Annotated in this window: 59 protein-coding genes (2 of these 59 running past the window's edge); 15 read left to right on the top strand and 44 right to left on the bottom strand. The window is 73.0% G+C overall.

The window, feature by feature from the left end; translation table 11 throughout:
* From J2S44_RS33445 to J2S44_RS33410, 8 genes are all read right to left on the bottom strand, one after another.
* Positions 1 to 2,869, bottom strand: the 5' portion of a protein-coding gene (locus tag J2S44_RS33445) for an RHS repeat-associated core domain-containing protein (RefSeq protein WP_310422155.1). Its footprint begins 386 nt before the window's first position; the window shows 2,869 of its 3,255 coding nt (coding positions 1–2,869); it begins with the start codon at positions 2,867 to 2,869; the stop codon falls past the left edge of the window.
* Positions 2,870 to 3,141: 272 nt separating this feature from the next.
* Complete coding sequence (locus tag J2S44_RS33440; protein WP_310422149.1) at positions 3,142 to 3,789, bottom strand: TetR/AcrR family transcriptional regulator; 648 nt, start codon at positions 3,787 to 3,789, stop codon at positions 3,142 to 3,144.
* Positions 3,790 to 4,017: 228 nt separating this feature from the next.
* Positions 4,018 to 5,478 (bottom strand): class I adenylate-forming enzyme family protein, encoded by a 1,461-nt coding sequence (locus J2S44_RS33435; protein ID WP_310422147.1) that lies wholly within the window; start codon positions 5,476 to 5,478, stop codon positions 4,018 to 4,020.
* The gene (locus tag J2S44_RS33430; protein WP_310422144.1) at positions 5,475 to 6,677 is read right to left on the bottom strand and encodes an acyl-CoA dehydrogenase family protein; all 1,203 of its coding nucleotides are present in this window, start codon (positions 6,675 to 6,677) and stop codon (positions 5,475 to 5,477) included. The genes J2S44_RS33435 and J2S44_RS33430 overlap by 4 nt, the downstream gene beginning before the upstream one ends.
* 2 nt (positions 6,678 to 6,679) lie before the next feature.
* On the bottom strand, positions 6,680 to 7,723 hold the full coding sequence (locus J2S44_RS33425; protein WP_310422141.1) for a phosphotransferase family protein: 1,044 nt from the start codon (positions 7,721 to 7,723) through the stop codon (positions 6,680 to 6,682).
* Entirely contained in the window at positions 7,711 to 8,523 is an 813-nt protein-coding gene (locus tag J2S44_RS33420) for an SDR family oxidoreductase (protein ID WP_310422138.1), read from the bottom strand. Before J2S44_RS33420 ends, J2S44_RS33425 begins: the two co-directional genes overlap by 13 nt.
* Positions 8,520 to 9,488: an NADPH:quinone oxidoreductase family protein gene (locus tag J2S44_RS33415; protein ID WP_310422135.1), complete on the bottom strand. Its 969-nt coding sequence runs from the start codon at positions 9,486 to 9,488 to the stop codon at positions 8,520 to 8,522. The genes J2S44_RS33420 and J2S44_RS33415 overlap by 4 nt, the downstream gene beginning before the upstream one ends.
* Positions 9,485 to 10,246: an SDR family oxidoreductase gene (locus J2S44_RS33410; protein ID WP_310422132.1), complete on the bottom strand. Its 762-nt coding sequence runs from the start codon at positions 10,244 to 10,246 to the stop codon at positions 9,485 to 9,487. The genes J2S44_RS33415 and J2S44_RS33410 overlap by 4 nt, the downstream gene beginning before the upstream one ends.
* Positions 10,247 to 10,409: 163 nt before the next feature.
* Here J2S44_RS33410 and J2S44_RS33405 point away from each other — a divergent pair, with 163 nt between their 5' ends.
* Positions 10,410 to 10,865, top strand: coding sequence for a MaoC family dehydratase (locus J2S44_RS33405; RefSeq protein ID WP_310422129.1), 456 nt, complete (start codon positions 10,410 to 10,412; stop codon positions 10,863 to 10,865).
* A 429-nt stretch (positions 10,866 to 11,294) separates the two neighbouring features.
* Here the strand turns inward: J2S44_RS33405 and J2S44_RS33400 are convergent, their stop codons facing one another.
* The 9 genes from J2S44_RS33400 to J2S44_RS33360 all read right to left on the bottom strand — a co-directional run bounded on the left by J2S44_RS33400 (position 11,295) and on the right by J2S44_RS33360 (position 19,951).
* The gene (locus J2S44_RS33400) at positions 11,295 to 12,557 is read right to left on the bottom strand and encodes an ABC transporter substrate-binding protein (RefSeq protein WP_310422125.1); all 1,263 of its coding nucleotides are present in this window, start codon (positions 12,555 to 12,557) and stop codon (positions 11,295 to 11,297) included.
* Positions 12,557 to 13,540, bottom strand: a complete 984-nt coding sequence (locus tag J2S44_RS33395) for a branched-chain amino acid ABC transporter permease (RefSeq protein ID WP_310422124.1) — start codon at positions 13,538 to 13,540, stop codon at positions 12,557 to 12,559. Before J2S44_RS33395 ends, J2S44_RS33400 begins: the two co-directional genes overlap by 1 nt.
* Positions 13,537 to 14,403, bottom strand: a complete 867-nt coding sequence (locus J2S44_RS33390; RefSeq protein ID WP_310422121.1) for a branched-chain amino acid ABC transporter permease — start codon at positions 14,401 to 14,403, stop codon at positions 13,537 to 13,539. The genes J2S44_RS33395 and J2S44_RS33390 overlap by 4 nt, the downstream gene beginning before the upstream one ends.
* A 1-nt stretch (position 14,404) precedes the next feature.
* Positions 14,405 to 15,169 (bottom strand): ABC transporter ATP-binding protein, encoded by a 765-nt coding sequence (locus tag J2S44_RS33385; RefSeq protein ID WP_310422118.1) that lies wholly within the window; start codon positions 15,167 to 15,169, stop codon positions 14,405 to 14,407.
* Complete coding sequence (locus tag J2S44_RS33380) at positions 15,166 to 16,224, bottom strand: ABC transporter ATP-binding protein (protein ID WP_310422113.1); 1,059 nt, start codon at positions 16,222 to 16,224, stop codon at positions 15,166 to 15,168. Before J2S44_RS33380 ends, J2S44_RS33385 begins: the two co-directional genes overlap by 4 nt.
* 378 nt (positions 16,225 to 16,602) lie before the next feature.
* On the bottom strand, positions 16,603 to 17,640 hold the full coding sequence (locus J2S44_RS33375; protein WP_310422110.1) for an XdhC family protein: 1,038 nt from the start codon (positions 17,638 to 17,640) through the stop codon (positions 16,603 to 16,605).
* Complete coding sequence (locus J2S44_RS33370) at positions 17,633 to 18,616, bottom strand: FAD binding domain-containing protein (RefSeq protein ID WP_310422107.1); 984 nt, start codon at positions 18,614 to 18,616, stop codon at positions 17,633 to 17,635. Before J2S44_RS33370 ends, J2S44_RS33375 begins: the two co-directional genes overlap by 8 nt.
* Complete coding sequence (locus J2S44_RS33365) at positions 18,616 to 19,077, bottom strand: (2Fe-2S)-binding protein (RefSeq protein WP_310430056.1); 462 nt, start codon at positions 19,075 to 19,077, stop codon at positions 18,616 to 18,618. Before J2S44_RS33365 ends, J2S44_RS33370 begins: the two co-directional genes overlap by 1 nt.
* A gap of 286 nt (positions 19,078 to 19,363) precedes the next feature.
* A complete protein-coding gene (locus J2S44_RS33360; protein WP_310422104.1) occupies positions 19,364 to 19,951 on the bottom strand; it encodes a TetR/AcrR family transcriptional regulator in 588 nt (195 codons plus the stop codon).
* A gap of 52 nt (positions 19,952 to 20,003) precedes the next feature.
* On the opposite strand from J2S44_RS33360, the gene J2S44_RS33355 reads away from it, so the two are divergent.
* The gene (locus J2S44_RS33355; RefSeq protein ID WP_310422101.1) at positions 20,004 to 20,786 is read left to right on the top strand and encodes a class I SAM-dependent methyltransferase; all 783 of its coding nucleotides are present in this window, start codon (positions 20,004 to 20,006) and stop codon (positions 20,784 to 20,786) included.
* On the opposite strand, the gene J2S44_RS33350 is transcribed toward J2S44_RS33355, so the two are convergent.
* From J2S44_RS33350 to J2S44_RS33330, 5 genes are all read right to left on the bottom strand, one after another.
* Positions 20,764 to 21,822 (bottom strand): acyl-CoA dehydrogenase family protein, encoded by a 1,059-nt coding sequence (locus J2S44_RS33350; RefSeq protein ID WP_310422099.1) that lies wholly within the window; start codon positions 21,820 to 21,822, stop codon positions 20,764 to 20,766. The genes J2S44_RS33355 and J2S44_RS33350 overlap by 23 nt on opposite strands.
* Complete coding sequence (locus J2S44_RS33345) at positions 21,819 to 22,979, bottom strand: acyl-CoA dehydrogenase family protein (protein ID WP_310422096.1); 1,161 nt, start codon at positions 22,977 to 22,979, stop codon at positions 21,819 to 21,821. Before J2S44_RS33345 ends, J2S44_RS33350 begins: the two co-directional genes overlap by 4 nt.
* Positions 22,972 to 23,730, bottom strand: a complete 759-nt coding sequence (gene fabG / locus J2S44_RS33340; RefSeq protein WP_310422093.1) for a 3-oxoacyl-ACP reductase FabG — start codon at positions 23,728 to 23,730, stop codon at positions 22,972 to 22,974. Before fabG ends, J2S44_RS33345 begins: the two co-directional genes overlap by 8 nt.
* Before the next feature lie 168 nt (positions 23,731 to 23,898).
* Entirely contained in the window at positions 23,899 to 24,618 is a 720-nt protein-coding gene (locus J2S44_RS33335; RefSeq protein ID WP_310422090.1) for a phosphatase PAP2 family protein, read from the bottom strand.
* Positions 24,619 to 24,739: 121 nt separating this feature from the next.
* On the bottom strand, positions 24,740 to 25,489 hold the full coding sequence (locus J2S44_RS33330) for a phosphatase PAP2 family protein (RefSeq protein WP_310422087.1): 750 nt from the start codon (positions 25,487 to 25,489) through the stop codon (positions 24,740 to 24,742).
* Positions 25,490 to 25,729: 240 nt separating this feature from the next.
* Here J2S44_RS33330 and J2S44_RS33325 point away from each other — a divergent pair, with 240 nt between their 5' ends.
* Positions 25,730 to 26,746 carry a discoidin domain-containing protein gene (locus J2S44_RS33325; RefSeq protein ID WP_310422084.1) on the top strand — a complete coding sequence of 339 codons (1,017 nt, stop codon included), beginning with the start codon at positions 25,730 to 25,732 and terminating at the stop codon, positions 26,744 to 26,746.
* Positions 26,747 to 26,794: 48 nt separating this feature from the next.
* Here the strand turns inward: J2S44_RS33325 and J2S44_RS33320 are convergent, their stop codons facing one another.
* The 4 genes from J2S44_RS33320 to J2S44_RS33305 are packed head-to-tail and all read right to left on the bottom strand — an operon-like array spanning position 26,795 to position 29,724.
* On the bottom strand, positions 26,795 to 27,634 hold the full coding sequence (locus tag J2S44_RS33320) for an ATP-grasp domain-containing protein (RefSeq protein ID WP_310422081.1): 840 nt from the start codon (positions 27,632 to 27,634) through the stop codon (positions 26,795 to 26,797).
* Positions 27,631 to 28,047, bottom strand: a complete 417-nt coding sequence (locus J2S44_RS33315) for a DUF1810 domain-containing protein (protein ID WP_310422078.1) — start codon at positions 28,045 to 28,047, stop codon at positions 27,631 to 27,633. Before J2S44_RS33315 ends, J2S44_RS33320 begins: the two co-directional genes overlap by 4 nt.
* 2 nt (positions 28,048 to 28,049) lie before the next feature.
* The gene (locus tag J2S44_RS33310; RefSeq protein ID WP_310422075.1) at positions 28,050 to 28,841 is read right to left on the bottom strand and encodes a maleylpyruvate isomerase N-terminal domain-containing protein; all 792 of its coding nucleotides are present in this window, start codon (positions 28,839 to 28,841) and stop codon (positions 28,050 to 28,052) included.
* Positions 28,842 to 28,896: 55 nt separating this feature from the next.
* Complete coding sequence (locus J2S44_RS33305; protein WP_310422072.1) at positions 28,897 to 29,724, bottom strand: hypothetical protein; 828 nt, start codon at positions 29,722 to 29,724, stop codon at positions 28,897 to 28,899.
* Between the two features lie 47 nt (positions 29,725 to 29,771).
* On the opposite strand from J2S44_RS33305, the gene J2S44_RS33300 reads away from it, so the two are divergent.
* Complete coding sequence (locus J2S44_RS33300) at positions 29,772 to 30,521, top strand: nucleotidyltransferase domain-containing protein (protein ID WP_310422068.1); 750 nt, start codon at positions 29,772 to 29,774, stop codon at positions 30,519 to 30,521.
* Here the strand turns inward: J2S44_RS33300 and J2S44_RS33295 are convergent.
* The 5 genes from J2S44_RS33295 to J2S44_RS33275 all read right to left on the bottom strand — a co-directional run bounded on the left by J2S44_RS33295 (position 30,508) and on the right by J2S44_RS33275 (position 34,972).
* Positions 30,508 to 31,578 (bottom strand): ABC transporter ATP-binding protein, encoded by a 1,071-nt coding sequence (locus tag J2S44_RS33295; protein ID WP_310422065.1) that lies wholly within the window; start codon positions 31,576 to 31,578, stop codon positions 30,508 to 30,510. The genes J2S44_RS33300 and J2S44_RS33295 overlap by 14 nt on opposite strands.
* Positions 31,575 to 32,378, bottom strand: coding sequence for a carbohydrate ABC transporter permease (locus J2S44_RS33290; RefSeq protein ID WP_310422062.1), 804 nt, complete (start codon positions 32,376 to 32,378; stop codon positions 31,575 to 31,577). The genes J2S44_RS33295 and J2S44_RS33290 overlap by 4 nt, the downstream gene beginning before the upstream one ends.
* A complete protein-coding gene (locus J2S44_RS33285) occupies positions 32,375 to 33,208 on the bottom strand; it encodes a carbohydrate ABC transporter permease (protein ID WP_310422059.1) in 834 nt (277 codons plus the stop codon). The genes J2S44_RS33290 and J2S44_RS33285 overlap by 4 nt, the downstream gene beginning before the upstream one ends.
* Entirely contained in the window at positions 33,198 to 34,505 is a 1,308-nt protein-coding gene (locus J2S44_RS33280; protein WP_310422056.1) for an ABC transporter substrate-binding protein, read from the bottom strand. The genes J2S44_RS33285 and J2S44_RS33280 overlap by 11 nt, the downstream gene beginning before the upstream one ends.
* Before the next feature lie 71 nt (positions 34,506 to 34,576).
* Positions 34,577 to 34,972, bottom strand: coding sequence for a VOC family protein (locus J2S44_RS33275; RefSeq protein ID WP_310422053.1), 396 nt, complete (start codon positions 34,970 to 34,972; stop codon positions 34,577 to 34,579).
* A gap of 60 nt (positions 34,973 to 35,032) precedes the next feature.
* Between J2S44_RS33275 and J2S44_RS33270 the strand changes: the two genes are divergently transcribed.
* The 6 genes from J2S44_RS33270 to J2S44_RS33245 all read left to right on the top strand — a co-directional run bounded on the left by J2S44_RS33270 (position 35,033) and on the right by J2S44_RS33245 (position 40,013).
* Positions 35,033 to 35,914: an ABC transporter ATP-binding protein gene (locus tag J2S44_RS33270; RefSeq protein WP_310422051.1), complete on the top strand. Its 882-nt coding sequence runs from the start codon at positions 35,033 to 35,035 to the stop codon at positions 35,912 to 35,914.
* Complete coding sequence (locus J2S44_RS33265; RefSeq protein WP_310422048.1) at positions 35,911 to 36,504, top strand: hypothetical protein; 594 nt, start codon at positions 35,911 to 35,913, stop codon at positions 36,502 to 36,504. The genes J2S44_RS33270 and J2S44_RS33265 overlap by 4 nt, the downstream gene beginning before the upstream one ends.
* A gap of 91 nt (positions 36,505 to 36,595) precedes the next feature.
* On the top strand, positions 36,596 to 37,501 hold the full coding sequence (locus J2S44_RS33260; RefSeq protein WP_310422045.1) for an ABC transporter ATP-binding protein: 906 nt from the start codon (positions 36,596 to 36,598) through the stop codon (positions 37,499 to 37,501).
* A complete protein-coding gene (locus J2S44_RS33255) occupies positions 37,498 to 38,241 on the top strand; it encodes an ABC transporter permease (protein WP_310422042.1) in 744 nt (247 codons plus the stop codon). Before J2S44_RS33260 ends, J2S44_RS33255 begins: the two co-directional genes overlap by 4 nt.
* 12 nt (positions 38,242 to 38,253) lie before the next feature.
* A complete protein-coding gene (locus J2S44_RS33250; protein ID WP_310422039.1) occupies positions 38,254 to 39,420 on the top strand; it encodes a sensor histidine kinase in 1,167 nt (388 codons plus the stop codon).
* Positions 39,417 to 40,013 (top strand): response regulator transcription factor, encoded by a 597-nt coding sequence (locus tag J2S44_RS33245; protein WP_310422036.1) that lies wholly within the window; start codon positions 39,417 to 39,419, stop codon positions 40,011 to 40,013. Before J2S44_RS33250 ends, J2S44_RS33245 begins: the two co-directional genes overlap by 4 nt.
* A 157-nt stretch (positions 40,014 to 40,170) precedes the next feature.
* Here the strand turns inward: J2S44_RS33245 and J2S44_RS33240 are convergent, their stop codons facing one another.
* Together J2S44_RS33240 and J2S44_RS33235 are read right to left on the bottom strand one after the other, a co-directional pair.
* A complete protein-coding gene (locus J2S44_RS33240; protein WP_310422033.1) occupies positions 40,171 to 40,467 on the bottom strand; it encodes a hypothetical protein in 297 nt (98 codons plus the stop codon).
* A 13-nt stretch (positions 40,468 to 40,480) separates the two neighbouring features.
* A complete protein-coding gene (locus J2S44_RS33235; protein WP_310422030.1) occupies positions 40,481 to 41,371 on the bottom strand; it encodes an LLM class flavin-dependent oxidoreductase in 891 nt (296 codons plus the stop codon).
* Positions 41,372 to 41,438: 67 nt separating this feature from the next.
* On the opposite strand from J2S44_RS33235, the gene J2S44_RS33230 reads away from it, so the two are divergent.
* Positions 41,439 to 41,939 carry an NUDIX hydrolase gene (locus J2S44_RS33230; protein ID WP_310422027.1) on the top strand — a complete coding sequence of 167 codons (501 nt, stop codon included), beginning with the start codon at positions 41,439 to 41,441 and terminating at the stop codon, positions 41,937 to 41,939.
* 157 nt (positions 41,940 to 42,096) lie between these two features.
* Here the strand turns inward: J2S44_RS33230 and J2S44_RS33225 are convergent, their stop codons facing one another.
* The 3 genes from J2S44_RS33225 to J2S44_RS33215 are packed head-to-tail and all read right to left on the bottom strand — an operon-like array spanning position 42,097 to position 44,236.
* Positions 42,097 to 42,774 carry an SRPBCC family protein gene (locus tag J2S44_RS33225; protein ID WP_310422023.1) on the bottom strand — a complete coding sequence of 226 codons (678 nt, stop codon included), beginning with the start codon at positions 42,772 to 42,774 and terminating at the stop codon, positions 42,097 to 42,099.
* A gap of 58 nt (positions 42,775 to 42,832) precedes the next feature.
* Positions 42,833 to 43,660 (bottom strand): NAD-dependent protein deacetylase, encoded by an 828-nt coding sequence (locus J2S44_RS33220; RefSeq protein WP_310422020.1) that lies wholly within the window; start codon positions 43,658 to 43,660, stop codon positions 42,833 to 42,835.
* 9 nt (positions 43,661 to 43,669) lie between these two features.
* Positions 43,670 to 44,236 (bottom strand): hypothetical protein, encoded by a 567-nt coding sequence (locus J2S44_RS33215; RefSeq protein WP_310422017.1) that lies wholly within the window; start codon positions 44,234 to 44,236, stop codon positions 43,670 to 43,672.
* 59 nt (positions 44,237 to 44,295) lie between these two features.
* Between J2S44_RS33215 and yaaA the strand changes: the two genes are divergently transcribed.
* Entirely contained in the window at positions 44,296 to 45,069 is a 774-nt protein-coding gene (gene yaaA, locus J2S44_RS33210; protein ID WP_310422014.1) for a peroxide stress protein YaaA, read from the top strand.
* A gap of 97 nt (positions 45,070 to 45,166) precedes the next feature.
* Positions 45,167 to 45,982 (top strand): SAM-dependent methyltransferase, encoded by an 816-nt coding sequence (locus tag J2S44_RS33205; RefSeq protein ID WP_310422011.1) that lies wholly within the window; start codon positions 45,167 to 45,169, stop codon positions 45,980 to 45,982.
* Positions 45,983 to 46,056: 74 nt separating this feature from the next.
* Here J2S44_RS33205 and J2S44_RS33200 read toward each other — a convergent pair whose 3' ends face one another.
* Both J2S44_RS33200 and J2S44_RS33195 read right to left on the bottom strand, forming a co-directional pair.
* Positions 46,057 to 46,344 (bottom strand): hypothetical protein, encoded by a 288-nt coding sequence (locus J2S44_RS33200; RefSeq protein WP_310422008.1) that lies wholly within the window; start codon positions 46,342 to 46,344, stop codon positions 46,057 to 46,059.
* The gene (locus J2S44_RS33195; protein ID WP_310422005.1) at positions 46,341 to 47,048 is read right to left on the bottom strand and encodes a GGDEF domain-containing protein; all 708 of its coding nucleotides are present in this window, start codon (positions 47,046 to 47,048) and stop codon (positions 46,341 to 46,343) included. Before J2S44_RS33195 ends, J2S44_RS33200 begins: the two co-directional genes overlap by 4 nt.
* 396 nt (positions 47,049 to 47,444) lie before the next feature.
* Between J2S44_RS33195 and J2S44_RS33190 the strand changes: the two genes are divergently transcribed.
* Both J2S44_RS33190 and J2S44_RS33185 read left to right on the top strand, forming a co-directional pair.
* Positions 47,445 to 47,672: a DUF397 domain-containing protein gene (locus J2S44_RS33190; RefSeq protein ID WP_310430054.1), complete on the top strand. Its 228-nt coding sequence runs from the start codon at positions 47,445 to 47,447 to the stop codon at positions 47,670 to 47,672.
* Between the two features lie 182 nt (positions 47,673 to 47,854).
* On the top strand, positions 47,855 to 48,751 hold the full coding sequence (locus tag J2S44_RS33185; protein ID WP_310422002.1) for a Sco1979 family transcriptional regulator: 897 nt from the start codon (positions 47,855 to 47,857) through the stop codon (positions 48,749 to 48,751).
* Here the strand turns inward: J2S44_RS33185 and J2S44_RS33180 are convergent.
* The 6 genes in view from J2S44_RS33180 to pilM are tightly spaced (at most 46 nt apart) and all read right to left on the bottom strand, a layout consistent with a single transcriptional unit that may run on beyond the window.
* On the bottom strand, positions 48,738 to 50,315 hold the full coding sequence (locus tag J2S44_RS33180; protein WP_310422000.1) for a ricin-type beta-trefoil lectin domain protein: 1,578 nt from the start codon (positions 50,313 to 50,315) through the stop codon (positions 48,738 to 48,740). The two genes, J2S44_RS33185 and J2S44_RS33180, sit on opposite strands and share 14 nt — an antisense overlap.
* A complete protein-coding gene (locus J2S44_RS33175) occupies positions 50,312 to 50,947 on the bottom strand; it encodes a hypothetical protein (protein WP_310421997.1) in 636 nt (211 codons plus the stop codon). The genes J2S44_RS33180 and J2S44_RS33175 overlap by 4 nt, the downstream gene beginning before the upstream one ends.
* Positions 50,944 to 52,341: a putative Ig domain-containing protein gene (locus J2S44_RS33170; protein ID WP_310421994.1), complete on the bottom strand. Its 1,398-nt coding sequence runs from the start codon at positions 52,339 to 52,341 to the stop codon at positions 50,944 to 50,946. The genes J2S44_RS33175 and J2S44_RS33170 overlap by 4 nt, the downstream gene beginning before the upstream one ends.
* 46 nt (positions 52,342 to 52,387) lie before the next feature.
* Positions 52,388 to 53,002 (bottom strand): type II secretion system protein GspM, encoded by a 615-nt coding sequence (locus J2S44_RS33165; RefSeq protein ID WP_310421991.1) that lies wholly within the window; start codon positions 53,000 to 53,002, stop codon positions 52,388 to 52,390.
* The gene (locus J2S44_RS33160) at positions 53,002 to 53,727 is read right to left on the bottom strand and encodes a PilN domain-containing protein (protein WP_310421988.1); all 726 of its coding nucleotides are present in this window, start codon (positions 53,725 to 53,727) and stop codon (positions 53,002 to 53,004) included. Before J2S44_RS33160 ends, J2S44_RS33165 begins: the two co-directional genes overlap by 1 nt.
* On the bottom strand, positions 53,727 to 54,367 hold the 3' portion of the coding sequence (gene pilM, locus J2S44_RS33155; RefSeq protein WP_310421985.1) for a type IV pilus assembly protein PilM. 379 nt of this gene lie beyond the right edge of the window; 641 of the gene's 1,020 nt are visible here — the last part of the coding sequence; its start codon lies off the right edge, out of view — the gene reads right to left on this strand; the stop codon is at positions 53,727 to 53,729. Before pilM ends, J2S44_RS33160 begins: the two co-directional genes overlap by 1 nt.

Below are 54,367 nucleotides of genomic sequence, written 5' to 3'. Positions count from 1 at the left end.
CGGTCTCGCCGCCGGCCGTCGCGATGACCTTGCCGTACGGGTCGTAGGTGCGGCTGCCGGCCAACGCGCCGGTGTCGTCGATCAGCCCGACCACCGAGCCGAGCCCGTCGAGGACGTAGAAGTAGTGGTGGTCGGCGGTTCGGTGGCCGAGCGCGTTGCCGTCCCCGTCCCGCTCGATGTGCCGCCACTGCCCGTCGTGGGACTGGTAGAACTGCAGCACCGACTGGCCGTTGCGGTCCTTCAGGCCCCACCAGAGGTCCTTCGCGGACGGGCCCTGCGTGTAGGAGAGTTCGACCTGGTCGGGCCCGGCGTAGTGCAGGGTGCTACCGGCCACCGCGCGGGTCTGGCCGCCGGCGTTGTAGGTGGCGGACTGCGCGGCGCCGCCGTCGGTCTGGTTGCCGGCCCCGTCGTAGCCGAAGCCGCCGGTGGTGACCTGGTTGGCCGAGTTGAAGCTCAGCGACTGGACGGTCACGCCGTCGACCTTCTCGGTCTGCCGGTTGCCGTTGGCGTCGTACCCGTAGTCGTACGTCCGGCCGTTGATGTTCGTGGACCTGGTCAGCCGGTTGGAGCCGTCGAACGAGTGGACCGTGACCGCGCCGCCACGGTGGTGGTCGGTCTGCCACTGCCGCAGCCCGGTGTCGTCGCCGGCCGCGGTGGAGCAGGCGGACGTGCCGGACCGCTTGGCGTAGCAGTAGGAGACGTCGTGGACGACCGACGCGGTGTCGGTGCCGTTCACGCGCTGCCAGCGGGTGGTGGTGGTCCGGGCCAGCCGGCCGGACCGGTCGTAGGCGTTGCGGGTCTCGGCGACGTACTGCGGCCCGGCCTGCGCGACGCTCAGCCGGGTGTACGTACGCCGGCCCTCGTCGTCGTAGCCGAACGTGTAGCGGCCGTCACCGGCCTGCATCGCGGTGAGCAGGTTGCGCACGTCGTACGTGTAGAAGGTGTCGCCGCGCCGGTCGGAGAGCTGGATCAGGTTGCCGACCGCGTCGTAGGCGTACCAGAGCGTGGCACCGCGCTCGACGAGCCGGTTGAGCCGGTCGTACCAGAAGTTCTGGTAGCCGTCGGCGTCCTGCCGGGCGTAGACGTTGCCCGCGCCGTCGTAGGTGTAGGAGACCGCGGTGCTGCCGTCCGAGTACGACACCTTCGTCACCCGGTCGTCCAGGTCGTACTCGTAGGTGGTGGTCCGCCCGGCCCCGTCGGTCGCGGTGCGCAGCCGCCCGAACCGGTCGTAGGTGTAGTCCCGCACGCCGAGCGAGTTCCCGGTCGGCGGCGTGGCGCGGATCAGCTGCTTGTCGGCGTTGTAGGTGTAGACCGTGCCGTTCGTGCCGTTGCCCGGGTCGATCGTCTTCGCCACCGTGCCGTCCGCGTTGTACTCGACCTTCGCCTCGGCGGCGAGCGCGTCCGCGGTGGACAGCCGGTTCCCGGCACCGTTGTAGACGTGGGTGCTCGTGTTGCCCTGCGCGTCCTGTGACGACGACGGCTGGTAGGCGCCGGTCGGGTTGGTCGGCGTGGCCGCGTTCGCGTAGGAGAACTGCACGGACGCGCCGGTCGCGGTGGCCGACTCGGTCAGCGACTGCCCGCCGTTGGCGCCGAACGTGTTGACCGACTCGTTGCCGAGCGCGTCGGTGGACCGCTGCACGTCCTGGTGGACGTTGTAGGTGCGCTCGCGGACCTTCCCGGCCGCGTCGACGGCCCGGGTGACGCGCTTCTCGCCGTTGAGCGTGTACGTGGTGTGCGGTACCGCGGCGACCGCCTGACTCAGGTCGGTGTTCGCGTCCGCCACCAGCGTCTGGCTCGCCGACGGGTAGGCGAACCGGGTGACCGCCGCCTCGGTGGCCGTCGTGCCGTAGAGCCGGCTGACCGAGGTGACCCGGTGCGCGGAGTCGTACGTGAGCGTGGTGATCGCGCCGGGCTCGTTCCACCAGACGCCGCTGATGATCTTCGTGATCCGGTGCTGGGTGTCGTACTCGAAGCGCACGTCCCGCTCGGTGCCGGAGCAGATCTCGGCCAGGTCACCGGCCGCGGTGTAGTTGTACTCCACCCGCCGGGCCTGCACACCGTCGACCGTCTGCGCGATCTTCGCGATGCGGCCGTTCGCGTAACTGACCTGCACCTCACGCGCGGCCGCCGAGCCCCGGGCGGACCGGACCGCGGTGAGCCGGCCGGAGCCGTCGTAGGTGTAGTCGGTGACGTTGTCGTTGCGGTCCAGCACCCGGTCCAGCAGCCCGGCCGCGGTGAAGTACAGCTCGCGGCCGGTCTCGTGCTCGGTCAGCCGCCAGCCGGTGCCGTCCGCGGCCAGTGTCGCCTTGAACTCGCCGGGCGCGGTGTAGCCCGACCCGGTGCTGGTGAACCGGCCCACCACGCCGTCCGAGGCGACGTAGGTGACCGAGTCGTCGTCCGCCTCGATCAGCCGCACGTCCACGCCGGTCCGGGTGCGCCAGCCCGGCCCGAGCGAGCCGGTGTGCAGGTCCGAGCCGAGGAACAGGCTGTTGTGCACGGAGCCGAGCAGCTCGTTCTCCGCGATGCCGGGCAGTGTCAGGTCGGTGGTGCGCACCAGCAGGTTGCCGGAGCCGACGTTGACGTCGAGCGTCACCCGGTCGGTCAGCGCGAACGAGGTCAACGTGGCGTTGCGGCCGGGCCCGGTGCCCTTGGGCACGGATATCGGCCCGGCCGCCATCGCGACCTCGGTGGCCGAGGTGCTGAGCGCGACCGGACCGCCGGCGCCGGGCGACGCCTGCTGGGCCGGCCGGGTCCGCTCGGCGCCGGTGTCGGGTCGCGCCGCGGCCGTCGCGGGGCCCTGCGGCGCCACCACGACCGACGTCATCAGCATGACGCCGGCCACCGCCGGCGCGAATCGTCTCTGTCTCACGTACTTCCTCCCGTGGTCCCCGTAGCTGCGAAGGGCACGGCGAGGGGCCGCGGGCCAGGTGCGGCCCGCGGCCGGGAGAACCCCGTTGACCCCCGTCACGCCCGGTGTTCGAGCGAGTCGACCGTGTCATATGGATGGTCGCCGGGTGGGGCGGGACGGCATCGGTTTCGACATGACGCATGTCCAGACATCAATGTCATGAGATCGTGCGGAACCCGTGCTATGCGACCGGGACCGGGGCTGGCCGCACCCGGGCCGGCCGGGGCCGGCCGTTACTGCGGGAGCGTGGCCATGGCCGTGATCAGCAGCGCGGTGACGGTACGGGACATGGTGGCGCGGGCCTCGTCGGTGGAGAGGCCGAGTTCGTCGCGGAGCAGGGACCAGCCGGCCCAGGTGGTGGTGACGCTGAGCGCGTCGAGGAGCTGGGTGCGGCCGGGGCCGGCGGCGGCGAGTTCGTGGGCGAACAGCGCCTCGAGTTCGGTGCGGACCCGGGCGATGTGCCGTTTGCGGTTGTCCCGGAGCTGGGCGGAGAACGGCTGTTTGATCGTGGCGGCGCGGGCGAGCGGCGCGACGATCTCCAGCATGCGGGCCCGCTGGCGGCAGAACTCGTCGACCCGGGTGGTGAACGGCAGCGTGGGGCTGATCTCGGTCCAGGCGGCCTCCTGGCGGGAGACCAGGAGCGCGTCGGTGGCGGCGAACAGCGTCTCCAGGTCCTTGAAGTTGGTCCAGAGTGCGCGGAGGGAGACGCCGGCGCGCTCGGCGATGCGTTCGCCGGTGGGTTTGAGGTCACCCTCGGAGATCAGCGCGTAGTGGGCCTCGACGATGGCGCGGCGGGTGCGCTCGGCCCGGGCGGTGCGGCCGTCGACTCTGCCAGGAGTGGAATTTCCACCGCCGGCCAGGGCCGTGTGCGAGTCAGCCATGTCCCACCGATTCTGTCGCCGGCGCCGGGCACCGGAGGTCTCCCGGCGCGGGCGCGCCGGGCTTGCGGGGCCGCCGCGCACATCGGCGGGCGCGACGGTCCGGTCGGCGGGGGCGGACCGCAACGGCCGGTCCCGGGGCGCGGGACGCGGGGCCTGGACCCGCCACCGCCCGACCGGCCCCAGGACCGGTCGTCGATCTCCTTCGGCCGGGCCCGGCGCCGCCCGGCATCAGGACGGTGCGGAGATCCCCGCGCGGAGACGCTTCCGGTCCACTTTACCGACCGAGGTCAGCGGGATCGCGTCGACGATGCGGATCTCCCTGGGGTACTTGGTCGCGGACAGCACGGTCTTGGCGTATTCCACCAGGTCGTCGGCGGTCACCGGGGACGAGACGGTGACCATGGCGACCACCTCCTCGCCGAGCCGGTTGTCCGGCCGGCCGACGACGGCGCACCCGGTGACCGCGGGGTGCCGGATCAGCGCCTCCTCCACGTCGCGCGGATACACGTTGTAGCCACCCCTGATGATCACGTCCTTCTTGCGGTCGATGATGGACAGGTACCCGTCGTCGTCGAACGTCCCGACGTCGCCGGTGCGGAGCCAGCCGTCCGGCGTGAAGTCGCGGGTGCCGTCCCAGTAGGCGGCCATCACGTTCGGGCCGGACGCCACGATCTCGCCGGGCTCGCCGGGCGGCACCGGCGAGTCGTCGAAGTCGACCAGCCGCAGCGACACGCCCGGCACCGGCACGCCCACGGTCCCGGGACGGGCCCGGCCCGGCGGCGTGGACGTCAGGATCCCGGCCGTCTCCGTGCATCCGTACCCCTCCAGGATCTGCACGGACGGCACCCGCCGCCGGAACTCGTCCGCGACCGCGCGGGGCAGCGGCGCCGCTCCGGAGAACAGGTAGCGCAGCGACGACAGGTCGACGTTCTCCAGCGGCTCGGCCAGCAACATCGAGATCATCGACGGTACGACCGCGGCCTGCTGCACCCGGAACTCCGCGGCCGCGCGCAGCCACGCGGGCGCGTCGAAGAACCGCAGCAGCACGGTCGACTCCGGCTCCGGGATCTGCTGGGTGCCGACCGTGACCAGCATGCCGTAGGAGTGCGACATCGGCAGCGCGGTCACCGACCGGGAGATCCCGGGCACGAAGCTGACCGCGCGGGACGCCGCCGAGGCCGCGTCGATGTTCGCGTGGGTGAGCGCCACACCCTTGCTGCGCCCGGTGGTCCCGCCGGTGTAGAGCAGCGCGGCGAGTTCGTCGGCGCCCCGGTCGATCAGCGGGCCGTCCTGCTCCTCGTGCGGCGCGAAGTCCACGACGACCGGGATGTCCAGGCCGGCCACCGCGGCCGACACCTTCGGCAGCAACTCGGCCGTGGTGATCACCGCGACCGCGCCGGAGTCGTCGATCATGTGGCGCAGCTCGGCCGGCGTCACCAGGAACACGATCGGCGTGACGACCGCGCCGGCGCGCCAGATCGCGTGATAGCTGATCACCACCTCGGGGCAGTTGGCCATGAACACCACCACCCGGTCGCCGGGCTTCACGCCGAGCTCGCGCAGGCCGGCGCTGAACCGCACGGCGCGGTCGAACAGCTCGCCGGACGAGTGCCAGCGGCCGGCCGCGTGGATCGCCGGGTGGTCGCCGTGCCGGGCGTGCGCGGACTCGAACAGCCGGGCCAGGTTCATGCCGTCCACCTCGCCAGTTCGCGCCGGGCCAGGCCACGGCGGTGCACCTCGTCGGGACCGTCCGCGAGTCGCAGCGTGCGGGCCGCGACCCAGAGCTGGGCGAGCGGCGTGTCCTGGCTGACGCCGCCGGCGCCGTGCGCCTGCACCGCCTTGTCCAGGATCCATTCCACCGTGGACGGTGCGGCGATCTTGATGGCCTGGATCTCGGTGTGCGCGCCGCGGTTGCCCACGGTGTCCATCAGCCAGGCGGTCTTGAACACCAGCAGCCGCAGCTGCTCGATCCGGACGCGCGCCTCGGCGATCCAGTCCTGGACCACGCCCTGGTCCGCGAGCGGCCGGCCGAACGCGACCCGGGACGTCACGCGCCGGCACATCAGCTCGATCGCGCGCTCGGCCATGCCGATCAGCCGCATGCAGTGGTGGATCCGGCCGGGGCCGAGGCGCGCCTGGGAGATCGCGAAACCGTCGCCTTCGGCGCCGATCAGATTCTCCGCCGGTACGCGTACCCCGTCGAAGATGATCTCAGCGTGCCCGCCGTGCGTACCGTCGTCGTAGCCGAACGTCCGCATGCCGCGCACGATCTGCACGCCCGGGGTGTCCCGCGGGACCAGGATCTGGCTCTGCTGGCGATGCCGCTCCGCGGACGGGTCGGTCTTGCCCATCACGATCAGGATCGCGCAGGCCGGATTCATCGCGCCGGTGATGAACCACTTCCGGCCGTTGATCACGTACTCGTCGCCGTCCCGCACGATGCTGGTGGTGATGTTCGTGGCGTCGGACGAGGCGACGTCCGGCTCGGTCATCGCGAACGCGGACCGGATCCGGCCGTCCAGCAGCGGTTCCAGCCACTCCTTGCGCTGCGCGGGCGTGCCGAACTCGGCGAGCAGCTCCATGTTGCCGGTGTCCGGCGCGGCGCAGTTGAGCGCGGCCGGCGCGAGCGCGGGGCTGCGGCCGGTCAGCTCGGCGAGCGGCGCGTACTGCAGGTTCGTCAGGCCGGCGCCGTGCTCGCCGGGCAGGAACAGGTTCCACAGGCCGCGCGACCGGGCCTCGGCCTGCAACTCCGCCAGGATCGGTGGCGGGCTCCAGTCGCCGGCCGGATGCGCCTCGTACGCGGCCTCGGCCGGATGGACGTGCGTGTCCAGGAAGTCGCTGAGCCGCGCGTGGTAGTCCGTCGTGGTCTCGTCGAACGCGAAGTCCATGATCACCCCTGCTCTCGCGGTAGCGCCGCCAGGCCCCGGTCGACCAGCGGCTGCACGCGCGCGCCGATCGTGTCGAAGCCCGCGCCGACGGTCTTGCCCTGCGTGTAGCGGTAGTGGACGCCCTCGAGGATCACCGCGAGCTTGAACGCGGACATCGCGGTGTACCAGCCCAGACCCGTGCAGTCCCGGCCGGACCGCTCGGCGTACCGCGTGATCAGCTGCTCGGTGGTGGGGTGCCCGGGGACGGTGGTGACCGGGTCGTGCGAGCCGCGCGCGGCCGGCATCGGCGTGCCCAGGTAGAGCACGTGCAGCCCGAGGTCGGCGAGCGGGTCGCCGAGCGTGGACATCTCCCAGTCGAGCACGGCCGCGACCCGGTCGCCGTGCGCGGTGTCGACCAGCGTGTTGTCCAGCCGGAAGTCGCCGTGCACGATGCTCGCGGCGGACACCTCCGGCGCGGTCGCGGCGAGCCGGCCGGCCAGCGCGTCGATGCCGGGCAGGTCGCGGCTGCGGGAGCCGTCGAGCTGGCGCCGCCACCGGGACACCTGCCGCGCGTTGAACCCGTCCGGCCGGCCGAAGTCGTGCAGCCCCACCGCGGCCGGGTCGACCGCGTGCAGGTCGGCGAGCGTGTCCATCAGCCGGAACGCGAGCGCCCGCACCCGCTCCGGGCCGAGCGCGGCCAGCGACTCCGGGTCGCGCAGCACGGCGCCGCGCACGTGCTCCATCACGTAGAACGGCGCACCGATCACGTCGGCGTCGAGGCAGAGGTGCACCATCGCGGGTACGGGCACGGCCGTGCCGTGCAGCGCGGCCATCACCCGGTGCTCGCGCCCCATGTCGTGCGCGGTCGCGAGCACGTGCCCGAGCGGCGGCCGCCGGACCACCCAGGTGGTGACGCCGTCCGTGACCGTGTAGGTCAGGTTGGACCGCCCGCCGGCGATCACCGCGCCGTCCAGCGGGCCGGTCACCAGGCCGGGCACCGCGTCGTCGAGGTGCTTGCGGAGCGCGTCCAGGTCCAGGCCGGGCGGGCTGTCCGTCACGCGGGCCACGGCGCCTCCCGCGGTTTCGGGACCGGATGTTCCGCCTTCTGCTGCAGGCGGTTCATCGCGCCGAGCCAGCGGTCCGGGTCGGCGGCGCGGCGCGCGTAGAAGTCCGCCACCTCCGGGTGCGGCAGGATCAGGAACCGGTCGTCGGACAGCGCCTCCCGGACCCGGTCCGCGACCTCGTCCGCGCCGATCGCGTCGCGGCCGAGCAGCATCGCGCCGAGCGGGCCGGTGCCGGAGAGCATCGGCGTGCGCACCCCCTGCGGGCAGAGCGCCTGGACGACGATGCCCCGGTGCGCGTACGTGGCGCGCAGCCACTCCGCGAACCCGATCGCCGCGTGCTTCGTCACCGAGTACGGCGCGGAGCCGAGCATGGTGAGCAGCCCGGCCGCGGACGCGGTCACCAGGAACCGCCCGCTTCCCCGGTCGAGCCACCGGGGAAGCGCGGCCTTCGCCGCGTGCACGTGGGCCAGCACGTTCACCCGCCAGGCGCGGTCCCAATCCGCCGCCGGCGCGGCCTCGGTGCCGGCCGTGGGCACGCCCGCGTTGGCGCAGAACAGGTCCAGCCGGCCGAGCGAGCCCCAGGCGAACGAGACGAGCCGCTCCGCGAAGTCCGCGTCGGACGCGTCACCGGCGAACGCCCGCCCGCCGACCTCGTGCGCGACGTGGTGCGCCGCCACCGGGTCGAGGTCGTTGACCACGACGGTGGCGCCGTCCGCCGCGAACCGGCGGGCCATCGCCGCACCGATCCCGGAACCGGCGCCGGTGATCACCACGACCGCGTTCCGCAGTTCCAGGCCGGTCATGGCACGATCACCACCCGTCCGGTGGTCTCGCCGCGGGCGAGCGCGGCCAGTCCCTCGTCGGCCCGGTCCAGCGGGAGCGTGCGGGACACGTACGGGTCGATCGCGCCCTTCGCGGCCAGCTCCGCGAGCGCGGCCGCGGCCTCGTGCACGACCTCGGGACGGCGGCTGCGGTAGAGGCCCCAGTGCAGGCCGACCACGCTGTAGTTCTTGACCAGCGCGTGGTTCGTCGCGGCCCGCGGGATGTCACCGGACGCGAAGCCGACCACCACGATCCGGCCCTCGAACGCGACGACCTTCGTGGACGCGGCGAACGCGGCACCGCCGACCGGGTCGTAGATCACGTCGGCGCCGCGTGGGCCGCACGCTTCCTTCAGCGCGCCGACCAGGTCGTCGGTGTGCCGGTCCACCACCGCGTCCGCGCCGAGCTCGCGGGCGATCCGGGCCTTCTCCGGGCCGCCGGTCACGCCGACCACCCGGGCGCCCGCGGCCTTGCCGAGCTGGATCGCGGCCGAGCCGACGCCACCGGCCGCCGCGTGCACCAGCAGCGTCTCGCCCGGGCGCAACTGTGCGCGGGTGTGCAGGCCGACCCAGCCGGTCTGGTACGCCACGAAGAACGCGGCGGCCCTCTCGTCGTCCAGGCCGGGCGGTGCCGGATAGAGGAAGCGCGCGTCGGCCGTGGCGTAGTCGGCGAGCGCGCCGTGCGGCAGCGCGGCACCGCCGATCACCCGGTCGCCGGGCCGTAGACCGGTGCCGCCGGGGTCGACGACCTCGCCGCACAGCTCGATGCCGGGCGTGAACGGCAGCGGCGGGTGCTCCTGGTAACGCCCCTGGACCAGCAGCGCGTCCGGGAAGTTGAGCGCGCAGGCCCGTACCCGCAGCAGGGCCTGTTCCTGGCCCGGGGTGGGCACGTCCACCTCGTGGTGCAGCGTCATGCCGCCCAGCTCGCGCACCTGCCAGGCCCTCATGCGCCGACCCGCCCGGTGAGCGTGAGGCCGCCGTCCAGCACCAGCGTCTGCCCGGTGATCCACCCGGCCGCGTCGGAGACGAGGAACGCGACCGCACCGGCCACGTCCTCCGGCACGCCGAGTCTGCGCAACGGGTACGTGGACGCGACCTCCTCCTCCCGCCCCTGGTAGAGCGGGGTCGCGAACCGGGTCTTGACCACCGCGGGCGCGACCGCGTTGACCCGGATCCCGGGGCCGAGCTCGACCGCGAGGCACGCGGTCAGGTGGCTGAGCGCGGCCTTGCTGACGCCGTAGAACGCGATGCCCGGCGACGGCGTGATCCCGGCGACCGAGCAGATGTTGACCACGGAGCCGGTCGTCATGCCGCCGTCCTTGATCGCGCGCTGCGTCCAGCCGAGCGCGCCGATCAGGTTCACCTCGAGGATCTTGCGGGCCGCGCCGAGGTCCAGGTCGGCGAGCGCGCCGGCGACCGGGTTGATGCCCGCGTTGTTGACCAGGATGTCGACCTTTCCGAACGCCTCGACCGCGGTGGCGATCGCGGCCGCGCGGTGGTCGTCGTCGTCCGCCTTGCCGGCGACGCCCCGGGCCCGCTCGCCGAGTTGCGCCACGGCCTCGGCGAGCGCGTCCTCCTTGCGGGCGGTGATCACCACGTTGGCGCCGTCGTCGATCAGGCGGCGGGCGATGCCGAGGCCGATGCCCCGGGACGCGCCGGTCACGACCGCGGTCCGGCCGCTCAGGCCTGTGCTGTCGTCGGTCACTGCACCTCCAGATTTGTGCACCGCCGATGCAAATACTAGGACGGTCGCGTCTCGGCGGTCAACGATGGATTTTTACATTGCCGGTGCATAAACTTAACCGTTCCTTGGATGGATTCTGCCCGGGTAACGTCGCCGATGTCACGGCTTCAGGAGGTACTCCACGATGAGAGTCTTCGATTCCCCCGGCGCGCTCGCGGCCGCCGCCGGCGAACACCTCGGCCACAGCGAGTGGACCGAGGTCGACCAGTCCCGGATCTCCACCTTCGCCGAGGCCACCGGCGACGACCAGTGGATCCACGTCGACCCGGCCCGCGCCGCCACCGGCCCGTTCGGCACCACGATCGCGCACGGATACCTGACGCTGTCCCTGATCCCGGCACTGTCCTGGCAGGTCTACCGGGTGGACGGGGTGCGGATGGGCATCAACTACGGGCTCGACCGGGTCCGCTTCCCGGCGCCACTGCCGGCGGGGTCCCGGGTCCGCGCCGGGGTGCAACTGCTCACGGTCACACCGGTCGCGAACGGCGCCCTGCAGATCGCGGCGGAGGTCACGATCGAACGCGAGGGCGGCACGAAGCCGGTCTGCGTCGCACAGACACTCTCCCGCATCTACCCCTGACCCGGCCCGCCCCGCACTCCACACGCCACCACCCGGCCGCCCCACCAGGCGGCCCCGTCCGCCACCCGCCACACCCGACCGGCGCCGGCCACCAGCCCTGCCACAACCGCCACCGGCGACGCGCCACGACCGCGGCAAGCCGGACCTCCATCCCTGAGCGATCAATCAGGTGTGCAAAAGAGAGGTCATCTTCGCTGTTTGATCTACCTTTCGCACACCTGATTGATCACTCAGGGCTGGGCCACTCGCTCGCCGGAATCGCCATCACCACAGCCTGGGGCACGGTATCGCGAAATGTCGGACGTGCCGGGCGAGGCGTCGCCCGCTCGGCCGGGTGACGCCTCGCGCCCGCCGGAGCGGCCGGAACCGAGCCGGGTCCGAAGCAGGAGAACCGCGGGATGAGGCCGGGCCGGGGCCCGGCCTCATGGGCTATGCCGCCGGTGGAATGCCGTTGGCCGGTGGGGCCGGGGGTGTGAGCGTGTACTCGGTGACCGGGCCGCCCTCCGAGTCGGTCTCGTAGGTCGGGCCGAAGTAGTCCTGGACCTTGTCGGTCACCCTGGTCATCCGGAGGCCGCCGTAGCCGGAGTGGTCGTCGGCGGAGAAGCGGAGCGGGCCCAGTCCCGGGCCGGTGTAGCCGCCCTTCTCGACCGCGTCGATCAGGGACTCGCGGGTCAGCTCCCGGCCGGCCGCCTGCAGCACCTGGACGAAGAGGTAGCCGACGGACATGCCGTAGACGGTGTTGCCGTCGAACGGCGCGCCCGCGTTGTACTGGGTGTTGATCCTCTGGAACAGCTGGACCCACGGGTCGGACGCCGCGGACGCGGCCGGCAGGTAGTTCGCGCCGAGCAGGCCCTCCAGCAGCGGTGCGGCGTCGCCGAGCGACTTGGCCAGCGTGTTGTAGTCGCCGCCGACGTTCGACACGATCCACTGTGGTGTGAAGCCCTGCCGGGCCGCGGTGCCGATGGTGAGTGCGGTGAAGCCGGGGACGGTCGCCAGGACGACGACCTCGCAGGCGTTGGACCGGAACGCGTCGACCTGCGGGCCGACGTTGGTGACGCTGGTGGTGTAGGTCTGCTTCACCGCCACGCCCGCGTCGCCGAGCACGCCGGTCACGCCGGCCAGGCTGTCCCGGCCGAAGTCGTCGTCCTGGCCGAGGAAGCAGGTCTTCTTGCCGGGCAGGTTCTGCTGCACGTACGAGCCGAGGATCTTGCCTTCGACCGTGTAGTCCGGGTTGAAGCCGAACGTGCCCGGATACTTCCCGGGCTGGTCCCAGCTGCGGCTGCCGGACGCGACGAAGAGGTCCGGCACCCGCTGGCTGTTGAGGAAGTCGAGCACGCCGGTGTGGGTGGGCGTGCCGAGCCCGTTCAGGATCGCGAAGACCTTGTCCTGGAGCACCAGTTCGCGTACCACCTGCTGGGTGTTGGCGGGGTTGTAGCCGTCGTCCTTGACCTTGAGCGTGATCTTCCGCCCGTTGACGCCGCCGGCCGCGTTGACGAAGTCGAAGTAGGCCTTGGTGGCGGGCGCGATCTGGGAGTACCCGGCGCTGGCCGGGCCGGTGAGCGGCATGTGCGTACCGATGACGATCTCGGTGTCGGTGACGCCCGGCACGGACGCGCCGCCACCGGAACCGGGTTCGGACGAGCAGCCCGCGACCACGAGCACGGCGGCGAGCGTCAGCACTGTCCTGCGCATTATCGACCTCGTTTCCCGATCCGTTGAGTGAGCTGGTGCGTCACCAGCCCGTGGATGCCGCCCGGCGCCATGATCATCACGACGATCAGCGTGCCGCCGAAGATCGCGAGCGGCAGGTTTCCCTCCAGCCGTTGCGCGAACGCGGCCGGCAGCGCGAACACATCGGTGGCGCGCGCGGTCAGGTCCGGCAGCGCGACCAGGAGGATCGCGCCCCAGACCGCGCCGGCCAGACTGCCGAGCCCGCCGACCACGATCGCCATCACCAGGAACAGCGACAGCGTGAGCGAGAACGCGCCGGGCGACACGCTCTGGGCGAGGACCGCGAGGACTCCCCCGCCGAGCCCGGCCGCGGCGGCGCTGACCACGAACGCGAGGATCTGCGTGCGGGCCAGATGGATGCCGGAGAGCTGGGCGGCGATCTCGTCGTCGCGGACCGCGCGGAACTCGCGGCCGTACCGGCTCCCGGCGAGGTTGCCGAGCAGCAGCATGGTGAGCAGCGCCGCGGCCAGCGCGATCCAGGCCTGCCAGCGCTCGAACGGGAAGTCGTAGCCGAACGGCGGCGGGGCCAGGTAGAACGTGAGCCCCTGGTCGCCGCCGAGCACGTCGTCGAACATGGTGGTCAGGCCGGGCACCACGACCGCGACCGCGAGCGTGACGCCGGCCAGGTACGGGCCGCGGAGCCGGGCCGCGGCGAGCCCGATGACCGCGCCCGCGACCGTGGTGACCACGACGCCGGCGGCCAGGGACAGCGGCAGGTTGCCGATCGCGTTCTGCATGAGCGCGACCGTGTACGCCCCGGTGGCCATCAGCGCGCCGTGGCCGAGCGACAGCTGCCCGTTCTGTCCGGTGAGGACGGTCAGCCCGGCGGTCGCGCACAGGTAGGCCGCGACCGTGGCGAGCTGGTAGTTCTGGAACGCGGGAAGGACGTAGGTCAGCGGGAGCAGGATCGCCGCCGCGCCGATCGTCGCGATGTACCGCCTCATATCCGCCTCGCCGCGGGCTTGGCGAACAGGCCGGCCGGGCGGATCAGCAGCACGGCCAGCAGCAGCACGATGATCGCCAGCGGTGTGACCTGGTCGCCGAGGTAGCCGCCGACGAACGACAGCACCAGGCCGACCGCGAGCCCGCCGATCACCGCGCCGGCCGGGCTGTCCAGGCCGCCGACCACGGCCGCGGTGAACGCGACCACGAACGAGCGGTCCATCGCGTTCGGGTGCAGGCCGAACTCGGTCGGGATGATCAGCATCCCGGCGAGCGCGCCGACGCCGGCCGCGAGCACCCAGCCGAGCAGCAGCATGCCGCCGACGTTCACGCCGAGCAGCCGGGACACCTCCGGCGCGAACGCGGACGCCCGCAGTCGCAGGCCGACCTTGCTGCGGGTGAACAGCAGGGCCAGCGCACCGACCGTGACGGCCACGGACAGGAACACGAAGATGTCGTACGGCGAGAGCAGCGCGAACCCGGCCGTCCGGTCGAACGCGGGCGGCGCCGGCCGGAACTCGTTGCCGTAGACGATGCCGAGCACCGCGGTGATCAGCAGGACCAGGCCGAGCGCGACGATCACCGCGTTCAGCGGCCGGTCGTGCCCGACGTGGCGCATCACCAGGCGTTCCGCCAGCCAGCCGAGCGCGAGCCCGGCGACCGGCGCGGCGAGGAAGCCGAGCCAGAACGAGCCGGTGGCGGCCGTGACGCTGTGCGCGACGTACGCGGCCGCCACGGCCATCGCGCCCTGGGCGAAGTTGACGATTCGGGCGCCGCGCCAGATGAGCACCAGCGCGAGCGCCATCGCGGCGTAGACCGCGCCACGGGTCAGCCCGTCCACGGTGAGGAAGGCGAGTCGTTCCATGCTAGAACCCCAGGTAGGCGTGCCGGAGGGCGTCGTCGTCGCGCAGGTCCGCGGCGTCCGCGTCGCGCACCACCCGGCCGAGTGACATGACCACGCCCCGGTCGGCGACCGAGAGCGCGCTGCGCACGTTCTGTTCGACCAGCAGCACGGCCAGCCCGGTGTCGTCGCGCAGGCTCGCCAGCAGGCCCATGAGCTGCGCGGTGACCCGGGGCGCGAGGCCGAGCGACGGCTCGTCGAGCAGCAGCAGGCGGGGGCGGGCGACCAGCGCGCGGCCGATCGCCAGCATCTGCCGTTCGCCGCCGGACAGCTGGTGCCCGGCGTGCCCGCGCCGCCGGGCGAGCGGGTCGAACAGCGCGTAGACCTCGTCGAGCGCGCGGCGGGCGTCCCGGCGGTCGGATCGCCACAGGCCACCGAGCCGCAGGTTCTCGTCCACGGTCAGCTCCGCGACCACGCCGCGGCCCTCCGGCACGTGCGCCATGCCGCGCCGGACCCGGTGCTCGACCGGGACCCGCGCCAGGTCCACGCCGGACAGTCGCACGCTGCCGGCGGACGGACGCAACAACCCCGACACGGTACGCAGCAGCGTGGTCTTGCCGGCCCCGTTCGCGCCGAGCACGGCCACGATCGCGCCGGGCGGCACGGCGAGCGTCACGTCGTGCAGCACGGGGGCGGCACCGTACCCGGCGGTGAGGTGTGAGATCCGGAGCAGTGGTTCCTCGGGGGCCGCGTGCCGGGGGCCCGGCGCCGGATCGGCGGTGGCGGTCATCGGATCGCCACCACGCCGTCACCGGACCCGCCCGGCGGCGGATCGGGCGGCCGCCCACCGGCCGCGGCACCACCAGCCGCGGCACCGTCGGCCGTCGCGCCGTCGACCAACGCGCCGCCGGTCGTAGCGTCACCAGCCGTGGTGCCGCCGGCCGTGGCGCTGCCGGCCGTGGCGCTGCCGGCCGTGGCGCTGCCGGCCGTGGCGTCACGAGTCGTCGCGCCGCCGGCCGCGGCGTCGGCCGGTCCGGTGGCCGCGAGCCGGGTGTCGCGGGGAGCGAGGGCCGCGCCGTCCGGGGTGATCGCCTCGGTGCCGAGGTAGGCGGCGGCGACCGCGGGCTCGCCGCGCACCCGGTCCGGCGTGCCGGTCGCGACGACCCGGCCGAAGTCGAGCACGACGATCTCGTCGCAGACGGACATCACCAGGTCCATGTGGTGCTCGACCAGCAGCACGGCCGTGCCCGCGCTCGACGGCAGGTCCCGGATCAGCGCGGCCAGCTCGTCGATCTCCTCCGCGCCGAGGCCGCCGGCCGGCTCGTCGAGCAGCAGCAGGCGCGGGCGGGCGGCGAGCGCGCGGGCCAGCCCGGCCTTCTTCTGAATCGCGTACGGCAGGGTGGCGGGCAGCGCGTCCGCGTGCCGCGCGATGTCCAGGCTGTCCAGCAGCGCGAGCGCCTCGGTCCGCAGCCGCCGCTCGTCCCGCGCGGCCCACGGCGCGCCGAGCAGCGACGAGACGAACCCGGCCCGGGCCCGGGCGCCGGTCATCACGTTCTCCGCGAGCGTGAGCCCGGCGAACAGGCCGACGCCCTGCAGCGTGCGGGCGATCCCGGCCCGGGCGAGCCGGTGCGGTTTCGGGCGCAGCGGCCGGCCGCCGAGCGACAGCGTGCCGGTGTGCGGCGCCACGAAGCCGCAGATCACGTTGAACACCGTGGTCTTGCCCGCGCCGTTCGGCCCGATCACGCCGACGATCCGGCCGGGCGGGACGGTCAGCGAGACGTCGTCCAGCGCGGTGAGCCCGCCGAACCGCACGCCGATGCCGGCGAGCTCGAGCCCCGGTGACACCGGTGCCTGCCCGGATGGCGTCCCGTCGGATGGTGCCCTGTCGGATGGTGCCCCGTCGGATGGTGCGTTGTGCGGTGGTGCGCCCATGGTCACCTCGCCCAGCACCTCGCCGAGCGGTCGTCGCCCGTGCGACGGGCCGGCCGAGGTAATTACACTGGGAGTGTATATTCCTGCAACGCCGCGTCAATACCTCTGACACAACACGGAATCATCAATATCCCGCGCCGTCCACCAGCACTTCGTCCAATGTGATCGGTTCCGTCCGGAACGGTGCCGCCGGCGCCCGGACATCGCGTGGCCGTGGTCGCCCCGGCCCCGCCGGCCGCCGGCGGCGTCGTCATCGCGCCGGACGCCGCGATGCGGACCGGCGGGTGACGGTCACCGTGTCCCCTGCCCGTCGAAGATGCCGACCCCGTGATCGAGCCGGTGAACGGGGACGCCGCCGCGCAGCGGCAGGCCGGCACCGCCGCGCAGCGGCAGGCCGGCACCGCCGCGCCGCTGCGCGACGATCTCCGCCGCGATCGACAGCGCGATCTCCGGTGACGTCCGGGCGCCGATGTCGAGCCCGATCGGCGAGTGCAGCCGGTCCAGTTCCGCGTCGGTCAGCCCGGCCGCGCGCAACCGCGCCAGCCGGTCGGTGTGGGTGCGCCGGGAACCCATCGCCCCGACGTACGCGACCGGCAACCGCAGCGCCGCGGTCAGCAGCGGCACGTCGAACCGTGGATCGTGGGTGAGCACGCAGATCGCCGTCCGCGCGTCCACCCGCTGGCCGGCCAGGTATCGGTGCGGCCAGTCGACGACCACCTCGGCCGCGTGCGGGAACCGCGCCGCCGTGGCGAACGTGGCCCGTGCGTCGCAGACCGTCACCCGGTAGCCGAGGAACGTGCCGGCCTGAGCGAGCGCCGCCGCGTGGTCGATCGCACCGAAGATCAGCATCCGGGGCGCGGGCTCGTGCCGCTCCACCAGCGTGCCGGATTCGTCCGCCGCGTCCGCGACCACCCCGGCCACAATCACCCGGCCCACGTCCGGGCCGCGCACCACGGTGGACACCGCGACCGGCTCGTCGCGGGCGGCGGCGGCCAGCGCGGCCGCCAGGTCCGGCTCCGCACCGAGGTCGTAGCGGCGCAGGAGCAACTCGATCGTGCCGCCGCAGGTGAGGCCGGCGCCGAGCCCGTCGGCGTCGCTGTAGCCGAACCGCATCAGCCGGGGCGTGCCGTCGCCGGCCAGCATCTCCTGGCAGGCCTGGTAGACCTCGGCGTCGACGCAGCCGCCGGAGACGTTGCCGAGCATCGTCCCGTCCGCGGTCACCACCAGCGACGCGCCCGGCTGCCGGGGCGCGCTGCCCCGCACGCTCACCACCGTGGCGGCCACGAACGGCTCGGTGGATCCGGCCAGCGCCGGTGCCAGCTCAAGCATGGCCGCGCTCGCGCAGCACGGTGAGCGCGCGGACGACCGTACGCCGGAGCAGTGCGGGCTTGAAACCGTTGTGCTCGCGCGGCTGCGCGCCGTCCGCCGCCCGCGCCACCGCCGCCTCGAAGACCTCGTCCGTGGCGCGCCGGCCGGCCAGTGCCGTCTCCACCGCGGTCAGCCGCCACGGCCGGGTCGCCACGCCGCCGACCGCGACCCGGGCCTGCACGATCGTGCCGCGGCGCACCTCGAGCGCGACGGCCGCGGAGGCGAGCGCGAACTCGTACGACTGCCGGTCCCTGATCTTGAGGTAGGTGGAGTGCGCCGCCCAGCGCGACCGCGGCACGGTCACGCCGGTGACGAGTTCCCCGGGCGTGAGCGCGTTCTCGACGTGCGGTGTGCCGCCGGGCAGCGGGTAGAACGCGTCCAGCGGTACCGTCCGTGTCCCGCGCGCCGACGTCAGACGCACGCTCGCGCCGAGCGCGACCAGCGCCACCGCCAGATCGCTCGGGTGCGTGGCGATGCACGACTCGCTGGTGCCGAGGATCGCGTGGCCGCGGTTCACGCCGGTCAGCGCCGCGCAGCCGCTGCCCGGTTCCCGCTTGTTGCACGGCGACGCGACGTCCCGGAAGTACCCGCACCGGGTGCGCTGCAACAGGTTGCCGCCGATGCTGGCCATGTTGCGCAGCTGTCCGGACGCGCTCAGCTCCAGCGCCTCCGCGATCACCGGGTAGTCCGTGCGGACCGTGCGGTGCGCGGCGACGTCGCTCATCCGCTCCAGCGCGCCGAGGTGCAGCCCGTCCGCGTCCAGCGTGATGCCCCGCAGCGGCAGCCGGTTGATGTCGCGCACCTCGCCCGGGCTCATCACCTCGAGCTTCATCAGGTCGACCAGCGTCGTGCCGCCGGCCAGGAACGCGGTGCCCGGCCCGGCCCCGGCCACCGCGTCGCGCACCGACGTGGGCCGGGAGTACGTGAACCCTCGCATCAGCGCATCACCTGCTGCGCGTCCTTGATCGCCGCCACGATGGACGGGTACGCGCTGCACCGGCAGATGTTGCCGGACATCCGCTCCCGGATCTCGTCGTCGGTTCTCGGCCGCCCCTCCCGGACCATCCCGACCGCCGACATGATCTGGCCGGACGTGCAGAAGCCGCACTGCAGGCCGTCCCGCTCCACGAACGCCTGCTGCATCGGGTGCAGCTTCTCGCCCTGCGCCAGGCCCTCGATCGTGGTGACGGCGCACCCGTCGGTGACCGCGGCCAGCGTCAGGCAGGACAGCACCCGTCGGCCGTCCACGTGCACGGTGCACGCGCCGCACTGACCGCGGTCGCAGCCCTTCTTCGTGCCGGTCAGCCCCAGCCGGTCACGCAGCGTGTCGAGCAACGTCACCCGCGGGTCCACCTCGATCGCCCGCGGCTCGCCGTTGACCTCCACCCGTACCGTCACGACCGGGTCGCCGGCCGGCCCGTGATCCGGCGCCGCCGCCGCGGGGGCCGCCCCCGCGCCCAGCAACGGCACCGCCGCGAGGGCGGCACCACCGCCCAGCACCCCTCGCCGGGACACACCCGACACATCTCGCGAATCCATACGCTCTCCCGGGTCGCACGCCGGACAGGACACCCCGGCCGGCGACGACGTCCGCCCGGCTCGGGTCCCTCCACCTTGGCCGGAGCCACGGACGGCTACCACGGCCCGCCGATCCCAGGCTGCGCCGATCCCCCGGGTGCGGGCGTCAGCGCAGCGCCGGGGCGACGACCGAGGTGATCATGCGGGAGACCTCGGCCTCGTCCGGCGGGGAGTCACGGCGCCCGGCGGAAAGCAGATGACCGGAGCCGATCAGCGTGTACGCGAGCATCTGCGGGTCCGCGTCCGGGGCCAGCCGGCCGGCGTCGCGTTCCAGCGTGAGGTAGGACGCGATCATCGCGGTCGCGTCGGCCAGCAGCGGGACGCCGCCGGGGTGTTCGGTGCGGAGCCGGGCCCGGAGGTCGTCGCGGAAGATCATCAGGCTGATCAGCCCGACCGCGACGGAGGTGAAGAGCTCGGTGATCGCGCCGGCCAGGTTGCCCACCACGGTGCCGGTGCCGGCGGACTCGCGGAGCGCGGCGGACCGCGGGGCCAGCCCGGCGATGCGGTCGCCGATCAGGTCGGCGAGGAAGCCGTCGAAGTCCGCGAAGTGCCGGTGCAGCACGCCCTTGGCGACGCCGGCCTCGGCGGTGACGGCACGGCTGGTCAGCGCCGCGGCGCCGTCCCGGACCAGGATCCGCTCGGCGGCGGCGAACAGGTGCTCGCGCACGTCACGAATCGCCACACCGGTCGGCACACCACGACAGTACCGGCTCGCCTAATGGGCACTCGCCCACTAGAGTGGGCGAATGCCCACTAACCCGAGGACACACGAGCAGCGCCAGGTCGCGGAGTCGTTCGGCGTCGATGCCGAGCGCTACGACCGCACCCGACCCGGCTACCCCGCCGAGATGGTGCGCGCCATCGTCGAGGCCACCCCGGGGCAGCGGATCGACGTGCTGGACGTCGGCTGCGGCACCGGCATCTCCGCGCGCCCGTTCCGCCGGGCCGGCTGCCGCGTGCACGGCGTGGAGCCGGACCCGCGGATGGCCGCGCTGGCCCGACGGGGCGGGATCGAGGTGGACGAGTCGACGTTCGAGGCGTGGGAGCCGCACGGCCGGACCGTCGATCTGGTCATCGCCGGTCAGACCTGGCACTGGGTCGACCCGGTCGCCGGCGCACGCCGCGCGGCCGAGGTGCTGCGCCCCGGCGGCCGGCTCGCGGTGTTCTGGAACGCGATGCAGCCGGAACCCGCGGTCGCCGAGACGTTCGCGCAGATCAACGCGGAGGTGCTGCCCGAGCTGCCGCGCCTGCCGCCGGACGCGGCCGCGGCCTACTCCGCGATGGGCGCGACGGCCGCGGACGGGATCCGGGCGGCGGGCGCCTTCACCGAGCCGGCGGAGTGGCGGTTCGGGTCGGAGCGCCGCTACACCCGCGAGGAGTGGCTGGACATGGTGCCCACCCAGGGCTTCTACACCCGCCTGCCGCCGGGACGACTCCGCCCGCTGCTGGACCGGATGGGCGCGGCGATCGACGGCGCGTTCACCGTGCGGGTCACCACGCTGGTGGTCACGGCGTCCCGGCGGGCGTGAGGCCGAGCAGCCCGGCGAGCTGCCGGCGGTGCGCGGCGGCGGTGCCGAGCGCGATCGACGTGGTCTTGGCCCGCTTCAGGTAGAGGTGCGCCGGGTGTTCCCAGGTGAAGCCGATCCCGCCGTGCAACTGCACGCACTCCTCCGCCGCCCGCACCGCCACCGGACCGCAGTGCGCCTGCGCCAGCGCGGCCGCCAGCCGTGGCTCGGCACCGTCCGGATCCGCACCGGACACCGCGCCGGCCGCGAACCGGGCCACCGCGCGGGACTGCGTCACCGACACCCAGACGTCGGCCAGCCGGTGCTTGATCGCCTGGAACGAGCCGATCGGCCGGCCGAACTGGATCCGCGTCCGCGCGTACTCCACGGTCGTGTCGAGGCACCACTCGGCCACGCCGAGCTGCTCCGACGCCAGCAGCGCGGCCCCGGCCGTGCGCGCGGCGCCCAGCGCCGGCCGCGCCGGGCCGATCCGGCGCCCGGGTGCCGCGGACAGCGCCACGTCCACGAGTGGCCGGGTGACGTCCAGGGACACCACGGGGGTACGGGTGACGCCCGGCCCGTCCGCCGCCACCTCGTAGAGGTCGCCGCCGGCCGGCACCAGCAGCACGTCCGCGGCCAGCGCGTCCGCGACCGACTCCAGGCGCCCGGTCAGCGTCCCGTCGGTGACCCGCACGTCGCCGGCCGGACCGGCGAACGGCACCGCCAGCGCCGCGCACACCGACCCGTCCGCGATCCGGGGCAGGATCGCCGTGTCGCCCGCGACCCGCAGCGCGGTCACCGCCATGACCGCGCAGCCGAGGTAGGGCACCGGCGTCAGGAACCGGCCCAGCTCCTCCATCACCAGCGCGGCCTCGCGCAGGCTCGCGCCCGCACCGCCGAGCTTCTCCGGGATCACCAGCCCGGTCACGCCCAGCTCCACCGTGAGCAGCCGCCACACCTCCGCGTCGAAGCCGTCGTCCGGCGAGCCGGCCCGCGTGCGGAGCAGGTCGCGCAGCGAGTCGCGCAGCGCCTCCTCGTCCTGGCTGTACAGCAGGTTCATCGGGGCAGCTCCCGCCACGGGACGGTGGTGTCGGTGCGCGGCTCGGCCGGCAGGCCCAGCACCCGCTCCGCGATGATGTTGCGGAGGATCTCGGACGTGCCGCCCTCGATCGACGTGCCCTTCGCGCGCAGCCACCGGTACGTCGGTGACCGCCCCTCGAAGTCGACCGCCTCGCCGTGCCGCATGGTCCAGTCGTCGTGCCGCAGTCCCTCGGCGCCGCGCAGCTCCAGTTCCAGGCCGGTGATCCGCTGCGCCAGCTCGGCGAACGCGAGCTTGACCGCGGAACCCTCCGGGCCGGGGTCGCCGGCCGCGAGCTGCTGCCGCGCGCGGACGCCGGTCAGCCGTGCCGCCTCGGCCGCCACCCAGAGCCGCATCATCTCGTCGTGCGCCGCGGCGGTGCGCACGTCCGGCCGGTCGGTCCAGAGCGAGGTGAGCATGCCGATCAGGCCACCGCCGCGCGGCAGCGACCCGCCGCCGATGGAGACGCGCTCGTTCATCAGCGTGGTCCGGGCGACCGCCCAGCCCTCGCCGACCGCGCCGAGCCGCAGGTCGTCCGGGAGGAACACGTCGGTCAGGAACACCTCGTTGAACTCCGCCTCGCCGGTGAGCTGCCGCAGCGGCCGCACGTCCACGCCGGGCGCGGTCATGTCGCAGACGAAATACGTCAGGCCCCGGTGCTTGGGCAGGTCCGGGTCGGTGCGGGCGAGCAGGATCGCCCAGCGGGCGCGGTGCGCCATCGAGGTCCAGACCTTCTGCCCGGTGACCCGCCAGCCGTCGCCGTCCCGGACCGCGCGGGTGGCCAGCCCGGCCAGGTCGGACCCGGCGCCCGGCTCGCTGAACAGCTGACACCACAGCTCCTCGCCGGTCCACAGCGGACGCAGGAAGCGCCGCCGCTGCTCGGGAGTGCCGTGCCGGAGGACGGTGGGCGCGGCCATGCCGAGCCCGATGCCGATCCGGCGCGGGTCGTTGGACGGCGTGCCGGCCAGCTCCTCGTCCACGATCGCCTGCTGCTCGCGGGGCAGGCCGAGCCCGCCGAGCCCGGCCGGGTAGTGCACCCAGGCGAGCCCGGCGTCGAACCGGGCCCGCAGGAACTCCACCGGGTCGTCCGTGGGCACCGACGCGCGGAAGGCCCGCGCCAGCTCCCGGACGTCAGTCACGCGGGCCGCCCGCCACGTAGACGACCTGGCCGGAGACGAAGCCGGCGCCGTCGGAGACGAGGAACGAGATGGTGTGCGCGACGTCCTCCGGACGGCCCACCCGCCGTACCGGGATCTGCTCCGCGGCCTTCTCCTGGTAGACGTCGAACGGCACCTTGACCCGGGCCGCGGTCGCCGCGGTCATGTCCGTGACGATGAAGCCGGGCGCGACCGCGTTCGCGGTCACGCCGAACGGGCCGAGCTCCAGCGCGAGCGTCTTCGTGAAGCCCTGCATGCCCGCCTTCGCGGCCGCGTAGTTCACCTGGCCGCGGTTGCCGAGCGCGGACGTGCTGGACAGGTTGACGATCCGGCCCCACTTCGCGGCCGTCATGTGCGCCTGCACGGCCCGGGTCATCAGGAACGCGCCGCGCAGGTGCACGCCGAGCACCGTGTCCCAGTCCGCCTCGGTCATCTTGAACAGCAGGTTGTCCCGGATCACGCCGGCGTTGTTGACCAGCGCGAGCGGCGGGCCGAGCTCGGCCGCGACCCGGTCGACGGCCGCGGTGACCTGCGCGGCGTCTGCCACGTCCGCGCCGACCGCGAGCGCGCGCCCGCCGGCCGCCACGATCGCGTCCGCGGTGCCCTTCGCGTCCGCCTCGGCCAGGTCCAGGACCGCGACCGCGAACCCGTCCGCGGCGAGCCGGAGGGCGGTGGCCGCCCCGATCCCGCGCGCCGCCCCGGTCACGATCGCCACCCGCTGCTGCTCCGCCATCGGTGCCCCACCCTCCGCAGTTTGTGCACTCACAGTGCAATATAAACCGCCGTTCAGGTGTCACGCTAGTACGATCGCCGCGCCCGGTCAGCACCCTCGATCCATCGAACAACGAAAATAGGCGGGGCGCACGTGATGTGCACCCCGCCGACGACCTCGAGAGCCCGGTCAGGTCCGGGCCGCGACCGCCTCTCGGACCGCGCCCACCTTCTCCCGCCCCCAGTGGACGGTGCGGTCCAGGAAACCGCGCGCCATGATGAACAGCACCGTGGTCGCGTTGACCAGCGAACCGACCACGTCGCTCGGGTGGTGCATGCCGCGGTACATCCGGGTCAGTGCCACGCCGATCGGTATCGAGACGAGCAGCGCCAGCCACGTCCAGCGACCGCGCCGCGTCGTGCACCGGGCCGCCATCACCAGCCCCACCCCGACGTAGAGCGCGATCGCGGCCGACGTGTGACCGCTCGGGAAGCTGGAGGTCGGCGGCGACACGTCCATGTGCTCCACGGCCGGGCGTTCCCGGTCGATCATCAGCGTGGTCAGCACGAAGATGATGGACTGCGCGGCGACCGCACCGATCAGGAACGCCGGCTCCCGCCAGTTGCGCGACGTCACGTAGAGGGCGAGCGCGATGACCGCGGTGATCCCGATGACGACGTGCGTGTCGGCCAGCGTGCTGAACACCTTCGAGATCGCGTCCGAGGTCCCGCCCCGCTCCGTCACCAGCTGACGGTTGAGGTCGTCCTCCACGGTCAGCGGCCAGACGTCGTCGACCACCCGGGTGATCAGCATGCCCAGACCGACCATGACGGCATAGAGGAGTACGAGGGGCAGCACCAGCCGTGCGGCGGCCTGCCGCACCACGGCCCAGGTTCCGGCGAGTGACATGGCCGGATCCATACCCGGACATCACGCCGCGTCAAACCAGGCTCATCCGGCGTCCGGCCACCCGGCGACCGCCCGGTCCGCCGCGGCCCGGACCGGACCGCGTCCCACCGTGCCGCGCCGTTCAGTGGGTGGCGGGCTGGGCCTCGCGGAGGCCCTCGGTGATCGGGCGGTGGGCGGCGCCGCGCCAGGTCTCGAAGGCGGCTGCGGTGGCGGCGACCACGGCGATGCCCGCGATCCAGCCGCCGAGCACGTCGCTCGTCCAGTGCACGCCGAGCGCGACCCGGCTGAGGCCGGTGCCGAGCGCGACCGCGAGCGCGGCGGCCCACATCGCGGCGCGGACCAGGCGGCGGTACGGCAGGCGGTCGGTCAGCGGGAGCAGCATCAGCAGCAGCACGGCGGAGGCGAGCGCGGCGGTCATCGCGTGCCCGGACGGGAACGAGTAGCCGGGCGCGGACGACACCGGGTCCAGGAACGCCGGACGGTCCCGGCCGAACAGCAGCTTCAGCAGCAGGCCGAGCGCGCCACCGGCCGCGATCGTGGTGACCGCCCAGAGCGCGACCCGGCGCGAGCCACGCCACCAGAGCAGCACCGCGAGCAGCACCACGGTGATCCGCAGCGGCGTCGGCGCGAACACGTCGGTCCAGGTCTGCACCGCGTCGACCCAGCCGGGCCGGGCCCGCGCGAACGTGTAGAGCGCCTCCGCCACCCGCTGGTCGAGTGCGCGCAGCGGCTCCCAGCGCGACACCACCAGCATCGCGATCACCGAGAACGGGATGAGGATCAGTGCGGCGGCCAGGGCCGCGAGCGTCAACCGCAGGCCGAGCCAGTCGTGCCGGTCGATCCTGCGTGCCCACCAGGTCTTCACGTCCATCCCGGCTTCTTACCCGGCGAGGCTGGGAAGAATCTGCCACTCGGCGCCGGGTGCGGTCCGGAAGGGGTGGGCGTGCGGATGAACACCCGTGGACAGCGGTTGGGCTGTCCGGCGGACGCCCGATGTCCCTACCGTCGCGGTGACCCGCGCCGGGGCACCGGCCGGCCGGTGACAGAACGCGTCAAGACGGCGCTGATCCCTACGCAACCGACAATTACCACACCGCGGAGGCACGACGACGTGACCGTTCCACCTGACGACGCGGACCGGGCCGGTTACGCGGCCGACCGGGCGCACGCGCTGCGCACGATGTTCCCGCGCCGGGTGGCGGACGTTCCGGACGGACCGCACACACCGGCGCCGGCACCGGACCAGCACGCGCCGGCCACCGGGGCGCCGAACGCCGGAGCGCTGAGCGCCGGGGCCGGGCGTGCCGGGGCCGGGGGTGCCGCGGCCGGGGGTGCCGCGGCCGGGGGTGCCGCGGCCGGGGGTGCCGCGGCCGGGGGTGCCGGCGAGGCCGGTGCCGCGCCCGTGCCGGAGGGCCGTCGCCGGACGCCGCTGCTGGTCGGTGCCGCGCTGGTCGTGCTGGCCGTGGCCGCGTCGGCGGCGGTGTTCCTCGCGGCGCGGGCCGCACCGCTCGCCGACCGGGTCGGCGTGGTGGTGCCGGTGACCACGGTGGAGGTGGCGGCGCCGCCGGACGCCGGGCCGGGCTCGCCGGCACCGGCCGCGACCTCCGCGCCCCCGTCCGCGTCCCCGTCCGCGACGCCCGCCGCGACCGGGTCGGCGAGCCCGGGCCCGAGCGCGTCCGGCGCGCGGCCGGAGCCGCCGTCGGTGAAGAAGACGCCACCACGCCCGGCCGGGCGCGCCAATCCGAGCGGCGCGAACCTGGCGCTGCGCCGCGGTGTCGAGGTCTCCGGCGTGGAGGGCGACCCGTGGAAGGCGTCGAACGCGGTCGACGGCGACCTGGGCACCCGCTGGAGCAGCGCGTTCACCGACCCGGGGTGGCTGACCGTGGACCTGGGCGAGGCGTGGGCGGTGAGCGAGGTGGAGGTCGTCTGGGAGCACGCGTACGCGACCGCCTACCGCGTCGAGGCGTCGACGGACGGCCGGACCTGGACCGTGCTCTACCGGACGACCAGCGGCAGCGGCGGTACGGTCACCGTGCGCGAGCCCGCGGTCGCCCGATATGTCCGGCTGTACGCCACGGCACGCAACGGCCAGTACGGCTACTCGGTGCTGGAGCTGCGCGTCCGCTGAGCGTGGCCGGCCGGCTCGGGTGGGGCCCGGGCGGCCGGCCGGACCGCTTCACCCGGCGAGCAGCGCCGCCATCAGCGCCGCCGCCGGTACCGCGCTCGGCCGGTCGCTGACCTGCCCGTCGCCCAGCTCGACCACCCGCCACTCGCCGTCCTCCCGGCGCGCCAGGTCCACCGTGACGAACGGCAGGCCGAGCCGCGCGACCAGCGGCGTGACCGCGGTGAGGTCCGGCGTGCCGACGTCCTCCGGCGTGTCCGGATGCGGCCCGACCAGGCGCGCCTCGCCCGCGATCCACCAGGTCCGGACCTCGGGCGCGGTCAGCGGCTCGAAGCGGCGCAGCACGAACCCGCCGGTGAAGTCGTCGCCGCGCAGCTCCCGGAGCCGGGACGCGACCCGCCAGGCCGCGTCCGCGTCGGCCAGCCGGGGCACGTACGCGGCCTCGTGCCAGTGGTGCTTCGCGCTCTTCGTGTAGTCCCGGAGCACCGCGGGCCCGTCCTTCAGCAGCTCGCGGGCCTGGTCGAAGGCGGCCCGGTGGTCACCGCGCGTCCAGACCGACTCGGGCGTGACCGTGCGCAGCGCGTCGTACCATCCGGGCAGTTCGTGGGCGCGCCGGTAGTCCGCCGCGCTGGTCCGCGGCGTGGCACCGCGCCGGGCCAGCGCGTCCGCCATCGCCGCGTAGCCCTCGGCCGGCAGCATCCAGCCGCGGTAGACCACGTCCGGGCCGGCCGGGACCCGGGCCACCGCCCGGTCCGCGTCCCCGCCGGCCGCCAGTGCGTCGTGGTCGACCACCGCGACCTCGGCCCCGGCCTCCCGCGCGGCCGCGGCCTCGGCCGCGAAGTGCTCGTCGGGCCGGCGCGGCCGCATCGGGTCGGCCGGCACGATCACGATCATCGGGTGAGCAGCTCCTCGGTGAGCGGGTCCGGCGCGCCGTCGTAGTAGCGGTCCAGGACCTCGCGGAAGAGCGTCTCGTCCGGGGCGGCGAGCGCGAACAGCGTCATCGACGAGCGGAGCTTCTGCGCGTCGACGCCGCCGAGGATCTGCTCCGCCGTGCGGTCCCGGACCGCGAGCACCGCGCGCGTGCACTCCCGCAGGCGCGCGCCGAGGACCGGGTGGGCCAGGTAGTCACGGGCCTCGTCGAGCGAGGCGAGCGCGTACCGCCGGGCCGTGTCGCTGCGGCCGAGGCCGGCCAGTTGCGGGAAGACGAACCACATCCAGTGGCTGCGCTTGTCCCCCGCGGTCAGTTCGGACAGGGCGCGTTCGTGGACGCCCTCCTGGGCGTCCACGAACCGGTGCAGGTCCGCCACGGTCAGAAGCCCGGGAAGACGCGGCGGAGGTCGTCCAGGCTCAGCGGCCCGGTGACCGAGACGCCGTCCGTGTCGTACGGCTCCTTGAGCCGGCCGTAGACCAGCCGGATCAGCTTCTCCGCGGGCAGTGCGAGCGTGCCGTCCGGCTCCGCCGGCGTCTCCGTCCTCGCCACCGAGTCGCCCAGGTGCAGACCGAACTCCTGGTCGGTGTCGGTCAGCCGGACCGCGAGCCGGTACTCCCGGCCGCCGAGCGACTCGGTCCGGCTCAGGAAGCCGAACATGTTCGGGACGTGCCCGATCAGGATCGACACCGCGTCCGCGCCCACCCGGGCGCGCGGGTCCAGCGCGGCCTCGACGTCCCAGGCGTGCAGCGCGAACTCGCTGAGCCGCAGCCGCGCCGAGGTGGCCACGTCGACCGGGGCCGGCAGCCAGCCGAAGACGACCCGGACGTTCTCCCGCTGCGTGGTGTCCAGCGCCTCGAACATCTCGATCAGCCGGCCGTTCGACTCGACGAACCCGGCCGCCTGCTCGGCCGGCGCCATCGCGTCCCAGCGCGCCCAGACGCCCTTGTTGAAGTCCGAATCGGGCGCCGGCGTGCCGTCCCGGCCGGCGGCGACCGTGGCCAGGTGGATCTCGGCGCCGCTGCCGAGGTGGCTGAGCACCTGCGCGACCGTCCACTCGTCGGCGGCCGAGCGCCGGGTCAGGTCGTCCGGGGACAGCGTGCCCACGAACGCGGTCAGCCTGTCATGCCCGGCCCGCAGCACGGCGATGACGCTGTCGGCGGCTGTGCTCATCTGCATCCTGCCCATCGGTTGGTTCGTATGACCCACACATCATGCCTTGCCCCGATCATCGCGGCGGCAGACAGTCCGTGTACCCATGGATGTTCATCGGATGCTCACCGGAGTCGCGCACGGTCACCGTGACGCTGCCGGTGCCGGGAACCGTGGCGGTGAGGTCCGCCAGCCCGTCGTCCAGCCGGCCGGTGTCCACCCGCAGGCCCAGCGACGCCCAGTAGCCGGCCAGGCCGGGCAGCAGCGACTCCGGGTCCGCGGTGGTGAAGCCGGCCGGGAACTCGACCGGATATCCGCTCCGCACGGTGCCGCTCGGCTGGTCACCGAACAGCCCGGCGTCGTAGCACTCGGCGCCGGGCTCCGGCGTCAGCGGCGCCGGGAGAGCCACGCCGAAGTGGTCGCGGGCGGTGCGGTGCAGCACGTCGATGACGATCTGAGCGGCGGCGCCGGCCGTGGCCGGGTGCGGGTCCGCGAACGGCCCGGCCGCGGGCGCCGGACCGGCCGCGGGCTCGCGTCCGAGGTCCAGCCCGGCCGGGCGGGGACCGAACGCGGCCTCCAGCGCGGCCCGCTCCCACGTCCGCCGGTACGGCTCGGAACTGCCGCTGTCCGTGGTCAGGTCGATCGCGTCGACCCGGCCCGCGTGGTTGCGCCAGACGATCTTCGCGGCCCGCCGGTCGAATCCGGTGCGGTTCTTCTCGGCCGGGAGCGGCAGCGTCGTGGTGGCGGCGACGACCACGACGGTCCGGCCGTTCTCCTGCCGTTCGGCGATCGCCGGTGCGTCGACGCCCGCGGCGGTCCACGGGTCGCCGCGCCCGCCGGCCTCCGGTCCGCCGCACCCGGCGAGGACCAGCAGGGTGGCCGCGAGAACAAGACGCCTGATCACCCGGACACCGTACGGAGTGCCCGCAACGACCTGGTAGAGATGACGGCGTGGATGCCGACGTCGCCCGTTACCTCGACGACCTGGTGCGTGCCGCGCGGGACGTGCTGGGCGACGGCCTGATCGGTGCGTACGCGGCCGGCTCGGTCGCGCTGGACGCCTACCAGCCGGGCCGCAGCGACGTCGACGTCGCGCTGGTCTGTGTCACGCCGCCGGCCGAGCCGGTGAAGCACGAGCTGGTGGCGCGGCTGCGGCACGAGGCGTTGCCCTGCCCGGCCCGCGGCCTGGAGCTGGTGCTCTACACCAGGGACAGCGCCCGGTCGGGTACCGCCGAGCCCGGCTTCGAACTGGAGCTGAACACCGGGGCGCGGATGGGCTTCCGGGCCACCTACGCCGCGGACCGGCGCCCGGCCGCGGACGGCCGGTTCTGGTACGCGCTGGACCGCAGCATCCTGCACGAGCGCGGCGTGGCGCTGTTCGGCGAGCCCGCGGCGGACGCGTTCGCGGAGATCCACGACCTGCGCGCGCCGCTGCGGGACGCGCTCGCCTGGTGGCTGGCGCTGCCCGGCCCGGTCCCGGACGACGCCGTGCTCGGCGCGTGCCGGTCGCTGGCCCGCATCCGGCACGGCGGGTGGCTCGACAAGATCGCGGCGGGCCGCCGGATCATCGCGGACGGCGACCCGGACGCGGACCTGATCGCCCGGTGCGTCGCGGCCCGCACCGGCGACGGCGCTCCACCGGACCCGGCCGCGGCCCGCGCCTTCCAGCGCCGGGTCCTGGCCGAACTCACCGCGCCGTGACCGGTGCGGCGAGGTCCAGCGCCAGGCCGGTCTCCGGGTCGAAGAAGCGCAGCGCGGCCGGGGGCAGCGTCAGCCGCACCGGGTCGCCGCTCTTCGCCGGGAAGCCCGGACCGGTGCTGACCTTCAGCTCGTGACCGGCCCAGCGCGTGGTGAGCAGCACGGTCGCGCCGGTCGGCTCCGCCACCTCCACGACCGCCTCGGAGCCGTCCCCGGCCGTGATGTGCTCCGCCCGCACACCGACCAGGACGTCCCGGCCGTCCCAGGACGTCAGGCCGGCCGGGCCGGGCAGCGTGACGTCGCCGACCCGGAGCCGGCCGCCGGAGACCACGGCCGGGAAGAAGTTCATCGGGGGCGCGCCGAGGAAACCGCCGACGAACCGCTCGGACGGCCGGTCGTAGACGTCCAGCGGCGCGCCGAGCTGGGCGATCCGCCCGTCCCGCATGACCGCGACCCGGTCGCCGAGCGACATCGCCTCGGCCTGGTCGTGCGTGACGTAGAGCGTGGTGGTGCCGAGCCGGCCGACGATCCTCTTCAGCTCGGCCCGGAACTGCAGCCGCAGCAGCGCGTCCAGGTTGGACAGCGGCTCGTCCATCAGCAGCACGGCCGCGTCCACCACGATCGCGCGGGCGACCGCGACGCGCTGCCGCTGGCCGCCGGAGAGCTGCGCGGGGAAGCGGTCCAGCACGTCGGTCAGGTCGAGCAGCTCGGCCGCCTCGCGTACCCGCCGCTGCCATTCGCTCTTCTCGACCTTCTTCATGGTCAGGCCGAAGCCGATGTTGTCGCGCACGCGCATGTGCGGGAACACCGCGTACGACTGGAAGACCATCGACAGGCCGCGCTCGCGCGCCGGGACGCGGGTGACGTCCCGGCCGCCGATCGAGATGCGGCCCGAGTCCGGCGTCTCCAGCCCGGCGACCATGCGCAGCAGCGTGGTCTTGCCGCAGCCGCTCGGCCCGACCAGCACCAGGAACTCGCCCTCCTCGACGGTGAGCGAGACGTCGTCGGTGGCGCGGCGCGCGGGGTAGCTCTTCACCAGGTTGGTGATGGTGACGTTCATCGAAGCGTCGTCCCCCACATGTTGAGCAGGTATCTGCGGACCAGGGCGATGAAGATGATCGCGGGCAGCACCAGCACCAGCCCGCCGGCGAACCGGAACGCCAGCGGCGAGTCGGCGAGCGTGGCGAGCACGTGCGCGGGCAGCGTGCGCCGGTTGAGCGTGAGGATGCTGGCGCCGAGCACCTCGTTCCACGACGTGACGAACGTGAAGACCGCGGCGGCCGCGATGCCGGGCAGCGCCTGGGGCGCGACGACGCGCAGGAACGCGGCCCACCGGTGCGCGCCGAACACCATCGCGGCCTCCTCCTGCTCGACGGAGACGCCGGCGAACACCGCGGCCGTGATCAGGATCGTGCTGGGCAGCGCCAGCGCGGTGTGCAGCAGCGTCACCGCGTACGTCGTGTCGTACAGCCCGGCGTCGATGAAGATCTTCGCCAGCGGTACGGAGAGCACCACGATCGGCAGCGCCCGGGTCAGCAGCATGACGACCTGGTAGGCGTCCTTGCCCCGGAACGCGAACCGGGCCAGCGCGTACCCACCGGGTACGCCGATCAGCGTGGTCAGCGCGACCGTGGCGAGCCCGACAGTCAGCGAGTTGAGCATGCCGCCGGCGATGCCGGTGGTCCGCAGGAACGTGTTCATGGTGTCGCCGGAGACCGCGGTCGGCAGCAGCGGCAGCGGGAAGGCGTTGAGCGCGTCCCGGGAGGTGAACGACGCCAGCGCGATCAGGTAGAGCGGCACCCCCATGAACAGCGTGACCAGCACGCAGCCGAGCTGCACCAGCACGCGCCGCCGGGTCATCGGGCCGCTCCCCGCATCAGGCGCAGGTAGCCGAACGCGGCGGTCAGCGACAGCAGCAGCACGACCAGCGCGATCGCGGTGGCCACGTTCGGGTTCTGCAGGAAGTAGTACCACTGGTAGGTCTCGCCGACGAGCAGCGGGAAACTGCGCGCGGTCAGCGCCTGCGCGACCGCGAACGTCTCCAGCGCGAGGATCGTCCGGAGGATCAGCGCGACCTGGAGGCTGGGGCGCAGCTGCGGCAGGATCACGTACCGCAGGCGGTGCAGGTAGCCGGCGCCGAGCACCTCGGCCGCCTCCTCGTAGTCGCGCGGGATGCCCTGCATGCCGGCCACCACGATCACGAAGACCAGCGAGGTGGACCGCCACAGCTCGGCCAGCAGGATCGCGAGGAACATGGTGGCCGGGTTCTCGTAGGAGAGCCAGGCGTACGGCGCGACGCCGAGGCTGTCCAGCACCGAGTTGAGGTAGCCGCGGTCGGTGAAGACGGACAGCCAGATCAGGCCGGCCGCGAGGTCGCTGACCGCGAGCGGGATGACCCAGACGTAGAAGTACAGGCCGGCGAAGCGCGGGTTCTGCCGCAGCAGCAGCGCCATCGTGACGGCGAGCGCGAACTGCAGCGGGATCAGCACCACGATCAGCAGCGCGGTGTTGCGCGTCGCCTCCCAGAAGTAGGCGTCCTCCAGCATGCGCCGCACGTGCACGGTGGTCGGGCCGTCCGCGCCGGTGAACGCGGCGGCCAGGCCGGTGAGCAGCGGCCAGAGGAACAGCAGCGTCATGAAGACCAGCGACGGCAGGATCAGCCAGATCGCGGTGAGCCGCTTAGGCGACACGGCATTCCGCCCCGGCCGGGTCCGGCGCCCAGCACGGCACCTTCGCCTCGGCGACGATCCCGTCGAGCCGGGCACCCTGCGCGTCGACCACGGCCTTGACGTCCTTGCCGTCGATCAGGATCTCCTTGAACGTGTCCTTGAAGACCTGGGCGACCTCGCCGTCGCGGGCGCCGAGCCCGACCGGTGGCAGCGAGAGGATCGCGTTCGGCGCGTCGCGCTGTGCCGAGATCGCCGTCTCCGCGAGCGCCACCGCGGCGGGCAGGTCCGCCGGTACCGGCGCGTTCGTGACCGGGAAGAACGCGTTCTGCCGGAGCACGTCGAGCTGCACCTCCGGCGCGGTGAGGCTTTCGATCACCTGTTTGGCCCGGTCGGTCTCCGGTGCGCCGTTCGGGATGCCGAGCCCGACCACGACCGCCATGTAGCCGAGGCCCTTCGGCCCGGCCGGGGCCGGCACCATCAGCCAGTCGTCCGGTTTGTCCGCGGGCGCGCCGACCAGCCGGGCCGAGTGGTCGAAGCCGATCAGCACCTCGCCGCGCTGCAGCGGCTCCTGCATGTTGTCCCAGCCGGTGGAGGCCGGTGCGGTCTGCGCCCACAGCTCCCTGAGGTACTGCCAGCCGGCAACCGCGTCCGCGGACCGGTAGGTGGTGATCTGCCCGCCGGAGAAGCTCGGCACCAGGTAGCCCTGCAGGAAGCGGTGGTAGAGCCCCTTCGCGCCGGCCGGCAGCCCGAAGACGGGTTTGCCGCCGTTGCCGCGCCGCCCGGCCGTGGCCCAGTCGAGGAGCTGGTCGTAGGTCAGTGTCCGCACGTCCGCGCCGGACGGCAGCCATTCGAGCGCCCTCTTGTGCACCGCCAGCACGTAGCTGGCCTGCATCCACGGGACGTACTTCGTGGTGGCGCCGCCGAGCCTGGCCAGCTCCGTCAGCTCGGGCGCGAACCCGCGGTCGCCGAGCCGGCCGAGCACGTCGTCGAGGTCGATCAGCCGGCTCGCGTGCGGCGCGAGGTCGCCGTGCTGGGCGCCGGCCAGGCTGATCTGCGGCTTCCCGGAGTCCACCTGGCTCTGCAGGGTGGACGCGAAGATGCCGGTCTCGACCTGGTTGAACGCGACCGGCGCGGCCGTCACCCGCGCCTTGAGGATGGCCTCGAACCGCTGCCGCTCCTCGACCGGGCTGAACTGGTTGGACAGCAGCGTGACCGTGCCCTCGCCGCCACCGCCGCTGGTCGAGGCGCCCGCGCAGGCGGTCAGCAGCGGTGCCGCCGCCACGCCTGCACCGAGCGCCAGCACACTCCGCCGGTCCATTGTGACCCCCTCCGCGCGCACGTATGCCCATCAATGTAGGACAGGTCCGTGCCGCGCGCAGTGGATCGTTCCTAGGGGCGCGGTCCCAGCAGGTCCCAGCGGTTGCCGGCCAGGTCGCGGAAGACGACGACGGTGCCGTACTCCTCGTGCCGCGGCTCGCCGGCGATCTCGGCGCCGTACGCCGTGAGCCGCTGGAACGTCGCGTCGAAGTCGTCCACCCGGAGGAAGAAGCCGACCCGGCCACCGGTCTGGTTTCCGACAGCGGCCTCCTGCGCCTCGCCGTCCGCCTTCGCGAGCAGCAGCCCGGTCCCGCCGGACGGTGGCCGCACCACCACCCAGCGCTTCGCCCGCCCGTCGGTCGTCAGCGACGGCGAGTCCTCCACCAGCTCGAACCCGAGCACGTCCACGAAGAACCGGATCGCCTCGTCGTAGTCCGGCACCACGATCGTCACAAGATCAAGATTCACGCCCGGAATCCTACGGCGTCCCGGCCCCCACCCGATGACCGCAACCGGCATGATGGCGCGATGATCGAGGCTGTTGAGCTGACCAAGTGGTACGGGAGGTCCGCCGCCGTCGACGGGGCGACCTTCACGGCCACGCCGGGCAGGGTGACCGGCTTCCTGGGATTGAACGGGTCCGGGAAGACGACCACACTGCGCATGCTGCTCGGACTGATCCGGCCGTCGCGCGGGCAGGCACTGATCGACGGTGTGCCGTACCGGAAGCTCCCGCACCCGGCACGCACCGTCGGCGCGGTCGTCGAGCAGGGCATCGCGAACCCGGGCCAGACCGGGCGGGCGCACCTGCGGACGCACGCGATCCTGTCCGGCGCGCCCACCCGGCGCATCGACGAGGTGCTGGAGACCGTCGGGCTCGCCGACGCGGCGACGCAGCACACGGCCGGCTACTCGCTCGGCATGCGGCAGCGGCTGTCCATCGCGACCGCGTTGCTGCACGAGCCGCCGGTCCTGATCCTGGACGAGCCGGCGAACGGGCTGGACCCGGAGGGGATCGCCTGGATGCGCGGGCTGCTGCGCAAGCACGCGGACAACGGCGGCACCGTGCTGATCTCCAGTCACCTGCTGGCCGAGCTGGCCCAGCTGGTCGACGACGTGGTGGTGATCGCACAGGGGCGGGTGGTCAGCACCGGGCCGCTGGCCGAGTTCACGGCCGGCGCGGCGGCGCGCGTGCGGGTGCGCGGGCGCGACCCGCAGCGGCTGTGGGAGGCGCTCGAGGCCGCGGGCGCGGCGCTGGAGTCACCGGACGGCGAGGCGATCGACGTGTACGGGCTGGACGCCGAGCGGATCGGCGACCTCGCGTTCGAGGCCCAGGTGCCGCTCCGCGAGCTGACCCCGCACGTACCCGATCTGGAACAGGTCTTCCTCGAGATGGTGGGCACGAAATGATCTCCGTCGTCACGTCCGAGCTGTACCGGTTCGCCACGATCCGCTCCGTGTGGCTGTCCGTGATCGTGGTGGTCATCGCCGGCTACGCCGTCTCCTGGTTCGGCGCCGCGTTCTGGGGCCTGGTCGTCGGCGCGGGCACGTTCGCGGTGACCGCGAACGTGGTCGGCTCCCAGTTCACGCACCGCACGATGGTGCTCACCTACCTCGCCCGGCCGAACCGGCTGGTCGTGCTGGCCGGGCAGATCGTCGCGTCCGCGCTCGTCGGCGCGCTCATCGCGGTGGTCAGCGCGGTCGGCGTGCGGGACCAGCCGGGCCTGATCGTGGCCGGGCTGTCCGCGGTGCCGGTCATCGCGATCTTCGCGGCCGCGCTGGCCACGGTCGTCCGCCGGCCACTGTGGCTGATCCTCGGCTTCACCGGCTGGCTGATCATCGTGGAGGGCGCGATCTTCCAGCTGGACTATCCACTGCCGATCTCCACGTTCCTGGCCTCGATCAGCGGCCGGCCGGAGCAGCTGGGCACGTTCGGCGCGTGGACCGCCGGCGCGCTGGTCCTCGCCGTCGCGCTCGCCCGGCGGGATGTGACCGACTGACATCTGTCATGCCGAAGCGGTGAGAACGCCGTGGTTATCGATGATCCGGCGTACTGATCCCACGCCCGTCCGGGGCAACAGACTCATAGGCATGACACAGGCGATCGAGGTACGGGATCTGCGCCGCCGCTACGGCGGGCCGCGCGGATTCGAGGCGGTGAAGGGTATCTCCTTCGACGTCGCACACGGCGAGCTGTTCGCGTTGCTCGGCACGAACGGCGCGGGCAAGACCTCCACCATGGAGATCGTCGAGGGGCTGGACCGGCCGAACGGCGGCACGGTCCGGCTCCTCGGCCAGGACCCCTACCGGGATCGCGCCACGGTACGCCCGCGGATCGGCGTGATGCTGCAGGACGCCGGCTTCCCAGCGGACCTGACCGTGGCCGAGACGGCCCGGATGTGGGCCGGCACGCTGCCCGACCCGCGGCCGGTCCCGGAGGCGCTGGAGCTGGCCGGGATCAACCACCGCGCCGGGGTACGGGTGAAGCAGCTCTCCGGCGGCGAACGACGCCGGCTGGACCTGGCGCTGGCCCTGCTCGGCCGCCCGGAGGTGCTGTTCCTGGACGAGCCGACCACCGGACTGGACCCGGAGAGCCGGCAGAACACCTGGCGGGTGATCCGGGACCTGCTGGTCGCCGGCACCACGGTGCTGCTGACCACGCACTACCTCGACGAGGCGCAGGCGCTGGCCGACCGGCTCGCCATCATGCACACCGGCACCATCGTCACGGCCGGCACGGTGGCGCAGGTCGTCGGCGCGTACCCGGCGCGGATCAGCTTCTCGGTCCCGCTCGGCACGGACGTTCCCGACCTGCCGGGGTCGCCGACGATAGCCCGCGACGGTACCGCCGTCGTGATCAAGACGGAGGCGCTCCAGGCGACGCTGAGCGCGCTGCTGCGCTGGGCCGACGACCGGGCGGTCCTGCTCCACAACCTCGACGCCCGCTCCGCCTCGCTCGAAGAGGCCTTCCTGACCATCGCCGGAGGAACCCGATGACCCGCCTCGTCTCGATCGGCGGCGCCGAGCTGCTGCTGCTCTGGCGCAACCGCTTCGCCCTGTTGAACGCGCTGGTGGTCCCGCCGGCGTTCGGCCTGCTCTTCATCCCGCAGCTGGCCGAGGCCGGGATGGACCCGGCCACCGGTGCGACGCTGGCCGGTGGCATGATCGGCGTCGTCCTCGCGATCGTCGTGTACTACAACCTGGTCAGCGCGTACGTGGCCCGCCGCGAGGAACTGACGCTCAAACGTCTCCGCTCCGGCACGCTCAACGCCGCGGAGATCATCGCCGGGACCGCGAGCCCGGCCGTGGCGATCGCGCTCGCCCAGTCCCTGCTCATCGTCGTGATCACGGCGGTCTTCCTGGACCTGCCGATGCCGGCGAACCCAGTGCTGCTCGCCATCGGCCTGATCGGCGGCGTCGCGATGTTCGTGGTGCTGGCCGCGGCGTCGTCGATCATCACCGGCACCGTCGAACTCGCCCAGATCACCACGACGCCGATGCTGCTCGCCTGCTTCCTCGGCGCCGGCCTGATGTTCCCGCTGAGCACGCTGCCCGGACCGGTGGAGACCGCGTTCACCCTGCTGCCGCTCGGCCCGGTCGTCGAGCTGATCACCATAGGGTGGGCCGGGACCGACACCCCGGCGGACGCGATCCGGCCGCTGCTCCTGCTCGTCGCCTGGGTGGCGGCCGGCACCACGATCATCCAACGCTGGTTCCGCTGGGAACCGCGACGCTAGAAAGGCCCGCCGATGCACCCGCTCGCGTGGTGGCACGCCCGCAGCCAGGCCGAACGGTTCGACATCTCGTTCCGCAGCTCGTTCTACGTGTTCCTGGTGTTCATCCCGCTGCTGATCGGCACGTCCACCGCGACGATCAGCACCGGCACGGTCGCGATCGTCGCCGGGCTGCTCGCCGTCGGCTACACCGTGCTGGTCGCGGCGATGATGCACGCCGGCATCGAGCACTATCTCGGCCGCCGTGGCCGGCCGACCCGGCTGCTCGTCGCCGTCGGCGCGGTCACGGCGGCCGGCGCGGCCGTCGCGCTGCGCGGGCTGCCGCCGGACGGCGAGCCGGCCGGCCTGATCGTGGTCGCGCTGACCTGCACGTACATCATCGGGCTGGCCACGCTGAGGAGCATCTGGCCGTCCGTGATCGCGATCGGCGCCGGATTCGCGGTGCTGTCGGTGGCCGTCGCGCTCGACGGCCCGGTGCTGGTCGGCTCGATCTTCTCCCTGCTGTTCATGGGCGGCACGGTGCTGGTCACGTACCGGTCGTCGCTCTGGATGCTCGGCGTGGTCTGGGAACTCGACCGGGCCCGCACCGTGCAGGCCGGGCTCGCGGTCGCCGAGGAACGGCTGCGCATCGCCCGCGACATGCACGACGTGCTCGGCCGCAACCTGTCCGTGATCGCGCTCAAGGCCGAGCTGGCCGCGCAGCTCGCCAAGCGCGGCCGGGACGAGGCGGTCGAGGAGATGCTCGAGGTTCGCCGGATCGCCCAGGACGCGCTCACCGACGTCCGTGCGGTCGTCGGCGGCTACCGCAGCGCCGGGCTCGACGACGAACTGGCCGGCGCGCGGTCGCTGCTCGCGTCCGCCGGCATCGAGGCCCGGATCATCGGTGACGGCCACGACCTGCCGCCGGACGTGCAGGGCGCGCTCGGCTGGGTGGTCCGCGAGGCGGTCACGAACGTGCTCCGGCACAGCGAGGCGCGCACCTGCACGATCATGCTCCGCACCGGCCCGCCCGGTACCGTTACGCTCACCATGTCCAACGACGGCGTCGCACCGGGCCGCGTCCGCTTCGGCAGCGGCCTGCTCGGCCTCACCGAGCGCATCACCGCGCTCGGCGGCACGCTCGCCGCCGCATTCGAGAAGCCCGGCTCCTTCCTGCTCACGGTCACGGTTCCGCACACATGATCAGCATCCTGCTCGCCGACGACGAGCACCTCATCCGCGGCGCCATGGCCGCGCTGCTCTCCCTCGAGGACGACCTCACCGTCGCCGGCCAGGCCGCCACCGGCGCCGAGGCGATCGCGATGGCCCGCGCGCTGCGGCCCGACGTCGCGCTGCTCGACCTGCAGCTGCCGGACACCGACGGCGTCTCGGTCGCGCAGCAGATCCAGCCCATCTGCCGCACCGTGATCGTCACCAGCCACGGGCTCCCCGGGCACCTGAAGCGGGCGCTCTCCGCCGGGGTGCGCGGCTTTCTCTCCAAGACCGTCTCCGCGGACATCCTGGCCACCGTGGTCCGCACCGTCCACACCGGCGGCCGCTACGTCGACCCGCAGCTCGCGGCGGAGGCGATCAGCGTCGGCGACAGCCCGCTCACCGCGCGCGAGACCGACGTGCTCGCGCTGGCCGCCACCGGTGCCCCGATCGACGACATCGCGCGGCGCGCCAGCCTGTCCCCCGGCACCGTCCGCAACTACCTGTCGTCCGCCGCCGGCAAGATGAACGCCGCGAACCGCCACGAAGCCGCCCGCATCGCCCAGGGTTTCGGCTGGATCTGACCCCGCCGTACGGCGGCGGCCGGTCACCCACCGGCGCCCGGTTGCGGGCCGCTCCCCGCCGCAGCCCGGCCGCAGCGGGTCCCGGACGCAGCGGGTCCCCGCCGCAGCGCTACCCGAGCGGGTCTCCGCCTCAACGCGGCCGCGGCGGGTCGCCGCCTCAGCGCGGCCGGAGCCCGTCGACGAAGCGCTTCGCCTCGATGAGGGGGACGCCGGTGTGGCGGCGGTAGAGGCGGACGGCCTCGATCGGCCGGCCCTGCCGGGCCAGCTCCTCGACGTCGGGGTAGGACGGCGGCGCGACGCCCAGGTGGTCGAGGACGGCGCGCTGCTGCCGTTCGATCGCGCCGAGGCGGGCCGGCACGTCGATCCGGCTCCGGGAGGTCGCGGCCAGCGCGACGACGAGCCCGGCACCGAAGCCGAAGAACGCGGCCAGGGCCACGCCGAGAAGCGGTTCCACGACGTGCATGCTGTCAGAGCCGGGCCACGATCGGCGCGAAGGACTCCAGCGCGGGGGCGCGGATCACGTACCGGTCGATGGTCCAGCGTCGCCGGTTGCGGTCGATCGCGGCGACGATCTCGTCCTCCGTGCCGACCAGCACGAACGGCGTCTCGCGCAGCGCGTCGACGGTCGTGCCGATCTCCGCGGCGTCGGCGCCCAGCACGGACGACGGGTCGTCGGTGACGGCCGCGAACTGGACCAGCGCCTCCAGTTCGGCACCGTCGGTCAGCGCGACCTGGGCGTCGATCTCGTCGAGCGTCCAGCGCACGGTGTGCCGGTGGCCGTCGGCGAGCGTCTTACCGAGGCCGCTCAGCCCGACGACGTCGGCGTTGCGGCCGGCCCAGCGCAGCAGCTCGCTGTTGCCGCCGCCGAACGTCATCGGGATGCGTGCCTGCACCGGCCGCGGGTCGTCGAGGCGCGCCCCGGTCATCGTCAGCGACGGCGTGGAGACCGTCACCTCCTCGCCGTCGAGCAGGCTGCGGACCGCGTCCGCGACCTCGACGCAGCGGCGGACGCGGCCGGCCACGCCGGGCCGGGTGCGGCCGATCGCGGCCCACTCGGCCGGGGTGTGCCCGGCGCCGATGCCGAACCGGGCCCGCCCGCCGGAGAGCAGGTCGAGCGTGGCGACCGCGGAGGCGAGCGGCAGCGGCTCGCGGACACCGGCGTTGGAGACGTAGACGCCGAGCCGGATCCGGGACGTGACGGCGGCGGCCGCGGCGAGCACCGGGTACGGATCCGGGCACGAGCCCGGATGGTCCGCGGTGAGCAGCGTGTCGAAGCCGATCTCCTCCGCGCGGCGGGCCAGGTCGAGCCAGGCCGTCGCGCCGTCGCGGGGCACGGCCTGCAGCGAGAACGTCGTCACCGGCTCAGCCTGGCCGACGCCGCACCCGGATGGCCATGACTTCTGCGGATAGCAGAGGATGGGCGGCGTGAACGAGGACGAGATTCTGGACATCGTCGACGAGAACGACGAGGTGATCGGCCAGGCGCCGCGCGGCGAGGTGTACGCGAAGCGGCTGCGCCACCGGGCCGTGTTCATCCTCGCCCGGGACGCCGCGGACCGGATCTTCGTGCATCGCCGTACGCCGCACAAGCTGGTCTTCCCGTCGCACTACGACATGTTCGTCGGCGGCGTGGTCGGCGCCGGCGAGTCCTACGACCTGGCCGCGCACCGGGAGGCGTCCGAGGAACTGGGCGTGACCGACCTGCCGCAGCCGACGCCGTTGTTCAAGTTCCTCTACGAGACGCCGGAGCACACCTGGTGGTCCGCGATCTACGAGGTGCGGTGCACGTCGCCGGTCGCGCCGCAGCCGGAGGAGGTGGAGTGGCACACGTTCCTCACGCCGGAGGAACTGGAGGCCCGCCTGCCGGAGTGGGACTGGGTGCCGGACGGGTTCACCGCCTACCGGCGACTCCAGGCGAGGGCATAGCCACCGATCATCCGGTACGGGTGATCGGTGGCCGCTACCGAGCCGGCCGCGGCGATCGCCGCACGGTCCGGCGGCGCTCCCGGTCGACCCGGTCCAGGAGCGCCGACGGTGGCGTGCCCGGCCGGCACAGCGTGCCCGGCCAGAACGCCGTGCCCGGCTAGGTCGTGGCCGGCTCGGGCGTGTCCCGCGGGTCCTCGCCGGCCGGCGGCGGGGCGTAGAAGGCCGTCGTCCGCGCCGCCGCGCCCGCGGCCGCGTCGGCCGGCGTCCCCGCCCCGGTGTTCGCCCGGCCCCAGTCCTCGCTGGCCAGCGTGATGAACCGGCGCCCGTCCGCGGACACCGACCACGCCTCCACCTCGGCCGGGTCGACGGTCGCGTCCGGCGCGGACAGGTGCATGCCGAGGCCCATCAGGCCCAGGTCCCAGCCGACACCGACCGCGCCCGGCCCGAACTGCGCCCACCGCTCGTCGTCGACGTGCGCGATGTGCTCCAGCGTGAAGCGGGTGCGGTCCGGGCCCTCCGCCACGAACCGGACCTCGATCCAGGAGACCTCGCCGCCGAACTCCCAGGTCGCGTCGAAGCCGTGGGGCGGGTCGCACGCGGTGACCGTGCCGGACGCGTTGCCCGCCAGCTCGTACCGGCCGTGCAGGTGCAGGTCGCCCTTGATCGGCAGGAACCACCGCGCGATCCGGTCGGGCGTGGTGCACGCGTCCCAGACGTCGTCCAGCGGCGCGTCGTAGACCCGGCTCGCGGTGACCACCCGTGCCTCACCGGCCTCCAGCGTGCGCGTGCCGACCCGGCGCCGGACCGCGCCGACCGTGGCTTCCACATCGATCATGAGCCGCTCCCCTCGTGTTGACAGCGACTACGTTTCTAGCGGCCCCAGCTTATATAAGTCAAGACTGAAATTGTCGGGCCAGCGTGCTCAGCGTGATGCCCAGCGGCGCGTCCAGCCGCAGGCCCGCGTACGCGTCGCCCCTGGTCACACCGCGGTTCACGATCGCCACCGGGATGCCCAGCTTGGCCGCGCGCAGCACGAACCGGCGCCCGGACATGACGGTCAGCGACGAGCCCAGCACCAGCAACAGGCGGGCCGCCTCGACCCGCGCGAAGCACTCCTGCACCCGGTCGCGCGGCACGGTCTCGCCGAAGAAGACCACGTCCGGCTTGAGCAGCCCGTCGCCGCAGGCCGCACAGGCCGGCACCCGGAACTCCGCCTCCAGCTCCTCGTCGATCTCGACGTCACCGTCCGGGTTGACCGCGAGCGCCTCGGCGGAGAACGCCGGGTTGGCCGCGGCCATCCGGGCGTCGTGCACCTCGCGCGGGCTGACGTCGCCGCAGTCCAGGCAGATCACCCGGTCCAGCCCGCCGTGCAGCTCCACCACGTCGGTGGCGCCGGCGGCCTGGTGCAGCCCGTCCACGTTCTGCGTGATGATGCCGGTGAGCAGCCCGGCCCGCTCCAGCGCGGCGACCGCCTCGTGCCCCGCGTTCGGCGCGGCGCGCGCGATCGTGCGCCAGCCGACGTGGCTGCGCGCCCAGTAGCGGCGGCGCGCGTCCGGCTCGCCGGTGAACATCTGGTACGTCATGGGCGTGCGCGCGCGGGACAGCCCACTGGGCCCCCGATAGTCCGGAATGCCCGACTCGGTGGAGAGCCCCGCGCCGCTCAGCACCGCCACGTCACCGTCCGCCACCAGCGCGGACAGCCGCGATATCCCCTCTTCCACGAATCCAGGCTATGCCACGTTCGTGACCTCCCGCTCGAACCGCTCCTTCAGCGCCCGCGGCGGATCAGCGGTGGTGAAACCCTTGCTCGCCTGCGCCCGGTACCGCTCCGGCATCATGGCGGCCAGCTGCGCGTCGAAGTCCTGCTGGAGCGTGACGGTCCGCACCCGGTCGTCGCCGGGCTCCGCGTCCAGGTGCAGCACGGCCGGGCCCGCGTTCATCAGCGCGCCCAGGAACGGCGTGCCGGGCTTGCCGGCCGCACAGAGGTAGTAGCCGTACGCGGTGCGCAGGTGCCGCTCCCGCCCCTCGCCGGCCGGGTCGACGCCGAAGACCTCGACCTCGCAGAGCATGCGGTCCTGCGCGGAGAGCACATGGCCGTGCTTGGCGTGCTCGTCCACGGTCGCCTGCTCCAGCTCGGTCGCGAGCATCTCGGTGGCCCGCACGCGCAGCTCGGGCTCGGACAGCTCCGGCGCGACCGCGTTGTAGTACAGGCCGCCGGCGACCAACCCGACCGCGACCAGCGCCTCGGGCGCGATCCACCACGCTCTACGTCGAAGACTTTCGATGAATGTGCGCACGCACGTCATTCTGGCAGGTGTCCGGCGGCACACGGAAGGCCTTGGGTAACCTGCCAGCCGTGCACATCCTGCTTCCGCCGTCCGAGGGCAAGGCCCGTCCCGCGCGCGGGACCGCGCTCGACCTGGCGTCGCTGGCCTTCCCGGAGCTGACCGCGGCGCGCGAGGCGGCGCTGGACGCGCTGATCACGCTGTGCGCGGGCGACGAGGACACCGCGGTGACCGCGCTCGGGCTGTCCGCCGGGCAGCGCGACGAGGTGCGCCGCAACGCGCTGCTGCGGACCGCGCCGACCACCACGGCCGCGAAGCTCTACACCGGCGTGCTCTACGACGCGCTCGACCTGGCCACGCTGCCGCCGGCCGCGAAGCGCCGCGCGAACGGCCAGCTCCTGATCTTCTCCGGCCTGTTCGGCGTGTCCCGGCTCGGCGACCGCCTCCCGGCGTACCGCTGCGGCATGGAGGTTAAGGTGCCGCCACTGGGCGCGGTCGGCGGTCACTGGCGCCGCGCGCTCCCGGACGCGCTGGCCGGGCTCGAAGGCCCGATCCTGGACCTGCGCTCCTCGTCCTACGCCGCGGCCTGGCGGCCGGCCAAGGACCGGATCAAGGACGTCGCGACGGTACGGGTGCTGCACGAGCGGATCGTGGACGGTGCGCCGAAACGGTCCGTGGTCAGCCACTTCAACAAGGCCACGAAGGGCCGCCTGGTCCGCGACCTGCTGCTGGCCGGCGCCGCGCCGCGATCCGTGCCCGCGCTGGTCAGCGCGCTGCGCGACCTCAGGTACACGGTGGAGGAGCCCTCCCCCGGCGCGCTCGACGTCGTGGTCCGCGAGCTCTAGCCACCGTCCACAGTCGGGGGACGCGGGTCTCGCGCCGCGGCGCCGGGCGCTACCCTGTTGCGGTCGTGGATCGACGAGCGCCAGGAGAGGACCAGCGGTGTCTGCGGACAACAGCGAGCACGCGCCACCCGGGGTGGACACCAGCACACCGCACTCGGCCCGGATCTACGACTGGTGGCTGGGCGGCAAGGACAACTTCGCGGTCGACCGCGCGGTCGGTCAGGCGTTCCTGAACACGATCCCGACCATCCGGTCGATGGCGAAGGCGAACCGCGACTTCATCCACCGGGTCGTGGAGTTCCTGGTGCGCGACCAGGGCGTCACGCAGTTCCTGGACGTCGGCACCGGCATCCCGACCAGTCCGAACCTGCACGAGGTCGCGCAGGCGATCGACCCGCGCTGCCGCGTGGTCTACGTCGACAACGACCCGATCGTGCTGGTCCACGCGCGGGCGCTGCTGGTGAGCAGCCCCGAGGGCGCCACGGAGTACATTCACGCGGACATGCGGGACGCGGCCGGCCTGCTCGGTGACCCGGCGCTGACCCGCACGCTCGACCTGACCAAGCCGGTCGCGCTGACGCTGATCGCGGTGCTGATGCTGATCGCGGACGCGGACGACCCGGGCCGCGCGGTGCGGGAGCTGATGGACGCGCTGCCGGCCGGCAGTTACGTGGTGATCACGCACCCGGCGTACGACTTCGACCCGCCCGCGATCGAGAAGCTGGTCGCGATCACCGAGGGCCAGATGACGTTCGTGCCGCGCTGGCGCGGGGACGTGGAGGCCTACTTCGCGGTGCCCGGCTGGGAGATGGTCGAGCCGGGCCTGGTCCCGGTGCTGGCGTGGCACCCGCCGGTGGAGCCGGAGGACCCGACCGCGGCGTACTACTGGGCGGGCGTGGCCCGGAAGAACTGACGCGGTGGTGGCCGGTCCTCCGGCCACCACCGCTTCCTCTATGTCCCCGCGGCCTCGGGTGCGCCGCGGGCTGATCAGGCGGTCCGGCTCTCCGGCAGGACGATCTTCTTGTCCAGCATCGGGTCGATCTCGGAGCGGGGCTGCATGAACCGGGCGGTGAGCGTGTCCACTCCGGTCCCCCGGGAGCTGCTCGGCCGGTAGGTCACGGTCGCCGCGTCGCGCGAGGCGACCTCGACGATGCCGGCCCGCCAGGCGCCACCCCGGTAGACCCAGACCCGGTCGGCCGGGTGGTAGGTGTCGGTCGCGGCCACCGAGGCCGGGTCTCGCCGATCGGGATCAATCGTGGGGGCGGACATGTTCATGACCCTCCTGCCTTGGAACGCGCCAGTTCGGCCGGCTGCCTGGGAATCTCCGGACTCGCCGTGTCCGGTGGTGAAAGGGCCGGCGCGGCCTGGGGCTCGCGGCAGCGGGCGCTCTTCGCGGCGTACATCTCCTCGTCGGCACGGCCGAGGGCCTCGGCGAGGCTCGCGCCCGGTGACACCGGGACGAGTCCGACCGAGGCGGTGACCGTGACGGTGATGTCAGCTGTTCCCTCGATGGGGATCGGCGTCGACAGCACGTCGGAGAGGCGGTCCGCGGGGCGTCCGCGGGCGACGTCGATCGCGGCTCCGGTCAGCAGTGCGGCGAACTCGTCGCCGCCCAGCCGGGCCACCAGGTCGTCACCGGCGTAATCGGCCAGGCGGCGGGCGACGGTGCGCAGCACCGTGTCCCCGGCCGCGTGGCCGTACTCATCGTTGATCTGCTTGAAGTCGTCGAGGTCCACCACGACCGCGGCGATCGCCGGGCGGTGGCGGTCGGCGACGAGTTCGGCGCCGTACCGATAAAAAGCCCGCCGATTCGGCAGGCCGGTGAGCGGGTCGTGGCTGGCGGCGTGGCGCTCGGCGTCGAGGGCGAGGCGGAGACCGGCCGCCTCGGCTTCGGCACGTCGTGCCCGGCGGTGCGACCGCCAGGCGAGCCCGGACGTGCCCGCGAGCAGCAGGCCGCCGAGCAGGAGCGTCACGTCCACGCGGCCACCCCGGTTATGAGGACCGGAGCGGTGGCGAAGCAGTCCCGCGCGCGTCCGCCCGACCCGCACGCGGGCGGCCGGCGACGGGCGGAGCTACTAACTGACTGATCACTCAGTGTGCCAGTTACGGCTACGCCACCGCGGGAAAATGTCTGATTCGCCACCAGATATCCGATTTCCGATCACAGAGAGTGAACGAGTATGTGCTTATGCACATGAGCTATCATCCTCGGTATGCGGTGCAGACGCAAGAGCCGATGCACGTGCATCCACGGCGTGCACAAGCACGGCGCGGAGGTTTGGTTGAGCCGCACTCTCGTCGGCCCATTGGGGGCGGTCGACGTCCGCGGTCACGTCCCCCAACCCAACCAGTGGAGAGAACAGCCCATGCAGCAGATGACATACAACGGCGTACCGGCCGGACAGCTTCCGGTGACCTGGCAGAAGAGCAGCTTCAGCAATCCGAGCGGCAACTGCGTGGAACTCGCGCAGCTTCCCGGCGGTGGTGTGGCCATGCGGAACAGCCGGGACCCCGAAGGCCCCGCACTGATCTACACCCCGGCCGAGATCGAGGCGTTCATCCTCGGCGCCCGCGACGGCGAGTTCGACCACCTCGCGCTGTGACACCGGATCCCCGGTGCGCGTTCGCGCACCGGGGATCAACCGAAAGTCCGACCCCCGGGCCTGGGAGACATCCGGCTCCGACGCGCTAGGCTGAGCGGCGGCTCATGGCGTGCCGTGGAACTTCCGCATGCCAGAAGCCATGGCGGCGGGGGACTCGGTTCAGCAGGCGGAGGCTGACGACAGTGAGCACGGCAGACAAAGACGGCGGTTCGGCGGGCAGCCCGACCGTCCTCCGGATGCTGCTGGGCTCCCAGCTTCGCAAGCTCCGTGAGGCCAAGGGCGTCACCCGGGAGAAAGCCGGCTGGGAGATCCGCTCCTCGGAGTCGAAGATCAGCCGGATGGAGCTCGGGCGGGTCGGCTTCAAGGAGCGCGACGTCGCCGACCTGCTGACCCTCTACGGCGTCGACGACGATCAGGAGCGGGCCAGTCTGCTGGCCCTGGCGCGGGAGGCCAACACGCCTGGCTGGTGGCACAAGCACAGTGACGTCCTGCCGAACTGGTTCCAGGCGTACCTGGGGCTCGAGGCGACCGCCACGATCATCCGCAACTACGAGGTGCAGTACATCCCGGGCCTGCTGCAGACCGCGGACTACGCGCGCGGCGTGATCCTGCTCGGCCACAACCTCGCACCCACCGACGAGATCGAGAGCCGGGTCAAGCTGCGCATGGCCCGCCAGCAGGTGCTCAACCGGCCGGACGCGCCACGCTTCTGGGGCCTGCTCGACGAGGCCGCGCTGCGCCGCCCGATCGGCGGCCGCGCCGTCATGCGCGACCAGATCCTGCACCTGCTCGAGCTGGCCAAGCTGCCGAACATCACGCTCCAGGTCATCCCGTTCGAGGCCGGCGGCCACGCGGCCGCGGGCGGCGCGTTCAGCATCCTGCGCTTCCAGGATCAGGAACTGCCCGACGTGGTCTACATGGAACAGTTGACCAGCGCGCTCTACCTCGACAAGCGCGAGGACGTGGACCACTACGCGGCGGCGATGGAGCGCCTCTGCGTGGAGGCGCTCCAGCCGGCCGACACGATCAGGTTCCTCGAACGGTTCCTCGACGAGGCCTACCCGGTCACTTCTCCTTGACGTCCTTCAGCGCCATCGCCGCGATGATGTTGCTGTCCGCGTTCCACTTCTGCAGCGTCGAGCCGTCGCACTTCGCCACGTAGATCTTGCTGACCTTGTTGACCTCCTGGAAGAGGTCCGGGTTCGCCAGCTTCGGGTCGCGCGGCGTGAGACAGAAGCCGCTCGAGTCCACGATGGTGTAGCTGGTGGCGTACGAGTTGGTCTGGCCCTTGACGGTCCACCGCTGATCCGTGCCGTTGTCGCAGCCACGGGTGAGCACGTAGCGGCCGACCTCGACGGCGAGCGGGCTCTGCAGGCAAATCGTGATCTTGTTGCCCCTCGAGTCCGTGTACGTGGTGGTGATGGTCCCCTGCGCGGTGTTGTCCGCCTTGCCCGCCTTCCCGGCCGGCAGGTCCGGAAGGTTGTACCGCTGATTCCACATGACCAGGCCGGCGTTGGGGTTCTGCTTGCAGATCCAGGCGATCATGTGTGACGCGTTCGGGTCGCCGCCGGTGGCGTCCAGGCAACGGCCGAACTGCGCGTAGTTGACCAGCTGGCCGATCGACCGGCCGATCGCGGACGCGGCCTGGCCGCCGCCGACCGTGGCGTCCGGGGAGAACGTCTGCACGTTGTTGTAGGACCCGCCACAGTTCCGGTTCGTGATGTAGAGCCCGCTGCCCGGCGAGTTCGCGCTGGCCACGTTGATGCAGAAGCCGTCCGTGTCCGTACCGTCGGCCCTGCTGTTGACCAGGTTCGCCGAGTCGTTGATGCTCCACTGTTGCTTGTAGAGCGCCGGCACCACCGCGTTGCACGCCTTCAGCACGATCGGCGACCGGTCGGTGCGCTGCGCGACCGCCTCCAGGCACAGGCCCAGCGGCCGGGACCCGCCCTTCGACGAGACCAACGAGATCGACAGGTTCGGGTTGTACGCCCAGGTCTGCGCGACCGCGCCCGCGTTGCAGATCTGCATCTTCACCGGCGTGCCCTCGGCCGGGCTGCCGGAGCCGGCGTCCATGCAGAGGTCGTTGAGGCTGGTGCTGCCGCGAAAGACGTGGATCAGCCCGCCGCTGATGTTCTCGTTCGTGGTGTGGAACATGTAGGTGCCACTCAGCTCACGCTTGGTGGTGGTGGACCCGCGGGTGGCGCTGCCGGTCGAGGTGAGCAGCGCGTACGCCGGCACGGCCACGGTGCCGTTCAGGCTGACACAGTTGACCCTGTTGGACGCCGCCTGCAGCCAGGCCGCGTCCTTGCCCTGCGGGTCGCTGTTGTAGTACGTGACCGTGACCGAGTACGACGACGGGTCGCTGCCGCCGAGCGCGCCGGTCAGCGGCAGGCAGGGCAGCAGCTTCTGGTTGCCGACCCCGCCGGCCACCGCACCGCGGATCTGCGACAGCGCGACGTCCAGCCCGGTCTGCGCCGCCTGGAGCGCCTGCACCCGGGCGTCCGCCACCCGGGTGGCGACCAGCTGGGTGGTGACCAGCGTTACCAGCAGCCCACCCAGCGTGGTGCCGACGAGCGTCACCATCAGCGCCAGCGGGAGCGAACCGCGGTCGTCCCGCCGCACTCGGTTCAGCAGCTTTCTCATGACGGGATCCCCCTGGCTTTGACGCAGGTCGCATCGACGTTCCCGCTGGTCGCGTTCAACGCCGTGAACGTGATGTTGCTCTGCCGGGTGGAACCGGCCCGCGCGCCGTTGGCGCCCGAGCCGCCGCCCTGCACCGCGGTCATGTCCAACGTCAGGCGCTGGAAGCCGAAGCCGTTGACCGACGTGGTGTCCGCGGCCATGACCGTGAACGGGGTGGCCGAGCCGACGCCACTCGCGATCGTGGTCCAGCGGGTCGGAGCCGGCGGGTTCTGGTCCAGCGGCCACTCACGGCGCTGCAGGGTCCGCGCCGAGGTCTGCATCCGCAGCCCGACGCAGGTGGCCACGGCGTCCTGCTGGACCACGTACTCGACGTACCAGTCGCCGTTGACCTGACCCGGGTCGCTGAACGCACGCGCGTACCGGATCTCCTTGTCCAGGCGGATGAACGCGTTGTTGAGCTGCAGCTGGGTCTCCGCGATCGTGTCCGCCTTGTTGACCACCCCGTGGATCTGGATGATCGCGCCGGTGAAGATGACCATGAGGACGGCCATCACGGTCATCGAGACCATCACCTCGGCCATGGTCATGCCGACGTCGCCCCGCAACCGGCGGGCCCGGAGCCGGCGCATCATGGCTTCACCGTCACGGTGAAGACCCGGCTGGCGGTCACGCCCTTGCTGTCCGTCACGGTCAGCGTGACCGAGGCGGGGACCAGCGATCCGATGGCCGGCGTGGTGCCGGTCAGCGCGCCGGTCAGCACGTCGACCGTCAGCCAGGCCGGTGCGCCGACGCCGAGCGACCAGGTGAACGGTCCGGTGCCACCGGTCACGACCGGCGCCGGGAAGGACACCGCCGTGCTCTTCGCGACCTCCTGGTTGGCCGGCTGCGCCATCACCATCGCGGGCACCACCCAGCTGAACGTGCTCCTGGCCTGGTTGCCTACCTTGTCCACGACGGTCAGCGTGACGGTGCTGCTCCCGAGCGTGACCGGGAGGCCGGTGACCACGCCGGTCGCGGCGTCCATCGTCAGCCCGGCCGGCAGGCCCTGGGCGGACCAGGTGAACGGGCCGGTGCCGCCGGTCACCGTGAACACCTGCGTGACCTTGAGCCCGGACACGGTGCTGAGCGTGTTGTCGGGCACCGGCTGGATGACCGGCAGCCCGTTGATGGCCCAGGTGAACGTGGTGGAGAGGTTCTTGTTGTCCGCGTCGCGCACCGTCACGGTGACCGGGCCGGTGCCGACGCCGGTCGGCGTGCCGGTGATCAGGCCACCCGCCGGGTCGATCCGCAGGCCGGCCGGGAGGCCCTGGGCGGACCAGGCGTACGGCTCCTTGCCGCCGGTCGCGGTGAACGGCAGGTTGATCGCGGCGCCGGTGGTGTTCACCTGCTCGGTGTAGACGGTCGTGAACCGCAGCGCCTCGGCCGTACCGTTGTAGTTGAAGATCGGTTCCGTGGTGTTCCTGCCGACCAGCGTCGAGGTGACGTAGGAGCAGACGCCGTCCTGGCAGCTGGGTTCGTCCCAGGTGACCGCCACGACCACGCGGTAGAACTCCAGGAAGCTGACGCCGGGCGCGGCCGGCAGGCACTCGGTGGCCGCGCCCGCCGCCCGCAGACAGGTGCTGACGTAGTAGTTCTGCTTGAGCGACACCCCGTTGATCTGCACCGTGCGGGCGGTGGTGGGCAGCGCCGCGGTGCTGCCGGCGCCGTTCCCGGCCGCGGGGTCGTAGGCCAGCGTGCCCAGCGACAGCAGCGAGGAGACGCCGCGCACCGGGCTGTTCCACTGCACGGTCGAGCTGTTCAGGTCCCGGCCGGTGATCAGCGTGGACGGCTTCAGCGCGCGCACGCGCTCCATCGCGTCGCTGGCGGCCTGGATCGCCACCTGCCGGTCACCCTGCGCGGCGGTGATCCGGATGGTGGCGATGTAGAACGACGTGAGCGCCAGCATCACGGTGCCGATGATCCCGATCGCCACCAGGGTCTCGGCCATGGTGAAGCCGTCGTCGCCGGTGCGTCTGCGGTGTCGCATCGCGCTCCTCCTCTCCTGGTGTCGTGGGTGGTCTCGGGCCGGCCGGTCAGTTGGCCGGGACCGCTTCCTCGGGGTCCTCGGACTTCTTGTCGTCCTGCTGGACGAACGCGCTGATCGAGAGCGTCATCCGGGCGCTGTCGGCGTCGCCGCCGACCGTGCCGCCGCCGTTCGCGTTCAGCGTGGACGAGCTGATCAGCAGCGCCCGGTCGCCGCCCTGCTGCAGGGCCAGGACGAACTTCTCGATGTCGGCGGTCTTGCCGGCGACGATGGCGGTGATCGGCAGCTGGAAGACCGGCGGGGTGGTGTCCGCGATCGGGACGCCGCCGCCCACCGTCAGCGTCTCCACGTTGATCTTCGAGGCCTCGGCCTGCTTCTTGATCTGACGCATCAGCTCGGACGACCGGGCCTCGCCGGGCAGCGCGCGCTGCGCCGTGGCGAGGTCACGGTCGTACTCGTCCTTCTTCGCGGACGCGGCGCTGAGCTCGTCCAGCGTCGCCTGCTCGGTGGTGAGCTGGTCCTTCGCCGCGGCCGTGTCCGACCGCAGCGACGCCCGCTCGGTACTGGCCGGCGAGATGAGCAGGAACCAGGTCAGGACGAACAGGACGACCGTGGCGACGACGCCGCCGGCGATCCACCAGCGGTCCACATGCTGGACGCGCATCAGTTGCCTCCGGGGGTGGCGGTCTCCTGCGGCGTGAACCGGCCGTCGAGGAGGGGATCGGTGAGGTTGAGCGTGATCGCGAACTCTTCGCTGCCGTCACCGAGCGTCACGCTGGTCACGTACGGGTCGGAGACGCCCTCGACCTCGCGCAGGTTGTCGGCGAAGTCGGCGATCTTGTCCTTGTCGTCCGCGGAGCCGGTCAGCGTCATCGTGCCGATCTGCTCGGCCGCGGTCTCCAGGGGCAGGCTGCCGCTGGTGGTCGACGTCGAGTCGGACGCGGTGGAGGCCACGATGTTGACCAGCGAGACCTCCTTGGGCAGAGCGGTCCGGACGTCCTTGACCAGCGTGTACCACTGGATGTCGGTGGCCATCAGGGTGCCGAGCTGGCCCTCGATCGCGGTGAGGTCCTGCCGGGTCTGGATCAGCTCGGCGTACTGCTTCTGCTGGTCCTTGACCGCGCGCACCGAGTCGTTGGCCTGGTCCAGCGCGGTCTGGGCGGCCATGGTCTGCGTGACCGAGAGGCCGTACCAGGCGCCGAGCAGGCCGACGACGCCGACCATGGCGACGCCGACGACGGCGCGGACCCGGCGGCCCCGGCGACCGGCCAGGATCTCGTCCGGCAGCAGGTTCGCGCTGATGGTCAGCATCCGCAGCGGTTCCTGGGGCGCGATCTGCTGCGCCACGAACTGCGGCTGCTCGTGTGCGGGCATCTGTTCGGTGGTCATCAGGCCGCTCCGAGGGTCAGGCCGATGGAGACGGCCGCGGAGGAGCGGAACCGCTCCAGGTTGTCGTGCTGGCCGTTCTCGACCCCCCGCAGCCGGCTCATCGGGTCCGCGATGACCGTGGCGACCGACAGCTCGTAGGCGAGCAGCTCGGGCAGACCGGGCAGCAGCGAGCCGCCGCCGGACAGCGCCAGTCGCTGCACCTGGGTGGGCCGCTCGCTGGAGCTGAGGTACGTGAACGAGCTGCGGATCTCGCTGATCAGCGGCCGCAGTCCCTCGCGCAGGATCTCGGCGACCTCCGGGCCCTCCTGGGTGCGCAGGCCGACCCAGCACTTGACCGCCTCGGCCTCGGTGGCGCCGATGCCGAGCCGGCCGGCCAGCAGCTCGGTCAGCTCCTGACCGCCGCGCGGCACGGTACGCACGATCAGCGGCTCGCCGTTCGCGTGCACGACCACGCTGGTGGCCTGCGCGCCGATGTCGACGATCGCCTCCACGGTGGTGTCCAGCCAGGAGGAGGAGCGCAGCAGCGCGAACGAGGCCAGGTCGACGCGGTCGACGAAGAGCCCGGCCCGCTCGACCGCGCGCACCGCGGTCAGCACCGCGTCCTTCGGCGCCGCGATGAGCAGGCCGCGGATCGTGTCGC

The sequence above is a fragment of the Catenuloplanes niger genome, from assembly GCF_031458255.1.
Classification (GTDB): domain Bacteria; phylum Actinomycetota; class Actinomycetes; order Mycobacteriales; family Micromonosporaceae; genus Catenuloplanes; species Catenuloplanes niger.
Note: the sequence above shows the minus strand (reverse complement) of the source record. Positions and strands in the feature narration are given on the sequence as shown.

Excerpts from the sequence above, each read along its gene's own strand:
- J2S44_RS33440 (WP_310422149.1), bottom strand. The coding sequence starts at position 3,789 with ATGGCTGACTCGCACACGGCCCTGGCCGGCGGTGGAAATTCCACTCCT.
- J2S44_RS33435 (WP_310422147.1), bottom strand. The coding sequence starts at position 5,478 with ATGAACCTGGCCCGGCTGTTCGAGTCCGCGCACGCCCGGCACGGCGAC.
- J2S44_RS33430 (WP_310422144.1), bottom strand. The coding sequence starts at position 6,677 with ATGGACTTCGCGTTCGACGAGACCACGACGGACTACCACGCGCGGCTC.
- J2S44_RS33420 (WP_310422138.1), bottom strand. The coding sequence starts at position 8,523 with ATGACCGGCCTGGAACTGCGGAACGCGGTCGTGGTGATCACCGGCGCC.
- J2S44_RS33415 (WP_310422135.1), bottom strand. The coding sequence starts at position 9,488 with ATGAGGGCCTGGCAGGTGCGCGAGCTGGGCGGCATGACGCTGCACCAC.
- J2S44_RS33405 (WP_310422129.1), top strand. The coding sequence starts at position 10,410 with ATGAGAGTCTTCGATTCCCCCGGCGCGCTCGCGGCCGCCGCCGGCGAA.
- J2S44_RS33400 (WP_310422125.1), bottom strand. The coding sequence starts at position 12,557 with ATGCGCAGGACAGTGCTGACGCTCGCCGCCGTGCTCGTGGTCGCGGGC.
- J2S44_RS33395 (WP_310422124.1), bottom strand. The coding sequence starts at position 13,540 with ATGAGGCGGTACATCGCGACGATCGGCGCGGCGGCGATCCTGCTCCCG.
- J2S44_RS33390 (WP_310422121.1), bottom strand. The coding sequence starts at position 14,403 with ATGGAACGACTCGCCTTCCTCACCGTGGACGGGCTGACCCGTGGCGCG.
- J2S44_RS33385 (WP_310422118.1), bottom strand. The coding sequence starts at position 15,169 with ATGACCGCCACCGCCGATCCGGCGCCGGGCCCCCGGCACGCGGCCCCC.
- J2S44_RS33375 (WP_310422110.1), bottom strand. The coding sequence starts at position 17,640 with ATGCTTGAGCTGGCACCGGCGCTGGCCGGATCCACCGAGCCGTTCGTG.
- J2S44_RS33370 (WP_310422107.1), bottom strand. The coding sequence starts at position 18,616 with ATGCGAGGGTTCACGTACTCCCGGCCCACGTCGGTGCGCGACGCGGTG.
- J2S44_RS33355 (WP_310422101.1), top strand. The coding sequence starts at position 20,004 with ATGCCCACTAACCCGAGGACACACGAGCAGCGCCAGGTCGCGGAGTCG.
- J2S44_RS33350 (WP_310422099.1), bottom strand. The coding sequence starts at position 21,822 with ATGAACCTGCTGTACAGCCAGGACGAGGAGGCGCTGCGCGACTCGCTG.
- fabG (WP_310422093.1), bottom strand. The coding sequence starts at position 23,730 with ATGGCGGAGCAGCAGCGGGTGGCGATCGTGACCGGGGCGGCGCGCGGG.
- J2S44_RS33335 (WP_310422090.1), bottom strand. The coding sequence starts at position 24,618 with ATGTCACTCGCCGGAACCTGGGCCGTGGTGCGGCAGGCCGCCGCACGG.
- J2S44_RS33330 (WP_310422087.1), bottom strand. The coding sequence starts at position 25,489 with ATGGACGTGAAGACCTGGTGGGCACGCAGGATCGACCGGCACGACTGG.
- J2S44_RS33320 (WP_310422081.1), bottom strand. The coding sequence starts at position 27,634 with ATGATCGTGATCGTGCCGGCCGACCCGATGCGGCCGCGCCGGCCCGAC.
- J2S44_RS33310 (WP_310422075.1), bottom strand. The coding sequence starts at position 28,841 with ATGAGCACAGCCGCCGACAGCGTCATCGCCGTGCTGCGGGCCGGGCAT.
- J2S44_RS33295 (WP_310422065.1), bottom strand. The coding sequence starts at position 31,578 with ATGAACGTCACCATCACCAACCTGGTGAAGAGCTACCCCGCGCGCCGC.
- J2S44_RS33290 (WP_310422062.1), bottom strand. The coding sequence starts at position 32,378 with ATGACCCGGCGGCGCGTGCTGGTGCAGCTCGGCTGCGTGCTGGTCACG.
- J2S44_RS33280 (WP_310422056.1), bottom strand. The coding sequence starts at position 34,505 with ATGGACCGGCGGAGTGTGCTGGCGCTCGGTGCAGGCGTGGCGGCGGCA.
- J2S44_RS33270 (WP_310422051.1), top strand. The coding sequence starts at position 35,033 with ATGATCGAGGCTGTTGAGCTGACCAAGTGGTACGGGAGGTCCGCCGCC.
- J2S44_RS33265 (WP_310422048.1), top strand. The coding sequence starts at position 35,911 with ATGATCTCCGTCGTCACGTCCGAGCTGTACCGGTTCGCCACGATCCGC.
- J2S44_RS33260 (WP_310422045.1), top strand. The coding sequence starts at position 36,596 with ATGACACAGGCGATCGAGGTACGGGATCTGCGCCGCCGCTACGGCGGG.
- J2S44_RS33255 (WP_310422042.1), top strand. The coding sequence starts at position 37,498 with ATGACCCGCCTCGTCTCGATCGGCGGCGCCGAGCTGCTGCTGCTCTGG.
- J2S44_RS33250 (WP_310422039.1), top strand. The coding sequence starts at position 38,254 with ATGCACCCGCTCGCGTGGTGGCACGCCCGCAGCCAGGCCGAACGGTTC.
- J2S44_RS33245 (WP_310422036.1), top strand. The coding sequence starts at position 39,417 with ATGATCAGCATCCTGCTCGCCGACGACGAGCACCTCATCCGCGGCGCC.
- J2S44_RS33225 (WP_310422023.1), bottom strand. The coding sequence starts at position 42,774 with ATGATCGATGTGGAAGCCACGGTCGGCGCGGTCCGGCGCCGGGTCGGC.
- J2S44_RS33200 (WP_310422008.1), bottom strand. The coding sequence starts at position 46,344 with ATGAACATGTCCGCCCCCACGATTGATCCCGATCGGCGAGACCCGGCC.
- J2S44_RS33190 (WP_310430054.1), top strand. The coding sequence starts at position 47,445 with ATGACATACAACGGCGTACCGGCCGGACAGCTTCCGGTGACCTGGCAG.
- J2S44_RS33180 (WP_310422000.1), bottom strand. The coding sequence starts at position 50,315 with ATGAGAAAGCTGCTGAACCGAGTGCGGCGGGACGACCGCGGTTCGCTC.
- J2S44_RS33175 (WP_310421997.1), bottom strand. The coding sequence starts at position 50,947 with ATGATGCGCCGGCTCCGGGCCCGCCGGTTGCGGGGCGACGTCGGCATG.
- J2S44_RS33170 (WP_310421994.1), bottom strand. The coding sequence starts at position 52,341 with ATGCGACACCGCAGACGCACCGGCGACGACGGCTTCACCATGGCCGAG.
- J2S44_RS33165 (WP_310421991.1), bottom strand. The coding sequence starts at position 53,002 with ATGCGCGTCCAGCATGTGGACCGCTGGTGGATCGCCGGCGGCGTCGTC.
- J2S44_RS33160 (WP_310421988.1), bottom strand. The coding sequence starts at position 53,727 with ATGACCACCGAACAGATGCCCGCACACGAGCAGCCGCAGTTCGTGGCG.